This is a genomic window from Streptomyces echinatus, from assembly GCF_014203595.1.
Classification (GTDB): domain Bacteria; phylum Actinomycetota; class Actinomycetes; order Streptomycetales; family Streptomycetaceae; genus Streptomyces; species Streptomyces echinatus.
This window is the reverse complement of record NZ_JACHJK010000025.1, coordinates 1-54,385: the sequence shown is the minus strand read 5'-3', so window position 1 is coordinate 54,385 and position 54,385 is coordinate 1. Positions and strand designations below refer to the sequence as shown.

At 72.4% G+C, this 54,385-nt stretch carries 58 protein-coding genes and 4 pseudogenes (1 of these 62 cut by a window edge); 25 read left to right on the top strand and 37 right to left on the bottom strand.

All coding sequences use genetic code 11. The features are described from left to right. Positions 1-423, top strand: partial view of a macro domain-containing protein gene (locus tag FHS34_RS39220; protein ID WP_184974824.1) — the 3' portion only. 60 nt of this gene lie to the left of the window's left edge; the window shows 423 of its 483 coding nt (coding positions 61-483); its start codon lies beyond the left edge, outside the window; its stop codon occupies positions 421-423. An 81-nt stretch (positions 424-504) separates the two neighbouring features. Here the strand turns inward: FHS34_RS39220 and FHS34_RS39215 are convergent, their stop codons facing one another. Continuing rightward, entirely contained in the window at positions 505-1,314 is an 810-nt protein-coding gene (locus FHS34_RS39215; protein WP_184974812.1) for a hypothetical protein, read from the bottom strand. A 329-nt stretch (positions 1,315-1,643) separates the two neighbouring features. Here FHS34_RS39215 and FHS34_RS39210 point away from each other — a divergent pair. Then, positions 1,644-2,017 (top strand): annotated as a pseudogene (locus FHS34_RS39210) (VOC family protein). 78 nt (positions 2,018-2,095) lie between these two features. Here the strand turns inward: FHS34_RS39210 and FHS34_RS39205 are convergent. Continuing rightward, a complete protein-coding gene (locus tag FHS34_RS39205) occupies positions 2,096-2,743 on the bottom strand; it encodes a winged helix-turn-helix transcriptional regulator (RefSeq protein ID WP_184974810.1) in 648 nt (215 codons plus the stop codon). A gap of 256 nt (positions 2,744-2,999) precedes the next feature. Here FHS34_RS39205 and FHS34_RS39200 point away from each other — a divergent pair, with 256 nt between their 5' ends. From FHS34_RS39200 to FHS34_RS39190, 3 genes and pseudogenes are all read left to right on the top strand, one after another. Beyond that, entirely contained in the window at positions 3,000-3,665 is a 666-nt protein-coding gene (locus FHS34_RS39200; protein ID WP_184974807.1) for a DUF998 domain-containing protein, read from the top strand. A 64-nt stretch (positions 3,666-3,729) separates the two neighbouring features. Then, entirely contained in the window at positions 3,730-3,939 is a 210-nt protein-coding gene (locus tag FHS34_RS39195; protein WP_184974804.1) for a DUF4287 domain-containing protein, read from the top strand. Between the two features lie 12 nt (positions 3,940-3,951). Then, positions 3,952-4,152 (top strand): annotated as a pseudogene (locus FHS34_RS39190) (ArsR/SmtB family transcription factor); the annotation flags it as partial. Positions 4,153-4,222: 70 nt separating this feature from the next. On the opposite strand, the gene FHS34_RS39185 reads toward FHS34_RS39190, so the two are convergent. The 6 genes from FHS34_RS39185 to FHS34_RS39165 all read right to left on the bottom strand — a co-directional run bounded on the left by FHS34_RS39185 (position 4,223) and on the right by FHS34_RS39165 (position 9,663). After that, complete coding sequence (locus tag FHS34_RS39185; RefSeq protein WP_184974802.1) at positions 4,223-4,423, bottom strand: hypothetical protein; 201 nt, start codon at positions 4,421-4,423, stop codon at positions 4,223-4,225. Continuing rightward, positions 4,420-4,683, bottom strand: coding sequence for a hypothetical protein (locus FHS34_RS44300; protein ID WP_221510027.1), 264 nt, complete (start codon positions 4,681-4,683; stop codon positions 4,420-4,422). Before FHS34_RS44300 ends, FHS34_RS39185 begins: the two co-directional genes overlap by 4 nt. Before the next feature lie 94 nt (positions 4,684-4,777). Next, positions 4,778-5,137 carry a hypothetical protein gene (locus tag FHS34_RS39180; RefSeq protein WP_184974799.1) on the bottom strand — a complete coding sequence of 120 codons (360 nt, stop codon included), beginning with the start codon at positions 5,135-5,137 and terminating at the stop codon, positions 4,778-4,780. Positions 5,138-5,702: 565 nt separating this feature from the next. Beyond that, positions 5,703-7,559 carry a GMC family oxidoreductase N-terminal domain-containing protein gene (locus FHS34_RS39175; RefSeq protein WP_184974796.1) on the bottom strand — a complete coding sequence of 619 codons (1,857 nt, stop codon included), beginning with the start codon at positions 7,557-7,559 and terminating at the stop codon, positions 5,703-5,705. Further along, positions 7,556-8,950: a tocopherol cyclase family protein gene (locus FHS34_RS39170; protein ID WP_184974794.1), complete on the bottom strand. Its 1,395-nt coding sequence runs from the start codon at positions 8,948-8,950 to the stop codon at positions 7,556-7,558. Before FHS34_RS39170 ends, FHS34_RS39175 begins: the two co-directional genes overlap by 4 nt. Next, positions 8,947-9,663 carry a FadR/GntR family transcriptional regulator gene (locus FHS34_RS39165; protein WP_184974792.1) on the bottom strand — a complete coding sequence of 239 codons (717 nt, stop codon included), beginning with the start codon at positions 9,661-9,663 and terminating at the stop codon, positions 8,947-8,949. The genes FHS34_RS39170 and FHS34_RS39165 overlap by 4 nt, the downstream gene beginning before the upstream one ends. A gap of 168 nt (positions 9,664-9,831) precedes the next feature. Between FHS34_RS39165 and FHS34_RS39160 the strand changes: the two genes are divergently transcribed. Continuing rightward, positions 9,832-11,028 (top strand): PP2C family protein-serine/threonine phosphatase, encoded by a 1,197-nt coding sequence (locus tag FHS34_RS39160; RefSeq protein ID WP_225817889.1) that lies wholly within the window; start codon positions 9,832-9,834, stop codon positions 11,026-11,028. 40 nt (positions 11,029-11,068) lie between these two features. On the opposite strand, the gene FHS34_RS39155 is transcribed toward FHS34_RS39160, so the two are convergent. From FHS34_RS39155 to FHS34_RS39145, 4 genes are all read right to left on the bottom strand, one after another. After that, a complete protein-coding gene (locus tag FHS34_RS39155; protein WP_308288337.1) occupies positions 11,069-11,719 on the bottom strand; it encodes a maleylpyruvate isomerase family mycothiol-dependent enzyme in 651 nt (216 codons plus the stop codon). Beyond that, entirely contained in the window at positions 11,683-11,880 is a 198-nt protein-coding gene (locus FHS34_RS43120) for a hypothetical protein (protein ID WP_225817887.1), read from the bottom strand. The genes FHS34_RS39155 and FHS34_RS43120 overlap by 37 nt, the downstream gene beginning before the upstream one ends. 127 nt (positions 11,881-12,007) lie before the next feature. Next, positions 12,008-13,300: a ThuA domain-containing protein gene (locus tag FHS34_RS39150; RefSeq protein WP_184974790.1), complete on the bottom strand. Its 1,293-nt coding sequence runs from the start codon at positions 13,298-13,300 to the stop codon at positions 12,008-12,010. 220 nt (positions 13,301-13,520) lie between these two features. Further along, positions 13,521-14,669 carry a carboxylate-amine ligase gene (locus tag FHS34_RS39145; RefSeq protein ID WP_184974788.1) on the bottom strand — a complete coding sequence of 383 codons (1,149 nt, stop codon included), beginning with the start codon at positions 14,667-14,669 and terminating at the stop codon, positions 13,521-13,523. A gap of 685 nt (positions 14,670-15,354) precedes the next feature. On the opposite strand from FHS34_RS39145, the gene FHS34_RS39140 reads away from it, so the two are divergent. Continuing rightward, positions 15,355-15,723 carry a VOC family protein gene (locus FHS34_RS39140; protein ID WP_184974786.1) on the top strand — a complete coding sequence of 123 codons (369 nt, stop codon included), beginning with the start codon at positions 15,355-15,357 and terminating at the stop codon, positions 15,721-15,723. A 43-nt stretch (positions 15,724-15,766) separates the two neighbouring features. Here FHS34_RS39140 and FHS34_RS39135 read toward each other — a convergent pair whose 3' ends face one another. Continuing rightward, complete coding sequence (locus tag FHS34_RS39135) at positions 15,767-15,913, bottom strand: hypothetical protein (protein WP_184974784.1); 147 nt, start codon at positions 15,911-15,913, stop codon at positions 15,767-15,769. A 164-nt stretch (positions 15,914-16,077) separates the two neighbouring features. Here FHS34_RS39135 and FHS34_RS39130 point away from each other — a divergent pair, with 164 nt between their 5' ends. The 3 genes from FHS34_RS39130 to FHS34_RS43115 all read left to right on the top strand — a co-directional run bounded on the left by FHS34_RS39130 (position 16,078) and on the right by FHS34_RS43115 (position 18,624). Beyond that, the gene (locus FHS34_RS39130) at positions 16,078-16,677 is read left to right on the top strand and encodes a TetR/AcrR family transcriptional regulator (protein ID WP_184974782.1); all 600 of its coding nucleotides are present in this window, start codon (positions 16,078-16,080) and stop codon (positions 16,675-16,677) included. A 141-nt stretch (positions 16,678-16,818) separates the two neighbouring features. After that, positions 16,819-18,312, top strand: a complete 1,494-nt coding sequence (locus FHS34_RS39125; RefSeq protein WP_184974779.1) for an ATP-binding protein — start codon at positions 16,819-16,821, stop codon at positions 18,310-18,312. Between the two features lie 54 nt (positions 18,313-18,366). Then, on the top strand, positions 18,367-18,624 hold the full coding sequence (locus tag FHS34_RS43115) for a helix-turn-helix domain-containing protein (RefSeq protein ID WP_225817885.1): 258 nt from the start codon (positions 18,367-18,369) through the stop codon (positions 18,622-18,624). A gap of 483 nt (positions 18,625-19,107) precedes the next feature. Here the strand turns inward: FHS34_RS43115 and FHS34_RS39115 are convergent, their stop codons facing one another. After that, positions 19,108-19,653: a DoxX family protein gene (locus tag FHS34_RS39115; protein ID WP_184974776.1), complete on the bottom strand. Its 546-nt coding sequence runs from the start codon at positions 19,651-19,653 to the stop codon at positions 19,108-19,110. 339 nt (positions 19,654-19,992) lie between these two features. On the opposite strand from FHS34_RS39115, the gene FHS34_RS39110 reads away from it, so the two are divergent. Further along, the gene (locus FHS34_RS39110) at positions 19,993-20,403 is read left to right on the top strand and encodes a hypothetical protein (protein ID WP_184974831.1); all 411 of its coding nucleotides are present in this window, start codon (positions 19,993-19,995) and stop codon (positions 20,401-20,403) included. 156 nt (positions 20,404-20,559) lie between these two features. Here the strand turns inward: FHS34_RS39110 and FHS34_RS39105 are convergent, their stop codons facing one another. Then, positions 20,560-20,880: a hypothetical protein gene (locus FHS34_RS39105; protein ID WP_184974773.1), complete on the bottom strand. Its 321-nt coding sequence runs from the start codon at positions 20,878-20,880 to the stop codon at positions 20,560-20,562. A gap of 340 nt (positions 20,881-21,220) precedes the next feature. Between FHS34_RS39105 and FHS34_RS39100 the strand changes: the two genes are divergently transcribed. Beyond that, positions 21,221-21,511, top strand: a complete 291-nt coding sequence (locus FHS34_RS39100; protein WP_184974770.1) for a DUF6355 family natural product biosynthesis protein — start codon at positions 21,221-21,223, stop codon at positions 21,509-21,511. A 107-nt stretch (positions 21,512-21,618) separates the two neighbouring features. On the opposite strand, the gene FHS34_RS39095 is transcribed toward FHS34_RS39100, so the two are convergent. The 5 genes from FHS34_RS39095 to FHS34_RS39075 all read right to left on the bottom strand — a co-directional run bounded on the left by FHS34_RS39095 (position 21,619) and on the right by FHS34_RS39075 (position 28,592). Beyond that, positions 21,619-22,287, bottom strand: coding sequence for a DUF5825 family protein (locus tag FHS34_RS39095; RefSeq protein ID WP_184974767.1), 669 nt, complete (start codon positions 22,285-22,287; stop codon positions 21,619-21,621). A 25-nt stretch (positions 22,288-22,312) separates the two neighbouring features. Beyond that, a complete protein-coding gene (locus FHS34_RS39090) occupies positions 22,313-24,241 on the bottom strand; it encodes a RiPP maturation radical SAM C-methyltransferase (RefSeq protein WP_184974764.1) in 1,929 nt (642 codons plus the stop codon). Positions 24,242-24,383: 142 nt separating this feature from the next. Continuing rightward, complete coding sequence (locus FHS34_RS39085; protein ID WP_184974761.1) at positions 24,384-26,237, bottom strand: S9 family peptidase; 1,854 nt, start codon at positions 26,235-26,237, stop codon at positions 24,384-24,386. Further along, a complete protein-coding gene (locus tag FHS34_RS39080; RefSeq protein ID WP_184974758.1) occupies positions 26,234-27,475 on the bottom strand; it encodes an MFS transporter in 1,242 nt (413 codons plus the stop codon). The genes FHS34_RS39085 and FHS34_RS39080 overlap by 4 nt, the downstream gene beginning before the upstream one ends. Before the next feature lie 400 nt (positions 27,476-27,875). Beyond that, complete coding sequence (locus FHS34_RS39075; RefSeq protein WP_245002582.1) at positions 27,876-28,592, bottom strand: SDR family NAD(P)-dependent oxidoreductase; 717 nt, start codon at positions 28,590-28,592, stop codon at positions 27,876-27,878. Positions 28,593-28,800: 208 nt separating this feature from the next. Here FHS34_RS39075 and FHS34_RS39070 point away from each other — a divergent pair, with 208 nt between their 5' ends. The 3 genes from FHS34_RS39070 to FHS34_RS39060 all read left to right on the top strand — a co-directional run bounded on the left by FHS34_RS39070 (position 28,801) and on the right by FHS34_RS39060 (position 30,978). Beyond that, positions 28,801-29,481: a TetR/AcrR family transcriptional regulator C-terminal domain-containing protein gene (locus FHS34_RS39070; RefSeq protein WP_184974755.1), complete on the top strand. Its 681-nt coding sequence runs from the start codon at positions 28,801-28,803 to the stop codon at positions 29,479-29,481. Further along, positions 29,478-30,338: an alpha/beta fold hydrolase gene (locus FHS34_RS39065; RefSeq protein ID WP_184974752.1), complete on the top strand. Its 861-nt coding sequence runs from the start codon at positions 29,478-29,480 to the stop codon at positions 30,336-30,338. The genes FHS34_RS39070 and FHS34_RS39065 overlap by 4 nt, the downstream gene beginning before the upstream one ends. Positions 30,339-30,624: 286 nt before the next feature. Further along, positions 30,625-30,978, top strand: coding sequence for a hypothetical protein (locus FHS34_RS39060; RefSeq protein WP_184974749.1), 354 nt, complete (start codon positions 30,625-30,627; stop codon positions 30,976-30,978). 62 nt (positions 30,979-31,040) lie between these two features. Here FHS34_RS39060 and FHS34_RS39055 read toward each other — a convergent pair whose 3' ends face one another. After that, positions 31,041-31,256 (bottom strand): hypothetical protein, encoded by a 216-nt coding sequence (locus FHS34_RS39055; RefSeq protein ID WP_184974745.1) that lies wholly within the window; start codon positions 31,254-31,256, stop codon positions 31,041-31,043. A gap of 211 nt (positions 31,257-31,467) precedes the next feature. Between FHS34_RS39055 and FHS34_RS39050 the strand changes: the two genes are divergently transcribed. Then, positions 31,468-31,821, top strand: coding sequence for a hypothetical protein (locus FHS34_RS39050; RefSeq protein WP_184974741.1), 354 nt, complete (start codon positions 31,468-31,470; stop codon positions 31,819-31,821). 166 nt (positions 31,822-31,987) lie between these two features. Further along, positions 31,988-32,947, top strand: a complete 960-nt coding sequence (locus FHS34_RS39045; RefSeq protein ID WP_225817883.1) for a RimK family alpha-L-glutamate ligase — start codon at positions 31,988-31,990, stop codon at positions 32,945-32,947. Between the two features lie 41 nt (positions 32,948-32,988). On the opposite strand, the gene FHS34_RS39040 is transcribed toward FHS34_RS39045, so the two are convergent. From FHS34_RS39040 to FHS34_RS39030, 3 genes are all read right to left on the bottom strand, one after another. Continuing rightward, positions 32,989-33,594, bottom strand: coding sequence for a 2'-5' RNA ligase family protein (locus tag FHS34_RS39040; protein ID WP_184974738.1), 606 nt, complete (start codon positions 33,592-33,594; stop codon positions 32,989-32,991). 270 nt (positions 33,595-33,864) lie between these two features. Further along, the gene (locus FHS34_RS39035; protein ID WP_184974735.1) at positions 33,865-35,016 is read right to left on the bottom strand and encodes a glutathione-independent formaldehyde dehydrogenase; all 1,152 of its coding nucleotides are present in this window, start codon (positions 35,014-35,016) and stop codon (positions 33,865-33,867) included. Between the two features lie 167 nt (positions 35,017-35,183). After that, positions 35,184-35,675, bottom strand: a complete 492-nt coding sequence (locus FHS34_RS39030; RefSeq protein ID WP_184974731.1) for a hypothetical protein — start codon at positions 35,673-35,675, stop codon at positions 35,184-35,186. A gap of 404 nt (positions 35,676-36,079) precedes the next feature. Here FHS34_RS39030 and FHS34_RS39025 point away from each other — a divergent pair, with 404 nt between their 5' ends. After that, a complete protein-coding gene (locus tag FHS34_RS39025) occupies positions 36,080-36,997 on the top strand; it encodes a phenylalanine 4-monooxygenase (RefSeq protein ID WP_184974729.1) in 918 nt (305 codons plus the stop codon). Positions 36,998-37,013: 16 nt separating this feature from the next. Here FHS34_RS39025 and FHS34_RS39020 read toward each other — a convergent pair whose 3' ends face one another. Together FHS34_RS39020 and FHS34_RS39015 are read right to left on the bottom strand one after the other, a co-directional pair. Beyond that, the gene (locus FHS34_RS39020; RefSeq protein ID WP_184974726.1) at positions 37,014-37,667 is read right to left on the bottom strand and encodes an SRPBCC family protein; all 654 of its coding nucleotides are present in this window, start codon (positions 37,665-37,667) and stop codon (positions 37,014-37,016) included. A 46-nt stretch (positions 37,668-37,713) separates the two neighbouring features. Next, complete coding sequence (locus FHS34_RS39015; RefSeq protein ID WP_184974723.1) at positions 37,714-38,745, bottom strand: medium chain dehydrogenase/reductase family protein; 1,032 nt, start codon at positions 38,743-38,745, stop codon at positions 37,714-37,716. Positions 38,746-38,871: 126 nt separating this feature from the next. On the opposite strand from FHS34_RS39015, the gene FHS34_RS39010 reads away from it, so the two are divergent. From FHS34_RS39010 to FHS34_RS39000, 3 genes are all read left to right on the top strand, one after another. After that, complete coding sequence (locus FHS34_RS39010) at positions 38,872-39,522, top strand: TetR/AcrR family transcriptional regulator (RefSeq protein ID WP_184974721.1); 651 nt, start codon at positions 38,872-38,874, stop codon at positions 39,520-39,522. Positions 39,523-39,723: 201 nt separating this feature from the next. Further along, the gene (locus FHS34_RS39005) at positions 39,724-40,983 is read left to right on the top strand and encodes an MFS transporter (RefSeq protein ID WP_184974718.1); all 1,260 of its coding nucleotides are present in this window, start codon (positions 39,724-39,726) and stop codon (positions 40,981-40,983) included. Positions 40,984-41,102: 119 nt separating this feature from the next. Then, complete coding sequence (locus tag FHS34_RS39000; protein WP_225817891.1) at positions 41,103-41,891, top strand: thioesterase family protein; 789 nt, start codon at positions 41,103-41,105, stop codon at positions 41,889-41,891. Positions 41,892-41,989: 98 nt separating this feature from the next. Here the strand turns inward: FHS34_RS39000 and FHS34_RS38995 are convergent, their stop codons facing one another. The 3 genes and pseudogenes from FHS34_RS38995 to FHS34_RS38990 all read right to left on the bottom strand — a co-directional run bounded on the left by FHS34_RS38995 (position 41,990) and on the right by FHS34_RS38990 (position 44,316). Further along, entirely contained in the window at positions 41,990-42,394 is a 405-nt protein-coding gene (locus FHS34_RS38995; protein WP_184974713.1) for a hypothetical protein, read from the bottom strand. Between the two features lie 99 nt (positions 42,395-42,493). Further along, positions 42,494-42,583 (bottom strand): annotated as a pseudogene (locus FHS34_RS43110) (SDR family oxidoreductase); the annotation flags it as partial. A gap of 305 nt (positions 42,584-42,888) precedes the next feature. After that, positions 42,889-44,316 carry an alkaline phosphatase family protein gene (locus FHS34_RS38990; protein WP_184974710.1) on the bottom strand — a complete coding sequence of 476 codons (1,428 nt, stop codon included), beginning with the start codon at positions 44,314-44,316 and terminating at the stop codon, positions 42,889-42,891. 249 nt (positions 44,317-44,565) lie between these two features. Between FHS34_RS38990 and FHS34_RS38985 the strand changes: the two genes are divergently transcribed. Together FHS34_RS38985 and FHS34_RS38980 are read left to right on the top strand one after the other, a co-directional pair. Beyond that, a complete protein-coding gene (locus tag FHS34_RS38985) occupies positions 44,566-44,886 on the top strand; it encodes a hypothetical protein (RefSeq protein ID WP_184974707.1) in 321 nt (106 codons plus the stop codon). 123 nt (positions 44,887-45,009) lie between these two features. Next, the gene (locus tag FHS34_RS38980; RefSeq protein WP_184974704.1) at positions 45,010-45,369 is read left to right on the top strand and encodes a 5-carboxymethyl-2-hydroxymuconate Delta-isomerase; all 360 of its coding nucleotides are present in this window, start codon (positions 45,010-45,012) and stop codon (positions 45,367-45,369) included. A 72-nt stretch (positions 45,370-45,441) separates the two neighbouring features. On the opposite strand, the gene FHS34_RS38975 is transcribed toward FHS34_RS38980, so the two are convergent. From FHS34_RS38975 to FHS34_RS38940, 8 genes are all read right to left on the bottom strand, one after another. Continuing rightward, complete coding sequence (locus FHS34_RS38975) at positions 45,442-46,674, bottom strand: cytochrome P450 family protein (RefSeq protein WP_184974699.1); 1,233 nt, start codon at positions 46,672-46,674, stop codon at positions 45,442-45,444. Positions 46,675-46,838: 164 nt separating this feature from the next. Continuing rightward, positions 46,839-47,240 (bottom strand): PPOX class F420-dependent oxidoreductase, encoded by a 402-nt coding sequence (locus FHS34_RS38970; RefSeq protein ID WP_225817881.1) that lies wholly within the window; start codon positions 47,238-47,240, stop codon positions 46,839-46,841. Between the two features lie 616 nt (positions 47,241-47,856). After that, positions 47,857-49,122 carry an MFS transporter gene (locus FHS34_RS38965; protein ID WP_184974696.1) on the bottom strand — a complete coding sequence of 422 codons (1,266 nt, stop codon included), beginning with the start codon at positions 49,120-49,122 and terminating at the stop codon, positions 47,857-47,859. Between the two features lie 241 nt (positions 49,123-49,363). Next, entirely contained in the window at positions 49,364-50,590 is a 1,227-nt protein-coding gene (locus tag FHS34_RS38960) for a hypothetical protein (RefSeq protein WP_184974694.1), read from the bottom strand. A 199-nt stretch (positions 50,591-50,789) separates the two neighbouring features. Further along, positions 50,790-51,071, bottom strand: coding sequence for a hypothetical protein (locus tag FHS34_RS38955; RefSeq protein WP_184974692.1), 282 nt, complete (start codon positions 51,069-51,071; stop codon positions 50,790-50,792). 25 nt (positions 51,072-51,096) lie between these two features. Further along, the gene (locus FHS34_RS38950; RefSeq protein WP_184974690.1) at positions 51,097-51,597 is read right to left on the bottom strand and encodes a GNAT family N-acetyltransferase; all 501 of its coding nucleotides are present in this window, start codon (positions 51,595-51,597) and stop codon (positions 51,097-51,099) included. Positions 51,598-52,014: 417 nt separating this feature from the next. Then, on the bottom strand, positions 52,015-52,506 hold the full coding sequence (locus FHS34_RS38945; protein WP_184974688.1) for a CAP domain-containing protein: 492 nt from the start codon (positions 52,504-52,506) through the stop codon (positions 52,015-52,017). A gap of 326 nt (positions 52,507-52,832) precedes the next feature. Then, the gene (locus FHS34_RS38940) at positions 52,833-53,411 is read right to left on the bottom strand and encodes a TetR/AcrR family transcriptional regulator (protein ID WP_184974686.1); all 579 of its coding nucleotides are present in this window, start codon (positions 53,409-53,411) and stop codon (positions 52,833-52,835) included. Positions 53,412-53,676: 265 nt separating this feature from the next. Between FHS34_RS38940 and FHS34_RS38935 the strand changes: the two genes are divergently transcribed. After that, positions 53,677-54,294 carry a (2Fe-2S)-binding protein gene (locus tag FHS34_RS38935; RefSeq protein ID WP_225817878.1) on the top strand — a complete coding sequence of 206 codons (618 nt, stop codon included), beginning with the start codon at positions 53,677-53,679 and terminating at the stop codon, positions 54,292-54,294. Then, positions 54,291-54,385 (top strand): annotated as a pseudogene (locus FHS34_RS44295) (FAD binding domain-containing protein); the annotation flags it as partial. The gene FHS34_RS38935 and the pseudogene FHS34_RS44295, both read left to right, overlap by 4 nt.

Below are 54,385 nucleotides of genomic sequence, written 5' to 3'. Positions count from 1 at the left end.
CATATCTGCAATGACCTCGGCGGATGGGGCAAGGGATTCATGCTGGCGATCTCGCGTCACTGGCCCGAACCGGAGCGCGAGTACCGCCGCTGGCACCGCGAGCGGGCAGGTAACGACTTCGCCCTCGGAGCAGTACAGATGGTCCGCGTCCGAGCCGACATCTGGGTCGCAAACATGGTCGCGCAGCGCGGCATGAAGGTGGGAAGCAGCGGTCCGCCCATCCGATACGACGCCGTCGAACGCTGCCTGCGGGCCGTCGCTGAGCACGCCCTTGTCAACAAGGCTTCTGTTCACATGCCCCGCCTCGGCTGCGGCCTCGCCGGCGGCAAGTGGGAACGCATCGAGCCGATCATCACCAGAACCTTGAGTGCCCGTGACATCGCCGCCACCGTCTACGACTACGAGAACACACCCATCAGTTGACCATGGACCTGCGGCCCTGTGGCCGGGCGAAGGGTCGGTCTCGTGTTGCGTGGTCGGCAGAGTTGGGCCAGGCTGCGTCCGCTACTTCCAAGTCTTCGTGGTCTCGTCCCAGTGCAGGAGTCGCCCACGAACCTCGTCGGCGGTCGGGTCGAGGTCGATGAGGGCGAGGCGGGCCTCTTCGGTGAGGTCCTCGGGAAGTTCCAGTCTCGTCCACACGCGCGAGTTCGGTACCGCCACGCCCAGGTGCCTGAGCCAGCCGGCCCATCGGAACAGGCTGATGCGGCCGAGAGCGCGCCCCACGGATTCGCCCAGTTGCTCGCCGAGCTTCGTCGCGAATGCCTCGACGAACGGCCCGAGCACCTTGAGTGCGATGAACCCGACGGCCAGTTCCGCATAGGTCGGGGATTCCATCCGACCGATGTGTATCCCGCTGCGCGCCTCCTCCTCTTCGCGGCGCTGCAGTTCACGGGCCCTCTTCTGCGACACGGCCTCAGAGCGCTGCTGCACTTCGAGGCGGATCCGGGCGTCCACCTCGCGCGGCCGGTCGGTCCTGGACCCGGTCAGAGCGAAGCTCGTCGAGTCCTGATCGTGGGCGCGAAGGACGACATCGAGCGCGAAGAGTTTGTCCTTGTACTGCCATCCTCGCGAGATGAACCGCCGCAGCTCGGATCCCGCGTCGCCGGCCTGGGTCGCGAACTCGTGAGCGCCGGCCGCCTGAGCGGCCCGGGCGGCGAGATGACACATGAGCACGGACTCGTCCAGGCGGTCGCCTCCCTTCAGGGCGAGCGCCAGGGCGTAGAGGGCGTGAGCCTGGGCCGCCTGATCGTCCGACGCCTCGGCGATCAGAACGGCACGGGTCGCTGCGTCGATGGCGTGGTCCGCGTCCGTCATGCCACCACTGTGCCGCAGCACGGACGTTCGTGGAATCGGCCTGGATCTGCCTCAGCGGGGGGCCGATCGGGGAACGACTGCCCGGCCCAGGCGTCTGACGAGCCAATCCCGGCCGGTGGCAGCCCTGTTACGGCAGTAGGTCCGATCAAGTAGGGTCCCCGTCGTGAACACCGGACCGGCGCTACGCCACGCACGGATCGGTCACCCGGTGGAGGGCTGATCGCACGGTGGGTGCAGGAAACGCACCCCCTCAGTTCGGCACGCGGACCTCCCGGCACTCGCGCACCGCGAGTCCGTTTTCCGTCTCGAACAACAACGAGGTCAGCCGAATGACAGCCACGTTCAACCACACCATCATCGCCGCCAAGGACCGCAACGAGTCGGCTTGGTTCTTCCGGGAGTTGTTGGAACTCTCAGAAGCGCCGTCCTGGGCCCGTTCACCAACATCCAGCTCACCGACGGCGTGCTGCTGCAGTTCGCCGAGCCGCCGGTGGAGATCCAGATGCAGCACTACGCGTTCTTGCTCGACGACGAACTGTTCGATCGCGCGTACCGGCGGCTGTGTGATCGCGGCATCGAGCGCTGGGCCGACCCGCAGATGTGCCGCCCGGACGAGATCAACAACGAGCACGGCGGTCGAGGCGTGTACTTCAAAGACCCCGCCGGTCACTTGATCGAGCTGATCACCCGCCCGTACCTGTAACCGATGCGGAACCTGGTCGGGCGCCCGAAACAGCGCGCCGATCAGGCGGTCAATTGGCCGGACTCCCTTTGGGGGCGGTCAGAAGCGGAACAGCTCGGCGAACCGGTCGAGGAGGGCGGGGTCGCCTTCCACGCGCACGCTGCCGTCGGCGAGCACTTCGGTAGGGGTCCTGCTGCCGCTCATCAGCTCGCGGACCGGGTGGCCGGACAGGCGCTCGACGACGAGGTCGGGATCAGGGTGGGTGCCGAAGCCGACGGTCAGTGCTCCGTCGGTGATCTGCAGGCGGATGGTGAACTCGCCCATGCGGACCTCGAAGCCGATGGTGGCGCCCGTGGCTGACTCGGGCCGGTAAGCGGTGCGGAAGGACATGGCCACCGCTTCGGCGGTGATGGCTTCGCCGGGGCGGGGCTCGGCCATGGTCCGGGCTCCCCAGCGGCCCAGTGCGACGAGTGCCGGTTCGAGGTCTCGCCCGTACTCGGTGAGCTCGTAGACGACCGCGCGCTCGGGGTGGGGCAGCGCACGACGGGTGGCCAGTCCGGCCTCTTCGAGCTGCTTGAGGCGGGTCGACAGGATGTTGGTGGGAATGGCGGGCAGCCCCCTGCGCAGGTCCGTGTAGCGCTGAGGCCCGTTGAGCAGGTCGCGAACGATCAGCATCGCCCACCGTTCACCGACCATCTCCATCGCGCGGGCCAGGCCGCAGAACTGTCGGTACTCGCGAGTCGCCATGATGCAGATTCTAGCTCAGAATTCCATTGACAAAGTGTGCTTGCAAAATGCAAGCTCACTTCTCGTTCAGATGCGGACGGTTCGCGGGCAGCTCTTCCGGGGGGATCGCATGACCGCAGGGCGCAAGGCCGCAGCAGGGCGGCCGCCCGACCGAGGACGGCGGCCTCGCCGACGGCACTGCCGAAGCCCGCTACACCCCGTCAGTCCCCCCCCCGCCCGGCCGTCGACTTCGCCCACGACCAGGAAGGACTCCTCCATGTCCCAGACGCTCGACGCGCCGACCGCTCTCGATGCGCCCCCGGCCCGGCCGGTGCCGCGGCTCCTGTCCGCCGCCGGCATCGCGGCAGGACCGCTTTTCCTCGCGGCAGGCGTGGCCCAGGGCCTGACGCGGGACGGGTTCGACTTCACCCGCAACGCTCTCAGCCAGCTCAGCCTCGGCGCCCTCGGATGGATCCAGGTCGCCGTCTTCCTTCTCACCGGCCTGCTGGTCATCGGCAGCGCGATCGCGGTACGTCGGACGCTGCGGGGCACGCCGGGCGGTACGTGGGCGCCCCGACTGCTCGCCGCGTTCGGCACCTCGTTCCTGGTCGCCGGCGTCTTCTCCGCCGATCCGGGGGCGGGGTTCCCCGCCGGCGCCCCCGAGGAACGGGTCACCTCGCTGAGTGCGCACGGCACCGTCCACCTGTTGGCCGGTACGGCCGGTTACCTCGCGCTGTGCGCCGCGTTCCTCGTGCTCGCACGGCACTTCACTGTCCGTGGGCAGCGAGGCTGGGCACTCGCCTCCCGCCTCGTGCCGGTCGGGGTTCTCGCCGGATTCGCCGCCTCCGCCACCAGCGTCGCCGCATTCACCGCCGGGGCAGGACTGGGCCTGCTCGGGCTCAGCGCCGTCACCGCCCGCCTGACCCTGCCCGCACGGAAGTAGCGCCCCGCTCCGCCGCCCTCAGAAACCGCACCGAGACCACCGCCGACTTACAGGAGGCTTTCGCATGACCACCCCGGTCAAGGGCCCTGCCGGCTACTTCCCCGCGATCGAGAAGAAGTACGGCCGCCCGATCGAGGAGTGGCGCGTGCTCATCCGCACCTCGCCGCTCACCACACACATGGAACTCGTCGCCTGGCTCAAGGCCGAGCACGGCCTGGGCCACGGCCACGCCAACGCGCTGGTCGCGCACACGCTGGCCGGCGCCGGCGGCTGAGCCCCTCGAACCTCCGCCTGCTCCCACCAGCTCCGCCTGCTGCGCAACCTCGGCCTGGTCACAAGCGAACGGCACGGGCGCTCGATTGTCTACGCCCTCTACGACAACCACGTCGCCGAGCTCCTTGACCAGGCCCTGTACCACGTCGAGCATCTGCGCCTGGGTGTCCGCGACGCCCCGGCCGGCCTGGCCGAGCCCGCCGTCGCCGACTGACCGGCCGACCGACCCGACCGGCCCGACCGCCTCGGCGGCGCGCGGTCGGCAGAACGTCCGGGCGACGCGGTCACCGGCCGTCCGGCGTCTTCGGAAAGGCGCCGATTGCCGGCAGGCCCAGCCGCATGCCCTCCCGCTCCCGGCGGTTCCGGCCCAGCCGGTACACGTACCGGTGCACACCGCGATGCCTCTGATTCCCTGCCTGCTCCTGGTGGCGCACCTTCTGGGCCATACGCTCCTTCGGCGCCACGCCGTTCGGCAGCAGCTTCACGGTCCGCGGCGTCCCCCGGCCCATGCAGACGGCGTTCGTGGCCTGGAGGACACCTGGGCCCGGCGGCTGGTCGAGCCCTGCGCGGGGGACGGTGTCCACGGGGCGGCCGCCGCCCGGGACGCGAACGGTCCCGGGCGACGGCCGGAGGGGCTCAGCGCGTGGTGTAGCCGCCCGTTGGCGAAGAGGATCTGGCCGGTGATCCACCAGCCCTCGGTGGCCAGGAAGGTGACGATCGGCGCGATGTCCTCGATCTTCGTCAACTGGTCTCCCGCCGCCCGGGACTTGTGGAAGGCGACCCGCTCCGGGGTCTCCTGGCCGTAGAAGAACGGGGTGACCGCCCTCTGTGAGGAGCAGTCAGCAATCTGTCAGGCGCTCGGCGGCGTCCATCTCCGCAACGGTCACTTCGCTGGGCCGGGCGTGCTCCAGCCGCCAACGAGTGATCGTTCCGTCCGGCCCTGACAACTGGCACGCGGACAGGGCGGTGTTGATGCGGTCGCGCACGACATGCTCTGCCGCGGGTTCGGTGGAGAAGAGCGTTCGTAGGAGCACCCGTTCCCCGGCCCGCTCGGCGCGCGTATGGTGCGAGGCCAGTGGGCAGGGCGGTGGGTGCTCCCAGTGCCCGCACAGTGCCACGGTGATGGCCGCCCCAGGCGCTTGCAGGTCTGCGTCCGGCTCCATCAGGATGACCGCCTCGTGGGCGAATACGCGTCGCACCGGGGCAGTATGCCGTTCCCCCGGCCGAGACCCAGGGGGATCTGGCGAATGGTCCTTGCCGTGGATGGAAGTCCTTGGAAGCGGCGGGTGCACCCACCCGGCCCTTCCGGTCACTCGGTGAGGCGGGCCGCGCTTCTGCCGACGTCGGCTTCCGCCAGTAGGCAGCGGCCGATGACGGCTGTTCAGCCATGAGGCTGTCCCCGCCGTGGCTTCGCAGCAGGGGCGAGACCGGTTCACAGCCCGCGACAGACTCCAGGAATGCGGTACATGGGCCAGCGCGGACACGACATCGGCCTCGTCCACGTGCGGGACGGCGAGGTTGTAGTTCAACACGGGCGCCATGGTGCCACTCCTTCCTGACCGACGGCGGGGACGAAGGGTGCGGGCGGACTCCGATGCCGCCGGAGTCCGCCCCCTCGGTGGTGGGGCTCGTGGCACCACGGGACCACCGTGCTTCGTCGACGGCGGAGCAGAGCGTGCCGGGCCGGCTGGTCATGCGGACGCGTGGTGACGAGGTCGTACCGGCGGCCGACGAAGCCGGGGAAGGTCGAGTAGGGCTTCCCTCTCAGCCGGTCCGTGCCACGAAGCGCCGCGTGACGGCCAGGGCCGCGGCCATGATGCTCAGCTGGGGATTCACCTCCGGACAGCCCGGCAGCACGGAACCGTCGGCGACCAGCACGCCGTGCACCCCGCGCAGCCGTCCCTCCGGGTCGGCCGGTGCCTGCTCCGGGTCGCTGCCCGCCGCCACCGTGCCCGTGGGGTGGAACGCGGAGACGTGCAGGTCGCGCACGCTCACCCGGTCGAGCAGCGCCTCCAGCTGGGCCGGGGTGCGGGCGCGCGGGAGACGGGCGACGCCGGTCAGCACCTCCTCGGCGCCGGCGGCGAACAGCAGGCGTCCCATGGCCCGCTGGGCCCGCAGCAGCCGGTCCGCGTCCCGCGCCGCCAAGCCGTAGCGCGGCAGCGGGCGGTCACGCCCGAGCACGCGGCCCGAGGGCCGGTCGGCGATCATGGCCCCCAGCGTCGCCAGCCGTTCCGTCCGCTCCAGCTCGCCCCGCAGTTCGCGGCCGACACCGGGCAGGACGAACGAACTCATGCCCGGAGGCGCCGCGGTGGCCTCGATCAGGATGCCGTCGGCGCGCAGCTGCTCCACCCCGACGCTCTGCAGGACGTTCTGCCGGCCGGTGACCGGGTGGCCGAAGCGGCCCGCGACGCTGATCGCGGGGTGCACGCTGAGGTTGTGGCCGAGCCGCGGGTGTCCGCCCAGGCCGGAGCGGCGCAGCAGCGGCGGGGTGTGGAGTGCCCCGGCGGCGACGACGACCAGGGGGCTGAGGATCTCCAGTTCGCTGCCGTCCGGGCGGCGGGCCAGCACCCCGGCGGCCCGTGGGCCGGCCGGCCCGTCGCGGTCGGTCAGGATCCGCCGTACGCGCGCGTGGGTCACGATACGGGCGCCGGCGGCGCAGGCATCGGGGAGCACGGACAGCTGGACGCTCTGTTTGGCGCCGGTGGGGCAGCCGACGACGCACTGGCAGGAGCCCCGGCAGCCCGGGGCGTTGCGCCGCAGGGGCGCGGCGGTCCAGCCGAGGGCCTCCGCCCCGGCCAGTGCGAGCAGCCCGTTGCCGCCGAGGACGTCCAGCGGCTGCGGTGCCACCCGCAGGGCGCGCTCGACCTCGTCGAGATGGCCGCCGAAGTCCTCGGCGGCGGCGAATCCGTACCGGCTCAGCCAGCGGTCGACGACCGGGCCCGGTGTGCGGTAGCAGGTACCGGAGTTGACGACGGTGGTACCGCCGACGGCCCGGCCCACGGGCAGGACCAGCGGGGGGTTCCCGACGGCGATGGTCGCGCCGCCGTCCCGGTACAGGTCGAGGAAACGGTCGAGCGGAGCCCGCCGTCCGAACGACGCGGTGGAGTGATGCGCGCCCTCCTCGACGACGACGACGCTCAGGCCCGCCGCGGCCAGTGTCCGGGCGGCCATCGCGCCGCCGGCTCCCGAGCCGACCACGACCGCGTCGGCGGTGGAGCGCGTGGGCCAGTCGGAGGAGGGCGTGCAGTCGAGCGGCGGGTCCTCGGGGGCGGACACCGGGGCCGGCGGCGCCCGGTGCAGCATCCGTTCGGTGCCGGCGGCCAGCAGGAGCGGTACCTTCAGCGCGTCCAGGAGCGGCAGCAGGGCCCGGTGCGCGGTGAGCGACGTCATGACGCGCTCCCGTTCCGCGGCGCCGAGTGAGGCGAGCCGTCTGCCGGTGCGGGCGACGGCGTAGGCGTCGATCGCGGCGGCGGCGCCGTGCACCGCCGCGCGCGCCGGAGCCGGCATGGCGGTGAGCAGGGCCGCGGCGCGCCGCGGGACGGCTTTGGTCCAGTCGGCCGTTCCGTCGTCGGCCAGGAAAGCGGCGGCAAGTCCCGTCAGGGACCGGGGGGTTCGGGTCATCGGTCGCCGACCTCCGCGTGCGCGGTGCCGGACAGCCGCCAGGTCGCCTCCGGCCGCCAGCGGCCCCACCAGCGTTCCAGGCGCACCTCCGCGTCCGCCCTCTCGCTGTTGCGGCACACGGCGCCGGAACCGTCCGGATCGGTGTAGTCGAGGGCGAGGGTCGCTCCCGGCGGCTGGGTCACCGACACCCGGATGCGGCGCAGCCCCGCGCGGCCCTCGACCCGCCAGCGAGGAAGGCCGATGTCCGCGCGGAACCGGCCTGCGCCCGCCCAGCCCACGGCCGTCCGTTCGGCCCGCCGGGGCCAGACGCGGCCGTCGCGGTACAGGCGCAGGAACACCAGCGGCGGCAGCCGGTCGAGCCCGCGCCGCATCGACACCGCGGCGACGATCTCCAGGACGTCACCGCCGCCCAGATCGGCGTGCAGCCAGGCCCAGCGGCGGGCGTTGCCGTGGCCGTAGATGCGGGCGCTCGCGCCCGGCGCGTCCGTGATCCGCAGCTCGCCGCCTGCGTGGCGGACGGTTCCGCTGTAGCGGGCCCGCGCGGCCGGCAGCATGTGCGAGGCCGGCAGCCGGGGCCGGCGCCACGACCAGCGCGGGAAGGTGTGCAGCGGCGGGCCCTGCAGCCGCTCGGTGAGCGTCCACGCGAACGGTCCGGCCGAGCCGGTGAGGCGGCCGGGCGTGACCCGGGTCTCCCCGGCGGTGAAGCCGTGGGCCGGGCCGGTCCAGGGGGTGGGTCCGAAGCGGGCGTGCTCGGGCGGGCCGTCCTTGGGGAACACGGCGAACCAGCCGTGTGCGTAGGCGGGTTCGCCGTCGTGCGGGGCGACCACCTCGTGGTGCAGCCAGATGCCGCTGCCCGTCGCCGGATCGGTCAGGGTGGTGTACCAGACCTCCGTCCTGCCCGGTGTGCCGTCCCAGCGCGGGGCCAGGTGCCGGCCGGCGTCGGGCTCGGGCGTCCGCGGGAACCGGAAGCCGGCGAGGAAGGGGCCGAGGCCGGTGGCGAGCGGGAAGCGCAGCGTGCCCTCGCCGACGCGTTCGCCGTCCTCGTACAGCGTGTACGGCAGTACGGTCATCGAGGTCAGCGGGCGCCTGAACGACACCGACTTCCAGCCGTCCAGCTGCAGACGCCGGCCCTCCAGGACGAAGCCGAGCCGGTAGCGGATCCTGCGGCGCGCCAGCGGCGAGATCTCCAACTCGCCCTCGGCCTCCGGGTCGTCGGCCCGCCCGGCTATCCGGACGCGGCCCGTCAGCCGCGCCAGGGTCGTGCGATGGGGCAGCAACAGGCTGTCGGCGCGGGCCTGGAGGTCCAGCCGCACCGGGCGGTCGGCCGTCTCCCCGGCCAGGCGGACCCGGCCCAGCATCGTCTCCCGGAACAGCGTTCCGCGGGCGGTCACCGGGCGTCTCCCCGGCGTCCGCCGGAGCGGGCGAGCCCTTCGAGCATCAGGCGTTCCGTCGTCGACAGGTAGTCTCCCGCGGCGGTGCGCGCGGCTTCCGGGTCGCCGGCCGTGACGGCCTCGACCACCGGCGCCAGGCGGTCGTGCGCGGTCCGCGCGTCCTCGAAGGGACCGGCCAGCGCGGCGCGCACCGGCAGGTAGGCGTTGAACAGGGTGTTGGTCAGCAGCACGTACACCCGGTTGCCGGTGGCACGGGCCAGGGCCCGGTGCACCTCGGCGTCCGCCAGCTGTGCCGGGTCGCCGCCGGCCGCCTCTCCCACGGCCACCAGCAGCCGGCGCAGCTCGCCGACGTGCGCCGGTGTGGCGCGGGCCGCGGCGCGCTCCGCGATCAACGCACCGATGCTGCGGCGGACTTCGAAGATCTCGCCGATCCAGTCCGGGCTGTGCCGGACCAGCATGGGCAGGAGATCGGCCCCGCCCAGGCGCAGGAAGTCCCGTACGCGCGTGCCCACTCCGTGGCGCGTCTCCAGCAGACCGGACTGCGCCAGCCGGCCGAAGGCGTGCTTGAGCGTGGTGCGGGTGACCCCGAACCCGTCGGCGAGTTCGCGTTCGGGCGGCAGATAGGTCCCGGCAGGATGACGCCCGGCGAGGATGTCCTCGCGGAGCTTCTTCTCCAGCACGTCGACGATCGTCTCGCGTGGCAGTGCTTCCACCCAGGCCTCCAACGACATAGTGGTTCAGTGGCTCAGCCACTCAACCAACAGGACTCCGCGGAGTCAATGGCCCTGGCGGAACATGCCGTTGAGTGGAGCAATGCCGGTGTGCCGTGGTGGAGCGCACCAGGCTGGGAGTCTTGTCGAGTCGCTGTCACAGGAGTCCGGGTGCGAAGACCACGGGTGCCGAAGTCCGGCCGTACCGGTCGAGAGGCGGAGGGCGGCGCCGGCGCGCGGACGGGGTTGCCGGCGCCGCCCGCGTGGATGCGCTGGCTCCCGGTCCTGTACGTGGCGGGTGTACTGCTGCTGGAACCCGTGACGCCCGTGGAGTGGCCGGTGAGCTTCGTGCTGATCGCCCTGCCGCTGGTGACCGCGTTCGCCCACGGGCCCGTCGCCGTCGCCGGCGCCACGGTGTTCGGGGTCTTCATGGAGGGGATCCTGGCCGGAACCCCGTGCTGTGCCGGCCGGCCGGTCGGCTACCTGTGGGAGCGCTACTACGTGGCCGCCTACTTCTGCACCGGTCTGGTGGGCGTCCTCGGCACCATCCTGGCCGCGCATCGCATCCGCCGGGAGCGCACGCTGGCCGACGTGCGCTTCGTGGCCGACATCGCGCAGCGGGTCCTGCTCAGACCGGTGCCCCACCGGATCGGCGATCTCCTCCTGGAGAGCCTCTACCTCGCCGCCGCCGCGGAGGCCCGCATCGGCGGCGACCTCTACGAGGCCGTCCCCACGCCGTACGGGGTGCGGCTGCTCATCGGAGACGTCCGTGGCAAGGGACTGCTCGCCGTGGAGACCGCCGCGGCCCTGCTCGGCGCGTTCCGTGAGGCGGCGCACGACGAACCCGCGCTGCCCGACCTGGCGGACCGGGTCGAGACGAGCATGACCCGCAGGGCGACGCAGCTGGGCGGGTACGAGGCCGGCGAGCGGTTCGTCACCGCGGTCTTCGTCGAGGTCCCCGCCGGGGCCAAGCTGATCCGCGTCGTCAACTGCGGCCATCCGCCCCCGGTCCTGATCCGGTCGGGCGAGGTGCGTGAACTGGACAGCGGACGTTCGGCTCCGCCGCTGAACCTGGGCATACTGCTCGGGGAGCCGTACCACGTCGACACGTACGCCTTCCGCCCCGGCGACCAGCTGCTGCTGTACACGGACGGCATCTCGGAGACCCGTGGCCCGGGCGGCTCCTTCTACCCCCTGCTCCAGCGCCTGCGTTCCTGGCGGTCCCTGCCGTCGCAGGGTCTGCTGGAACGGCTTCACCACGACCTGATGGACTACAGTGGCGACCGTCTGCAGGACGACATCGCGGCGCTGGCCGTCTGGCGCCCCGCCGACGGGGTTGCCGTGCCGCCTCCGTCGCCGGCCGGATGAGCCCGGCCGGCGACACGGACGAAGGCGGCCTTCCGGCGGATCAGAAGGCCGTGTGGGCGAACCAGCGGTCGAGGACCGCGACCTCCCCGGTGACGTCGAAGACGGGCTCCTGGTAGGACCGTCGCCCGTAGAGCAGCAGCAGAAGATCCGCCGCCCGTCCGCGCACCGTCACCGTGTCCGGCCCGGACGCGGTGTCGCCGCCGGTGCGCGGCAGCGGCCGGAAACCGTCCGGGTCCAGCCGCACCCGCCACTCCTCGCCGGTTGCCGCGCCGGAGTCCGTGCACCGGAACGCGACGGTCTCGCCGTCGCCGCGCAGCTTGGCCACATCCGGAGCGAAGAGCCCCGCGTAGGGCAGGTTGACCAGGAACTCGTCCACCCCGTCCGCGGCCAGCACGGGGTCCACGTCCGTCTCCCGGCCCACGGCGCGTTCCGCGTCCGCCCGGTGCACCAGCGTCTCGAAGAGCATCCGGCGGGCCCAGAACCGTGCGTGCTGGTCCTCGCCCCAGGCCCACATCGGCGCGTCGGGATCGGTGTCCCGCAGCACGGCCGCCACTTCGGGCACCCCGGCCAGCACCCAGCCGGCGTAGTCCCGCGCGTGGTCGGGCAGGCCCAGCCGCACCTCCCTGCTGCGGGGAGGCTCCTGCACCCGCCGCGTCAGCAGCGCGCAGAACCAGCGCTGCAGCGCTCCCACGTGCTGGGTGAGATCGGCCAGCGTCCAGTCGGGACAGGAGGTACGGCGCCCGTGTGGTCGGCGCCGCCGACGGTCTCGGCGAAGCGGCGGGTCTCCCGCTCGATCGCCTCGCGGTAGGTGTCGTAGGGCAGCGGGTGCCCCGCTCCGCTCGTCGTCGCCATCTGGTGCCGCCGTTCTTTCCTCGGCCTGGATCTCCGTCGGGATCAGTGTGGGGGCTGGAGTCCACTCGAAGGCAAATCGACGTGTCGTGTCCGCGGGGTGGGGGCGGACACGACGTCGGGCGGGCGGTCAGGGCTGCGCCGACAGCCGGAAACTCTGGGCGGCGGAGCCGTCACAGGTCCGCTGGACGAGCTGGACGCCGTTGGTGGCGGCACCGGCCGCCGTCAGGCACTTTCCGCTGTGCCGGGCGGTGAGCCGGTACTGCCCGTCGGCCTCGCGCACCGGCAGCCACTGCTGATTGGTGCCTCCGCCGTAGGACCACAGCTGCACCGGAGCGCCGTCGGCCGTGGAGCGGTCGGCCACGTCGAGGACCTGCTGCGGATTGCCGCGGGCGGCGATGCGCCGGTAGCCGCTGTCGGTGGACCGGAACTGGAACTGCTGTGCCGCGGTCGCGTTGCAGGTGTACTGCTGGACGACCGTCCCGTCGGCGGTGCCGGCCGCGCGGGCGTCGACGCACGTTCCGTTTCCCTTGTTGCGCACGGTGTACCAGGAGGTCTCGGAGATGCCGTCCGACGGCGGCTGGGAGGCCGGTGCACCGCCCAGCCACTTCAGCCCGTCCAGGAGGAACCGGTTCTGGGTCGCGCTCGCGAAGGAGGAGGACAGCGCCGTGTCGGTGTCGTAGTCCATCGCGTTGTGGCCGAAGTTCGCGTACAGCATGCGGTACTTGGTGTTGGTCCACAGGATCGGGTAGTAGCCGCCGTACCACGTCTGGTTCGGGTCGGTGCCGAGCGGGAAGCTGCTGGGGTCGACGGAGGCCAGGATCCTGATGTCGGGGTTCTGGCGCAGGTCGTTGGACCAGCTGTACCACTCGCTGACCGAGGACGTGAACGTGGCGGGCAGGTTGCTTGTCGACGGGTGGGTGCGGTCCTCCACCCGCAGCACGGCCGTGGTCGGCCCCCAGGTGTTCGACCGGAAGTTCCCGCTGCCCAGGAACTGGTCGTGATACCACGGCCAGCTCCGCGCGTCGGTGGTGAAGGCCGACACGTGGAAGCCCATCCATGCCCCGCCGTTGCGCATGTACCGCTCGAAGCCCGCTCGCTGGGCGGCCGACTGGGGCAGATCGTCGAGGAAGAGGACGACCTGGTAGCTGCTGACACCGCCGTCGGCGAGGAGGTCCCAGTTGTCGCTGGCGGTGTAGGTGAAGCCGTTGGCGGCCGCCTGCCGGGGGAACCAGGCGTTGGCTTCGTGGACGAAGCTGATGTGGGCGGCGTCCCAGGTGCCGTTGTACAGCGCCAGGACCCTGAACGGCTGCGCGGTCGCGGCGGCCCGTGCGGGCGGCTGCGCCACCAGGCTCGCCAGCACCGCGAGCAGGCATGCGAGCCACAGGGGGACGCGCGCCGCACCAGATCTCACCTGTTGCATCCGATGTTCCCTTCTTGGCCGGCCTCGGGAGGAGGCCGGGTGGGGGGGAGGGGGAGGGGCCCGGAAGACGTTCACGTACTTGACCGTGAGGCGTATGTGTAGAAGCCGCTGGCCCGTGAACCTAAAGGTCCGGACCAGACCCGTCAAGAGGTGACGTCGGGAACGCCCGTCATCGGAAGGTGAGTTGAGTACTTGTAGGGACCGTGTCCGTCGGATCCGCTCAGCCGGGCTCGACGGCCAGCGCGTCGACCACGGCCTGGAGGCTGCCTCCGTGGTGTTCCGCGACGCGCCGCTGCAGCGAGGAGCCGCTTCCCCCGTGCTGGACAGCGCCGAGCCAGTCGCTCACCCACCGGTCGTCGCCGTAGCTGCTGAGCTGCGGCTCGACCCGCTTCCACAGCTCCTCGACCAGGCGGCCGACGGCCGTGGGGGTGTGGTCGCGGGTGTGGGTGGCGGGCAGCGTGCAGGCCGTCCCGTGCCGGGCGGCCTGCCAGCACGCCGCCCGCAGCAGCGGATCGGGGACCTCGGGCGCGGGCTCACCGGCGCGTACCGCCTCCACGGCACCGCCGACGAGGGCGCGGACGAGGAGCGCGTAGGCGGTCGTGGCCGCGGCGTCGGGCAGCACGTCCGCGACGCGCACCTCGATGGTGGGCAGGTGCGGTGAGGGCCGGACATGCCAGTAGATCATCCCCGGGTCCATCGCCGCTCCGGTGGCGATGAGCCGGCCGACGATCCGGTCGTAGTGCGCCGCGCCCCGCAGGTGGGGCGGGGGACCCGCCGAGGGCCACCGGCTCCAGAGCATGGTGCGCCAGCTCTCGTAGCCGGTGTCCGTCCCGTCGCTGAAGGGGGAGTTGCCGGTGAGGGCGAGCAACAGGGGCATCCAGCCCCGCAGATGGTTGACCGCCCGCACGGCCTCGTCGCGGTCCGCCACGCCGACGTGCACGTGACAGGCGTTCACCCCCTGGTCCTGGATCAACGGTCCGAAGCTCCGTGCGAAGGCGCGGTAGCGCGGCTTGTCCGCGAGGGGCGGCGGCCCGGGCCGGCCGAGGACCGCGGTGCCGCTGGGCACCAGCAGGCAGTCGTGCTCGGCCGCGGCAGTGGCCGCGCCTCTCCGCAACCGGCCGATCTCCGCCTCCAGTTCGGCGGCGGTGCGGCACACCGCGCTGACGGTCTCCACCTGAGCCTGCGAGACCTCCGCGGTGACATGGGAGGCCCCGAGGTGGCCGAGCGCGGCACGCACCACGGAGGGGGCTCGGTACACGGCCGCCCTGCTGTGCCGTTCGGCCAGGATGAACTCCTCCTCCACGCCGACCGTCGGTGGTGCGGTCACCTCGGCCGGGAACATGGGCGCACCGGCGGCGGCAGGGGTCACGGCATCAAGCGGCTCTGGCACGTCCAGCCCTTTCGGAAGACTGAGGACACCGGCATCCACGTGCGGTGGGCTCTGTGCGGCCCGCGTTCACCACTGTCGACTGGCGCGCTCGGGGGCATGGACCACCCCCTGTCGAACACTGGGTGGGAGCATGCTCGTCCCGCGCCGGGGGCCCTGCAAGCGGGTACCCGGTCACCATCGGTCCGCGCCGACCGGCGGTTGTCCGCCAGGCGGGCGCGGAAGCACCGGCCCCGGCGCGGGCGGGCGGGGGTCCGGCGGCCGTCGCGGACGGCGGGTGGGACGGGGTGGGCAGGCGGTGCTCCGGGGAGAAGTGCTCTCCATGGCCGAAAGCGGGACGAGAACCCGCGCCGCCGGCCGCCGCACGCTCCGAGCCGCACCTCCCGTCCGGCGCCGCTTTCCCGCACGGCGAGGCTCTCCGGGCCCCCGCCGCGCCGCTTTCCCGCTGGGCGAGGTTTTCCGGGCCCCGCCGCGCCGGTCTCCGCACGGCGAGGCTCTCCGGGCCCCGCCGCCGGGCGTCCCGCCGATCCGCTCCACCACGCGCCGCGCGCCCCGCACTCGCGGCCGGCCCCCGTCCATGCCCCGGACCACGGTCGGGACGGGGTGGAGAGCGGGCGACGGGTGTGGTGCGGGCCCCGCCCGATCGCGGTCCTGGCAAGATGGCGCCATGGAACGTGTGCTTGGTATCGGCGGATACTTCCTGCGGGCGGCGGACCCGGCGGCCCTGAGCGCCTGGTACCGCGACTGCCTGGGCCTGGACGCCGACGAGAACGGTCTGTGGCGTCAGGAGCCCGGGCCGACGGTGTTCGCGGCGTTCGAGTCCGGGACCGACTACTTCGGGTCCCGCGGCCAGCAGACCATGCTCAACTTCCGCGTCCGCGACCTGGACGCGATGCTCGCGCAGCTGCGCGCCAAGGGAGCGGACGTGGCCCCGGAGACCCAGGACATGGACGGTGTCGGCCGATTCGGCTGGGTCACCGACCCCGAGGGCAACCGGCTCGAACTGTGGGAACCCGCCACGCCGACGGCGCCGTGAGCCGGGGCCGGCGGCCGGGAGCCGTCGGCCCCGTCGAGGGTGTTCAGAGGGACGTGAAGGGCTGGTGGTCGGCCAGGGCGAGGGCGCGGACGAAATCGGCCAGGCGCACGGCCGTGCGAGCGAGCAAGCGGGGAAGCGGGCGGGTCCGGGTGTCGTAGGCCACCGTCCACAGCGCGGGTATGTGATTCATGGCCGCAGCGTGCGGCGCCGGCCGCGTGGTGCGGCCCATCGTGGACGGTCCTGGACGCCGCGCACGGACCCGGGGCGGCGCCGGGTCCCCTTCGCGGGACGGTCTTCGCCGCACGGTGCCCGCGCAGTATCTTGGAATCACGATTCCAAGATGGCGGGTGGCGCATGCCGGACATCAAGCACTTCGATCCTGACGAGACCCTGGACACGGTGGTGCGGCTGTTCTGGCGGCGGGGCGTGGCCACCACCGGCGTCCAGGACATCGTGACCGCGACCGGCCTCAACCGCTCCAGCCTGTACGCCACCTTCGGCGGCAAGCAGGAGCTGTACCTCGCCGCGCTGCACCGCTATCGGGAGCGGCGGTCACGGCCGATGTTCCGCCGGCTGGCGGAGGGCGACCGCGGCCTGCCGGCGGTCGCCGAGTTCTTCGACAGCCTGATCACGGTGCGGTGTTCGGGCGAGTACGCCCGCTGGGGCTGTATGGTCGCCAACGCCCACGCCGGCGCGGAGAACGGCGACCCGGACGTCCGCGCCGTACTCGACCGGCATCACCAGGAGCTGCGGGACGCGCTGCACACGGCGCTCACCGCGGCTGAGACGCGGGGGCAACTGGCGGCGGGAACCGACCCGGAGGCCGCCGCGGACCTGCTGGCCCTGCTCGCCTACGGCGTGAACCTGCGTTCCCGTGCGGGCGCCGACGCACAGGCGCTGCGCCGGACCGTGACCGCGGCGCTCGACTCCATCGGACGATCGCCCCTCGCCTGACACGGCCACGAGGCGAGCCCCGGCCCGGCGCGTCGGCGCTGGACCGGGGCTCTTTCCGCTTGAAGCCGGGCCCCTCCTCGTCTAACTTGAAACGACCGTTCCAAGTTAATGGTGGCTCAGGACCTCATGGGGAGGATGTTCGTGCCGCAGCTCCTGGATCAGGGAAAGGCCCGCACGATGGACGAGTTCATCGGGCAGTTGCGGCTGCTGAAGGCGTGGGCGGGCAGTCCCTCGATCACCGAGATCACCCGCCGCGTGCATCAGGACTGGCGGAGTGCAGGACGCCCGCGCGGCGAGTGGCCGGCCCGCTCGACCGTCGGCGACTGCTTCCGGGTCGGACGCCGACGCCCGAACCCCGACTTGCTTCTGGCCGTCGTCCGGGTGCTCGCCGGCGACGAGGCGGCCGTCGCCATGTGGCGGCAGGCGCTGCGCACGGTCCTGGGCGAGGCGGAGGCATCTGCCCGTGTCTGCGCCTATGACCGGCTGCCCGCGGGCCCGTCCCTTCTCGTCGGCCGGTCCCGGCCCGTGTCCCGCACCGAAGCCGCCCTCGCGGCCGAGGGGAGGCCGGGTGTCGTGGTCATGGAAGGGGCCGCAGGGGTGGGAAAGACCTCGCTGGCCCTGCACTTGGCCCGCCGCGCACAGGCCCGGAAGCACGCCGACGCCCCCGCCCTCTTCGCCGACCTGCGCGGCTTCGCACCGGACCGTCCCCCCGCCGACACCGCGGCGGTGCTGGATACCTTCCTGCGCCTGCTGGGCGCCGCCGGAGAACGCATCCCGCACGGCACGGAGGCCCGGGCCCGCCGCTACCGGCAACTCCTCGCCGGCACCGGCGCGTTCGTCGTGCTCGACGACGCCGCGGACGCCGAGCAGGTCCGGCCCCTCCTCCCCGGCGACCCGGCCAGCGCCACCCTGATCACCAGCCGCCGTCTGCTGCACGGCCTCCCCGATGCCACCCGACGCACCGTCGGACCGCCGGCAGCGGCCGACTCGGTCGAACTCCTGCGGCGGACGGCCGGGGCCGAAGCCGTCACCGCGGACCCCACCGCCCTGCGGCGGATCGCCGACGACCTCGGACACCTGCCCCTGGCGCTGACCGCCGTCGGCCACCACATACGGCGACACCCCGGATGGACACTCGACGACTACGACCACGACACCGTGATCACCCTCGCCCTGGAGGGCGGCGTACGCCGAGCACTGGCCGCCTCCGACGCACAGGTCGCCCCGGGGGCCCGGCGGTTGCTGCGCCTCCTGGCGCTTCACCCCCGTGACCGTACGGGCGTCGCCTGCGCCGTCGCTCTCGCGGGTGAACGGGAACAGACCGTGCGCGAGCACCTCGACGCGCTGTCCGCGACGCATCTTCTGGCGGAGACGGAACCCGGACGCTTCCGCATGCACACGCTGGTCCGTGCCTACGCCGAGGAGCGTGTCGGTATCGACGTCCCGGGGACGTCGATCCGCCAGGCCCTCGGCCGTGTGCGGTGCGCTCTGCGGGACACGGCACCGACCTGGCCGAGGTGCGCCGCAGGACCCGGCCGGGACGTGCGCTCGACCGCGGCGGCGCGCCGCAGAGCGGTGCAGTGGCGTACGACCGGGTGGGCTGCCGCGACCCCACCACTCGGGGGTTCTCACTGAGCGGGTGACCACCGGCGACGCCACGCGACGCCACGCGACGCCGCGCGACGCCGCGTGTTCGAGCTCATCCGGCGGGAGCGGCGGCCGGTGACGCCCGAGGAGGTGGCCGAGGGCCTCGGCATCTCCCGCAAGCCGGCCGCCTTCCACCTGGACAAGCTGGTGGCGGCCGGCCTGCTCCAGGCCCACTACGAAGCGCCCACGGGCATCCGCAAGGTCGGCCGCCGGCCCAAGGTGTACGAGCCGGTCGACGAGACCATCGCGGTGCACATCCCCGAGCGCCGCTACGGCATGCCGGCCGACGTCCTCACCTAAGCCGTGCTCACCGAGACGGACGGGGAATCGGCCCGCGACGCCGCCCTCCGTGTGGCCTACCGCCGCGGAGAGACCCTGGGCGGCGCCGAACGCGAACGGCTACGTCCCGGCCGCCTCGGCGCCGAGCGCGGACTGAGCGTGGCCGCCGACACCCCGGAGGAGTCCGGCTTCGAGCCGGAGCGCACCGGGCCCACCCTGCCGCGGCTGCGCAACTGCCCCTTCCACCCCATGGCGGCCCGGGCCCCGGAACGGGTGTGCGCGGTCAACCAGGCGTTCCTGGCCGGCTACCTGCACGGGCTGGGAAGCGACAGGACGACGGCGGTGCTCGCCCCCCGGCCCGGCTCGTGCTGCGTGGAGCTGTTGGCAAGCAGGTACCCGCGGACGACCCGGAGGCCGGCACCGCCGGCGAGCGGTGAGCCCCGGGGCGCGCTTCCGCCCCACTGCCGCCGTTGCCCCGGCCGATCCGCCCTCATCCCTTCGGAGTCACAGGGTCAGGGAGATCGCGGAGGCGATGCCGCCCAGCCCCAGGGCGACGGCGGCGGCCGTCCAGCCGCCGTCGCCCCAGCGGAAGAACCGGTCGATCGCCAGCCGGCCCGGGCCGATGGCGGCGACGGCGAGGGCGACGATGGCGATGGCCACGTTGTACTCCACGCCGCCGTCCGTGTCCCACAGGCCGTGAGCACCGGTGACGGTGACCATGGCATTGATCATCACGCCGATCAGCGCGGCGGCCGCGAGCGGCGTGAACAGCCCGACGGCCAGGCCCAGGCCACCGAGGAACTCGGAGAGTCCCCCGATCACGGCGAAGACCTTCCCCGGGTGGTAGCCGAGGGCGTCGAATCCCTTGCCGGTGGCTGTCAGCCCTTGGCCGCCGAACAGCCCGAAGAGCTTCTGTGCGCCATGTCCGGCCATGAACAGTCCGAAGGTCAGCCTCAGAAGCAGCAGCCCGCAGTCACCGGCGGTCACCCGCTGCTCCGGGACCGGCTGCCGCAGAAAGGTCGAAGACCGACCCGTGTTGTGCGTCGCCATGTGAGAACTCCGGTACGGACGCCGAGACGGGTGCTTCCCCCAAGCCTGGAAAGGCGTCGGTCCACCGGTCGGCGGTGTGCCCACCCGCGCGTCGTCGCGGAGTGCGCATACCGCCCCTTCCGATGCTTCCGCAACAGCACGGGGTTCGCACATCGGGGGCGGGCGGTGGATCCGCCACGACAGAGCGCGGGCCGAAGCGCATGCGATTCGCCCCACCATTCACACCTACGGGTGAATCAGCGGATGGATGTCCGGGCTGCTCCTGTTCTGTGCGGTGTCCTGGGGCGCGCAGCCCTGACGGGTCAGGGCCGGCCGGACACGGGGCAGGGGGTAAGGCGGATGCGTGTCTTCGTTCTGTGCGCTTGGCTGCTGACGGCGGGCCTCGGCGGCTACCTCGCCGTCGTGTGGATCCGGCACGGCGGCCTACGGCAGCGCACCCCGGGCGTGACGCGGCTGCCGCTGTGGCTGGTCGTCGGCCATGTGGCGCTCGCCGTGGCGGGGCTCGCCGCCTGGAGCGCGTATCTGCTGGGCGGGGTCAGGAGCTCCGCCTGGGCGGCCTGCGCGGTGGTCCTGATCGTGGCCGCGTTCGGCTTCATGATGCTGCTGCGCTGGCTGCCCAGTTCCGGCCGTCATGCGCACGGCGCCGCCACCGCCGAACGGCACTTCCCGCTCGCCGCCGTCGTCGCGCACGGCACGAGCGCGGGCGCCACGGTGCTGCTGGTCCTCCTCGTCGTCCTGCGCAGGGTGTGAAGACGGTCCCTCCGGGGCATCGCCCCGAGCCGTCACCCGTCGGGGCGACACGCCCCTTGCTCTGCGTCAGGCGGGCGCCAGCAGCTGACACCGCTGCCCCGTACGACACCGGGCGTGCCCCTGGACGGACGCGCCCGGTGTCGTACGGGGCGACTCCTACCGGACCACGATGATCACGAACGGCCCCCGGTCGAATCGGTGATCGAAGTGGTGCCCGAAGCCACCGTGCCCGAAGCCACCGTGCCTGAAGCCATCGCGGTCGAAGCCACCGTGCCAGAAGCCACCATGGCCGAAGCCGCCGTCGTCGAAGCAGCGCCAGTCGTCGTGACCGAAGCAGCCGCCCGTGGTCACCCGGCCGGTGTGCGCGGCGGGCGCCGCGGCGACGGCCGTGCCTGCCGCGCCGACCGCTGCGCCGCCGGCCATCACCACACCGGCCGCCGACGCCGCGAGGACACGCCGTACGTGCTGTGCTCGCATGATGGACGCACCTTCCTTCCCGCGCCTCGTGCGACTCCTGGCGGCACGAGACGAACCGCCGCGGCGGGGATCGGCATGGCCGCGGCCCTACTCCTGATACGGCCGCCGCGCCCTTTCGGATTGGCCGGGGCGCCGCCCTACCGCGACGTGGGGGCGCGCGTCCAGACAGGTGATCCGTTCGGCGTACCGAGGAAATGATTCGGCGGGTGAAAGCGGAGGCCGGACGGCCGATCCACCCCGCTGATCCGTGATCATGGGCGCGTGCCCGGCCGAGCGGTCATCCGCTTCCCGGCGACACCGTTGTCCCCCCTGTCACGCCACCTGTCACGAGGAGTTCGCCGTGTACGTTCGCCGCCTGCTGACCAGTGCTCTCGGTACCGTCTCCCTCGCGCTGGGACTCCTCGGTGCCGGCGCCGCCACCGCGACGCCGGCGGCCGCGGATCCGTGCGGCTTCTACGAGACCGGCTCCGACGCCTACTACAACCACTGCACTTCCGACGGTTCCCACGTGGTGATCAAGGTAGAGGTGGCGCTGGCCCCCGACTACGAGCGCTGTGTGGGCCCGGGCCGGAGCTGGCTCGGCTCCGCCTCCAGCATCCAGGGCGCCTATTACGTGGGCCGCACCTGCTGACGGACGGCGACTCCCTCCGGCGGCCCGGCCGGGGCAGCCCCCTGCGCGGAGGGCGCCCCCGGCCGGCCTTGACCGTCACCGCCGTCAATTCGGCGCGGCTTCGGCCGTCAGATGGTCATCGGCTCCTGGAGCCAGCGGCTGATCCGGTACGGCAGCCACCAGGCGAGCGGGCCGATGTCGAGGACGAGCTTCTCGCCGCGGAAGTCGTCGAGGACCGCCGCCGGCACGGAGGCCGCCGGCGCTCCGTACGCCAGCCGCTCGATCGTGTCCTCGTAGTGCGGCTCGTCGGCGGTGAACCGGCGCAGCTCGCCCCAGCGGCGGTCCCGGATCTGCACGAAACCGGGTCCCTTGCGCCACAGGCACTTGCACAGATAGTGGCCCTGCTGCCAGGCGCGCAGTGCCTCGTCTGCCCCGGAGGGTCCCTCGATGCGCCGGGGCGGCTGGAGGTGGCTGAGGACCTGCCAGGCTTCCTCCGGCGCCGGGGGAAGCCGCACGTCCCACTCGACGAGGACGGCTCGCGCGGTCAGGTCGCGCACCAGGCTCAGCGCGGCCACCGCCGCGGCGGCCCGCTCGGCGCCCGCGCCGGGGGTGAGGTCGACGATCGCGTCCAGCCGTACGCGCCGTGCCCCGAGCTGCCACAGCCGTTCGCTCTCGCCCTCCAGCGGGCCGGGAAGGGCGAGTTCGCCCAGGAACATGCCGGGGAGTTCGCAGGCGGAGGGGTCGTAGTCGCGCCAGGCGAGGACGCTGGGCGGGCTCATGGTGCTCGACGTGCTCATGGGCGTACTCCTCCGCGGGGCGCGGTCACGCGTGGACGGGTTCGGCGGGGGCGGGTTCGGCGGGGGCGGACCGGGCCCCATGGGTGTGGCGCATGAAGTCGAGCCGCAGCAGGTCCTCGTTGACGGCGGCCGGGGCGATGTGCACGTACTGCCCGCCGTCGGTGAAGACGATCCCGAGCGACACCCACCGGTCGAGGAGCCGCTGCACGGCGGCCTCGTCACGGGCGGCTCCGGGGGCCTTGCCCGCGGCCTTGCGGGTGAGGGCGGCGACGCTGTGCGGCTGGTCGAGGAGGCGGAAGGCGACCAGTTCGAAAGGGTCGGCCAGCTCGGTCGTCCGCCACTCGAAGGCGCGGCGCCGGGAGACCAGGACGATCCGGTCGCCCAGGTCGGTGTGGGTCAGCCGGGCGTCGGCGTGGTGTTTCTTCCACGCGGTCAGAGCGTCGTTCAGCGCGGTGACGGTCGGTTCGCCGATGCCCCGCGCCGGCGCCTCGAAGACGTACGCGAGGTCGTACAGCTCCTCCTCCGGCAGGTCGTAGGTGAAGCGGTAGTGCTCCTCGGGCCGCAGGCCGGTGAAGCCGAGTTCGGGGCGCTCGAAGTACGGGCTGAAGCGCTCGATGGCGATCCGGGCCGACAGGTCGACGGGCGGGTCGAGGTGTTCGAGCGCAGGTATCTGGGCGATGACCGGGTCGTAGTCCTGCGCGGTCTCGCCGGGGAAGCCGTGCAGGTAGTTCCAGGCGACGGACAGGCCGGTCTCGGCTCCGTCGCGGAGCATCCGGACGTTCTGGCAGCCGCTGACGCCCTTGTCCATCAGGTCCAGCACCCGGTGGTTGAGCGATTCGATGCCGGGCTGGACGTAGATCATCCCCGCGTCGGCGAGGGTACGCAGCTGCTGGCGGCGCATGTTGGCCTTGATCTCGATGTGCAGCCGCAGGTCGTACTCGCTGTCGATGATCCGCGGCAGCACGGTCGTCAGATAGCCCATGTCGAGGATGTTGTCGACGACGTACATGTCCAGGACCCGGTGGCGGCGAGCCAGTTCGATGATCTCCTCGTAGAAGGTGTCCGGGCTCTTGGAACGGAACTCCATGAACGAGCCGTTGAGCCCGCAGAAGGTGCAGTGGTGCTTCTCGCCCCACCAGCACCCACGGGCGCCCTCGACGACCAGCTTCGGCTCGACCCAGTGGCGGGCGGCGGAGGCGGCGAGGCGCTCGAAGTAGCCGCTGTAGTCGGGCGGCAGGATCGCGGCGGGCGGCAGCGGACGGGTGGCCATCGCGTTGGCGACGCTCTCCCCGTCAGGGCCCCGGTGGCACAGGCCGGGCACCTCCGCCAGGTCCGAGCCCTCGGTGAGGGCGGTCAGCAACTGCGGGAAGGCGGCCTCGCCCTCTCCTCGTACGACGTGGTCGACGAAGGGGAAGTTGCGGTGCACGGCGGCGCCCTGTGCCCCGTCGCAGTTGGCTCCGCCCATGACGGTGACGATGTGCGGGGCGAGCTGCTTGACCCGCCGCGCGGCGGCGAGTGCCGCGGCGTTCTGCTGGAAGGTGGAGGTGAAGCCGACGACGTCGGGTGCGTGCGCGACGATCCGCCGCGCGATCTCGTCGACGAACTCCGGGACCACTTGGTGCAGCGCGTGGGTCATGGCCATACGCGACTTCTTGAGTTTCCCGCGCATCACCGCGGTGAACTCCTCCTCGCGCCAGTGCGGGTCGTCGTAGAGGGCCGAGGAGAAGACCCAGTCGCCGCAGCCCATGAAATATGAGGAAAGGGAGTAGTACTCGTAGTCGTCACCGGTGAATTCGGCCCGTGCGGTGATCCAGTCCGTGAATTCGAGATTGGCGTGCAGGACCTCGGCCTCGGCGCCGGGCACGCGCTCGTCCACGCTCCGTTTGAGGATTCCCAGGGCGAGGGACGGAAGGTCGATGGGCGACCAGGGCATGTTGACCAGCAGGACACGCATGTCGGCTCCTCGGAAAATCGGGTACCGGCCGGCCCGGAGTGGTACCGGGCCGGCCGGCGGGGGTCAGTCCTCTTCCGCGTCCTCGGCGTTGCGGAACGGGACGGTGACGGTGATGCCGACGCTCGGCTTGCGGTTCTCCTCGTCACCCGCGAGCGGGTCGTTGTGAATGACGTCCTTCTGCATGGGTCCTTCTCCTCTCCGTGGTGTGTACGGCGGTGTGGTGCTCCCCGCTCCGGTCGGAGCGGGGCGTCTGTGGGTGGCGCCGGGCGGGGGCGCGCAGTTCCCGGTCGAGGAAGACCACGGCCCGGCGCAGCACGGTGACGTGGTCACCGCCGTCGTAGCCGTCGTGGCCGGAGTCGAGCCACAGCGCCTCGTGCCGGACACCGGCGGCGCGCAGCGCGGCGAGGTAGCCGTGGATCTGACCGGGCGGGCATTTGGCGTCGTGCGTCGCCGCCGCCACCAGCAGCGGGGCGCGGACCGCGGCGGCGTAGTGGATCGGCGAACTGCGCGCGTACCGCTCGGGGACCTCCTCGGGCGTGCCGCCGAAGAGCCGTTCGTCCAGGGCGCGCAGCGCCGGAGTGGTGGTGCGGTGGGCGGCCACACAGTCGGCGACCGGTTTGACCGCGACCCCCGCCTGCCACAGGCCGGGACGGGTGCCGAGGGCGAGCAGGACCAGGTAGCCGCCCCAGGAGGTGCCCCACAGGCCCACGGCGTCCGCGCGGATCAGCCCGCGGGCGACCAGGTCGGCCCGGACCGACGCCAGGTCCTCGACCTGGGTGAGCCCGACCCCGTCCCGGAAGGCGCGGCGCCAGCGCGGCCCGTACCCGGTGGAGCCGCGGTAGTTGACGCGGGCCACGGCGAAGCCGGAGGCGACGAGGGAGTGGACGATGCCGTCGTAGGCGTCCCGGTCGTGGTCGGCGGGCCCGCCGTGCACCAGGAACACCGCCGGAACCGGGCCGCGTGGTGCGTCGGGCAGGCTGAGGAGGGTGTGCACGGGGCCGTCGGGCCCCGGTGTCCGCACGTCCTGGTGGGTGCCGGGGAACCGGTCGGGCAGGGTGGGCAGCACGGGCAGGGCGGTGCCCCGGGTGGAACACAGCCGGGGCGGGTCGCCGGCGGCCGTCCAGAGGTAGTGCAGGTCGCCCCCGGGCCGGGTGGCGGCGTCCAGCACGGTTCCCGGCGGGGTGGGGACGGGGGTGAGCGTGTGCGCGGCGAGGTCGGCGCGGTGCAGGGTGGAGCGGCCGTGGCGGTCCTGGCGGACCAGGACGGACCGGCCGTCCGACTCCCAGCGGGCCGTGATCTCCGTGTCGAAGGCGCACCAGTCGTGGGTGACCGGCCCGGTCGCCGGCCGCCAGGACGCCAGGACGTACCGGTCGCCGTCCTCGCGGACGAGAAGGAGTTCCGCGTCGTCCGTTGCGGGGGCGAAGCCCAGGGACCACAGCCGGCCCGGGTCTCCGGCGCCGGGCAGGACGGCCCGTACGGCACCCTCGTGGGTGAGAACGGTGACGGTTCCCGCTCCGGCAAGGGCGAGCAGCCGGCCTCCGGGCGTGATGCCGGTGAGGGTGACGTGGCCCGGGATCCTGGCCACCGCGCGGCCCGCGCCGCCACGCGGGCCCACGTGCACGGTGGTGGCGTCGCCGTCCCCGGCCGCGACGGCGACCGCGACGGTGCCGTGGTCGCTCACGGCCAGACCCCGGGGGAGGCCGGGCGGGACGTTCGTCAGGCCGGGCCGGTCGGGGCCGCCGGTGAAGGGCTGGAACCGCCAGCTGCCCGCCCCGTGCTCGTCCTCGTCGAACCACCAGACGTACGCGTCCCGGTCGATGGCGCCGTGCAGGGTGCCCAGCGGGCGCCGGGTGACCTGCCGGGCGCGGCGGGTGCCGGCGTCCCAGGTGAACACCTCGCACCGGCCCTCGGCGTCCGCGGTGAAGACCATCCTGGCGGGGTCGGCCGCGCACACGTCCGGCAGGGCGGCCCGGTACACCTGGTAGCCGTCGCTCATCCGGAGACCTCCGCCCTCAGGACACCACGCACCGGGCGCCGGGAGCTGTGGGCGGCGAGCAGGGTCAGCAGCACACCGCAGAAGACCGCGGGCGCGGCGGGGGAGACCCGGTCGGCGAGGGCGCCCGCCAGGACGGGAGCCAGTGCCGCCGCACCGGTCGTCGCGGTGGCCAGGACGGCGCCGGTACGGGCCTGCAGCGCGGGAGCGGTGGCCTGCAGGGCACGGGCCTGGAGCACGACGGAGGCGAGCGGCATCAGCAGGCACACCAGGCTGAACAGCAGTCCGTACGCCCATGCGTCCGAGACGGCGGCGAGTGCGACGGCGAGCGGGAGGAGCAGCCAGGTCACACCGGTGACGACCCGTGAGGCGCCGAAACGTTTGGCCACGTTCGGGGCGGTGAGCGCGCCCACCAGACCGGCGGCGCCCGAGAGGGCGAGGATCACGCCCAGCACGGCGCCGGAGCGGCCGTCCCGCTGGAGGGTGAAGACGGCTCCGTAGTACAGCGCCACCACGACCGCGTTGACGGTGGTGCCCCACACCAGCACCAGCCGCAGCAGCGGGGAGGACCGCACCAGCCGCAGCCCGGCCGCGCTCTCCCGCAGCACTCCCTCGCCGGGCTGCCGCGGTGCCGGCGCCGTGAGGTCCGCGCGCATGGCGGTGACGCACAGCGCGCTGACGACGTAGGAGAGGGCGTCGGCGAGGAACGGCAGCGCGCGGGCGGCCTGGTAGAGGAGCCCGCCCAGGGCCGGGCCGGCGACCAGCGCACCCTGGTCGGCGGCGGTGAGCCGGGCGATGGCGCGGGGCTGTTCGGGGCCCGGGCAGACCAGCGCGACCGTTCCGCGTGCCGCCGCCTCGAAGCAGGCGGTCGCCACCCGCTCGACCAGCACGGCGGCGAGGATCAGGCCCAGGGGAGGCCTTGCGGTGCTCAGGGTGAGCACCACGCAGCCCATGGCGAGGGCGGAGACGGCCGCGGACCCGATCATCACGCGCTTGCGGGCGCCCCGGTCGGCGGGCAGGGCGACGAACGGTCCGAGGAGGAGCCCGAGGGCGGTGGAGGCACCGGCGACCAGTCCCACGGTCTGGGGCGAGTTGCCCAGTCCCAGGAGCAGCAGCGGCAGGACGGTACCGGAGGCCTGGCTGCCGATCCCGTCGGCCGCGCCGGCCCACCACAGGAGTCTGAAGTCGGCTGATTCCGCCCGTTGGTGGGACGGTCGTGCGGGTGACACTGGCCGTTCCACGGAAAGCACCTCACCGGTATGGCGAAACTGTGCAGAAAGTGTGGCGGAAGCGAAGCGAGCGGGATCCTAGGCGGGCGTGAACAGGCGTCACAAGAGCCGGAAGCGCATGGCCGGATTCATGTCGTGAGGGGGTGCGGAAGGAAAGGTCCGTCATACACGCAAATAGAGGTGATCATTCCGTGCGAGGGCGGAATGGAGCCCCTATTCCTCCAGCGGGAATGCGTGTCAGGGTCTGCGCCTCGCCGGATCGGTCCGGAGGTCCGGGCGGCGGGTGCGAACCCTTCGGGTGCATCGGCGAGGCGCCGCTTTCGACCGAGAACAGTCGCCGCCGTGCGGCACGCGGCGCGGCGGGTGTGCCGCTGTCCGACCGGGGGGCCGGACCCGGCGCACCCGCGGGGTGTCACCAGGGGATGGGGAGGCCGTCGCGGTAGAAGCCCCCGGTGGGGCCGTCGTGGGGGAGTGTGGCGGCCCATACGATGCCGGCGGCGCCCTCCGGGACGGGACGGCCCCCCGGTCCGCCCATGTCGGTGGCGACCCGGCCGGGGCAGACGGCGTTGACGAGTATGCGGTCGCCCCGGAGTTCGGCCGCGAGCATGAGGGTGAGGGCGTTGAGCCCGGCCTTGGTGATGGTGTAGGCGGGTGTGCCGCCGCCCAGGCCGGCCAGGGACGCCGCCTCGCTGCTGACATTGACGATCCTGGCGTGCGGGCTCTGCCGGAGCAGGCAGGAAGGCCTGTGTGGTGCGCCAGGGGCCGTAGAGACTGGCCTCGGCGGCCTCGGTGACGGTGGCGAGATCGGCGGTGGGGCGCGCTGCCAGGTGTCGTACATGATCGCGGCGTTGTTGACGAGCATATCCAGGCGTCCGAAGTCCTTCGCCACCTCGCGGGCGGCGGCGCCGACGCTGTCGGGGTCGCGGACGTCCAGCTGCAGCGGGTGCACGGACGAGCCGTCCCGGGCGAGCTGCCGGGCCGCCGCCTCGGCCGACGCCGGCGAGCGCGAGGTCAGCAGCACGGTGTGCCCGAGGGCGGCGAGCTGGCGGCACACCTCACGTCCGATGCCACGGTTGCCCCCGGTGACGAGGGAGATCGTGCGGGCGTGCTCGGCCGTGGGGGAGGTCATCGGGAGGGCTCCTGTCTGCGTACACCGTGGTGCTTTCGATGCTGCGGCGGGAGAAGAGGAGTTGTCGAAGCTTTCACCATGAGGGACGCGTCAAGATCGGCGGCCGCCTGAGCCGGGGCAGGCCGTGGGGCGCGCCCGGGCCGCAGTCCGCCCGCCGTCGTCGGAGCGCACTCTTGCGTTATGCGTCCACTGGACGCATAGTTGCGGGGTGAAGGCGGGATCGGCGGAATGGTGGCGGGCGCGGTACGCGGCACGCGGGCGTCAGCGACCGCGCCCGGGCGGGCTCGAACTGAAGCGGATCACCCGAGCGGCGCTGGACATCGTGGACGCCGAAGGGCTCGCCGCGCTCACCATGCGCAGGGTGGCCGAGGACATGGGAGTACGGCACACCTCGCTGTACCGGCATGTGGCCAGCAGGGACGAGTTGCTGGTGGAACTCGTCGACCATGTGCTGGGCGAGGTGGTGCCAGGGGCGACCGGCCGCGGGTGGCGGGCGGACATGGAACAGGCGGCCGGGGAGTTCCGGCGGGTCCTGCTCGCGCATCCCGCAGTCGTGCCGTTGCTGACCATGGGGCAGTTGCTCGGGCCCAACGCCCTGCGGGGACGGGAGTTCGGGCTCGGCCTGCTGATCCGGGCCGGCTGGGAACCCGCGCGGGCCGTCCACATCTATCTGACGGTCGCTCACTTCGTGATCGGCACCGCGCTGCTGGATGCCGGCGGCGCGGCCCGCGGCGTCGAGGAGCGCACCGCGATGACGGAACTGTTCGCCGGGCTGCCGCAGTACCCGCTGGTACGGGAGCTCGCCGAGCCGCTCAACCTCCCCGACGGCGACCAGGAGTTCGCCTTCGGGCTGACCGCTCTGCTCAACGGTATGGGAGACCCCCGATGAAACTGGCCGACTGGACCGCGGGCGGTGCGCGGGTGCAGCTGAACGGGCATCGCCTGTTCGTCCGCCAGGACGGCGACGGCAGACCCGTGACGCTGGTGCACGGCTTCCCCACCTCGTCCCACGACTGGGCGCCGACCGTCCCGGAACTGGTCGCGGCCGGACACCGGGTCACCACGCTCGATCTGCTGGGATTCGGGCAGAGCGACAAGCCGCCCCGCCACCGCTACTCCGTCCACGAACAGGCCGACCTGATCGAGGCCCTCTGGGAGCACCTCGGCATCGGCGAGACCGCGCTGGTCGCCCACGACTACGGCGTCTCGGTCGCCCAGGAGCTGCTGGCCCGTGACCCCGCCCGCATCACCCGCACCGCCCTGCTGAACGGCGGCCTCTACGCCGACCTCCACCGCCCGATCCCGATGCAGCGTCTCCTGCACAGCCGCGTAGGGCCCCTGCTGGCCCGCCTCACCGACGAGAAGAGGTTCACCGCGAACCTGCGCAGCGTCCTCGGCAGACCCGTCCAGGACGAGGTGCTGCACGACATGTGGACGTCCGTCGCCCACGACAACGGCCATCACCTGGCCCCGCGTCTGCTCCGGTACATCGACGACCGCCGTGCCCACTTCCACCGCTGGACCGGCTCCCTCGAACGGTACGAGGGCCCGCTCCTGTTCGTCTGGGGCCCCGAGGACCCCGTCAGCGGTGCCCACGTCCTGGACCGCCTGCGCCGCCGATGCCCCCGGGCGGACTTCACCGTGCTGACCGGCGTCGGCCACTATCCGCAGCTCGAAGCCCCCGAGGAAACGGCGCGGGCACTGGCCGCCTTCCTGACGGACCGAACGCAAGGCACGGCCAACTGACCGACGACCCCGCCCACGGCCCGACGAGCCGTACCCGTTCTCCGCGCTCGACCACCGCTTCGTCAACGTCGACGCCTCCGACGTGTACGTCCGCGGCGGCCGGCTGAACCCGGCCGGTGCCCACTCCGACCATGTACGTCCGGAATCGGCGCACCTCCTGCTCACCCTGGCGAACCACTCACGCTGAGCGGCGTACGACCGCCGGCGGATCCGCGATGAACGAATCGGTGCCCGACGGCGTCGATCTGCTGTGAAAACTCAAATGATTGACCGTCGTGTTGTGTCAGTGATCGTCACATCCCTGGTCGCCCTGACGGGATGTTCGGGAGCGCGGAGCGGACCGGAGACCGTCACGAGGAAGGAGCCGATCACCCGGCCGGTGAGCGTCAGCGGCGGTGACCGTACCCTCACCGTCATGGTGGAGTCGGGCGGGTGCGACATGACTCCTCGTCTGGAGGCCTCCGAGAGCACCACGACCGTCGCCCTCACCGTGCGGATCGCCACCCGGACGGGACCGGACATCGCCTGCCCGGCCTCGGCCCTGTTCGGCCCGGCCCGCGTGGTCCTGCACACCGCCCTGGGGTCGAGGACCGTGACCGACGCGACCAGCGGCCGTGCACTGCCGGTCCGCGGACGCTGAACGAGGGTCCGCGATCCGTGCTCCCGTCCGACACGCCCTGCTCCGACGCCGGTCGGCGGTCCTCAGCCGCCGGCCGGACGGACGAGGTGTGACGCGGTCGCGGCCAACGCCAGGATCGCGGCGAGAACGCGCAGACACACGGGACCGAGCCGACCGAGCCGTTCGATGTGCCTGGCGGCCGGCTGCATGTCCCACATCAGGCGTGCGACGCCCCCGTAGTCGAAGCCCACGAGAAGCAGGGTGCCCATGGGGAGCAGCCAGATCCACTCGATGCGCAACCTTCCCTCCTCACACGTCCGGCAGCCGTGTCCCGCGGACCTCGAGCCCTTCACCCAACACCCCGGACCGGGCCGGAGGGAAGGGTCTCCGCGCACACGGGCCGGCCGGGAAGCGGATGTCCTCGTTCAGCTCCGGCCCTCCTCGAATGTATTTACGATCATGTGGTGGCCACGGGAGACACCCGTACGGCCGGTGAAGAATGGGGGAAGCGTGACCAGGATTTCGAGGCGATCACTGCTCGGATACTCCGGGACGACCGCGGCGGGCGCGATGATCGCCGGGACGGCCTCGGCGCCGCAGGCCCAGGCCGCCCAGTCCGAGACGCGGACCACGGCCGCCGAGTTCCCCCAGGGGACGCTCTTCGAGGGCAGGGCGTCGCTGAACGCCGACAGGGACATGCCCTACGACCTGGAGATCAAGTTCAGCGTCAGGAACCCCGAGGCGCCGGCGGCCAGCGCCATCACCCCGCAGCAGATCGCCGAGCTGCTCAGCGACTTCGCCGCCTCCAAGGGCTGGCCGCCGGTCACCTTCTACGGCACCCCGGCACCCGCTCCGCTGAACTGACCCGGACGCACGGCGGCCCCGCACGGGACACGGCCACCGGCACCGTCCAGTGCCCGGCCGCCGCGCGCCGCGCTCCACAGCCCGTGACACCACGATCACGGTACTGCGAAACTGGCCCACGTCGACGGCCCGCGGGTGGTGGGCAGCGTAGAGGCGAGGAGCCAGAGTGGTCGATCAGCACCGTGCCCAGCCGGGGGTTCCGGCCCCCGCCGATGTGTGGATGCTGGTGCGGCAGCGGCCGGCCGTACCGCGCCGGTCCACGCAGGAACTGGCGGCGGCGCTCGCCGAGGCCCATGGCCCCCGCTTCGCGGTCTGGCACACCGACGAGCTGCTCTTCGGCGTCCAGGGCGGCCGGCTGACACTCCAGACCCTGGGCGGAGCGGAGCTTCCCGCGCCCGAGGTGGTGTGCGTACGACAGGTGGCCGGCCCCATGCACAGCGACCGCGAGGTGACCCTGCTGCGACACCTCACGCGCATGGGCAGCACCCTCGTCAACACGGTCGAGGCCCAGCTCAAGTCCCGGAACAAGATCTGGCAGCTGCAGGAACTCGCCCTGGCCGGACTCCCGGTGCCCGACACCCTCTCCTACGCCACCGCCCCCTTGGAGGGCGTCGTCCGCAGCCCCCGCCTGGACACGCCGTGCGTGGTGAAGTCGGTCGCCGGTGCCAAGGGCGGGCAGGTCTTCCTCGCCCCAGACCCGCACCTCCTGCGGGAGGTGGCCGGCAGCCTCACGCGCGAGACGCCGTTCCTCTTCCAGGAGCACGTGGCCCATTCGCACGGCCGCACCCTGCGCGTGGTCGTCGTCGACGGCGAACCGGTGGGCACCGTGCTGCACACCTCCGGCAACGGCACCCTCGCCGCCAACATCGCCAAGGGCGGTTCCGCGGCCCTGTGCAGCGGCCGCCATCCGCGGGCGGAGGAACTGGCGGTGCGCGCGGCCGACGTCCTCGGCCTGGACATCGCCGGGGTCGACCTGTTGTTCGCCTCCCGGGACACCTACAGCATCTGCGAGGTCAATGCCGTACCGGGCTGGCGACCGGAGATGACCACGGTCGTCCCGGCCATCACGGCCTGCGTCGCCCGACGGCTGTCCGCCCGCGGCCGCGCGGCGCCGCGCCGGCCGTAGGACCACACCCGTGCCCGTGCGTCCCCGGCAACGGCCCGCGGTCAGCCCGGGTACTCCCGGAGCGGGCGGACCTCACCGGTGCCCAGGGCGATCACCGCCCGGGGCCGCATGGGCCCCTCGTCGCGCCGGGAGAGCACGACCACCTCCCCGACGTCCGCCGACAGCGACCCGAGCCGGACGGCACACTCGGCGGCCAGTCGCTGGGGATCCTGGGTGCGGCCGAGCGACAGATGCGGGGTGAAGCGCCCGCCCCGCCCCCGGCAGAGAGGGAACCGGGCCTCCAGCTCCCGGTGGAGACGCGCCCACGGTACGGATCCCGCCGCGGCCGGATCGAGCCACACCGTGGCGTAGTGCCGGTGCCGGAAAGAGCGCACACCGGACAGACGCGCCGCGAACGCCCCGCTCCGGGCCGCGCCGGCGCACAGCAGTGGTACGGCCCGCGCGAACTCCTCCTCCGGCACGAACCCGAACAGCAGATTCACATGCGGCGGCCACCGCCGTACCTGCGGATCGTGCTCCCAGCGGATGTCCTGGATCGCCGGCCACAGCTCGTCCGGCGGCAGCCACGCCACCGCCGTCCGGGGCGTGGGCGGCACGGTGAGCGCGTCCACCGGTGCGGCCCCGCCGGAAGCCGGATTCCCGTCCACCAAGCCATGGTCCCAGACCCGCCCCGTACCAGCCCTGCCCGACGACCGCACGACCGCGACCCCGGACCCACCGGCAGGCCACACCGCTCCACGGCCTCTCCCGCAGGCCACGCAGGTCCATGGCCGCCCCGTCACGGCGTACGGGCAGCGACGCCGGCCCCTCGCTCCGGGCAGGACGGGAGCGGGGGGCCGGTCCTTTTCGGTGGGGAGCGGGAAGTCGCCTTCCCGCTCCGGCTCCGGGGCGGCACCGCACGCGGCGCCGCTGGGGTGTCACGCGGCGAGGGCGTGGCCGGGGTGCAGGACGACCTTGGTGTACCCCTCGATGCGCTTGTCGAACTTCTCGTACGCCTGCGGAGCGTCTTCCAGCGGCAGCTCGTGGGAGACCACGAAGCTGGGCCTGGCGCGCCCGGCGATGATCAGATCGCGCAACTGGCGGTTGTACCGCTTGACGTTGCACTGGCCGGTGCCCATCTTCTGGCCCTTCTCGAACATCCTGCCGATCGAGACCAGGAGCTGGCCGTGCTTGGCGTGCTCGTCGGGGCCGCCCGGGTCGGAGGGCACGTACAGGCCGGGAATGCCGAGCCTGCCGGTCGCCCGCACCGTCTCGACCAGCTCGTTGAGGACGATGGCGGGTTCCTCGTGGCTGGTGTCGTGCGCCTGGGCCTGGTATCCGACGGCGTCCACTCCCTTGTCGGTTCCCTCCCCCTTCATGTGTTCCTTGATCTGCTCGGCCGGGTCACCCGCGGTGAAGTCGATGGGGATGGCCCCGATCTCCTCCGCCTTGGCGAGCCGCTCGGGCACCCGGTCGACCGAGAACACCTTTGCCGCGCCGCGCACCAGCGCCGAGTAGGCGGCCATCAGGCCCACCGGTCCGGCGCCGTAGACGGCCACGGTCTCGCCGGGCGAGACCTGGGCGAGCTCGCAGCCGTGGTACCCGGTCGGGAAGATGTCGGCGAGCAGGACGAAGTCGGTCTCGAACTCCTCTCCCGGTGGCAGTTTCAGACAGTTGAAGTCGGCGAAGGGCACCCGCAGCCGCTCCGCCTGGCCGCCCTTGTAGGGGCCCATGGCGACGTATCCGTACGCCCCGCCGGCGAATCCGGGATTGACCGTCAGGCAGAATCCCGTCTCTCCGGCGAGGCAGTTCTTGCAGAATCCGCATGCGACGTTGAAGGGCATCACGACGCGGTCGCCCACGGAGAGGGTGGCCACACCGTCGCCGACCTCTTCGATGACCCCGAGGTTCTCGTGTCCGAAGACGATGCCCGGCTCGGCCGCCGTGCGCCCCTCGTACATGTGCAGGTCCGAACCGCAGATCGCGGACGAGGTCACCCTGACGAGTACGTCGTTGGGGTGCTGGATCTGTGGATCGTCGACGTCCTTCACCGTGACGCTGAAGGGCTTTTCGTAGACAACGGCTTTCACCTGTGTCACCTCCGCGTCGAGCGCTGGGAGACGGCAGCGAGGGCTGGCCGCTGCCGGGGCCACACGAAGGCGAGGCCCTTGGACTGTGCCGTGGCCCGTGCGCTCGCTTCACCGCCGGTACTTCCAGATAACGCCCGCGGGTCGGGAGGCGCAACCCTCCCCGGTCCTCAGGGTGCGACGCGTCGCAGCAGGGCGTCGCACAGCACCCCTGGCGAAGCGGAGGTGACACACAACCGGACCTGTCCGTCGGCGCGGACGACCGCGAAGCCGGCGTCCGAACTCATGCCGGTCGGGGGGTGGTCCGGCCGCAGGGACAGCGACCCGCCGCGGTGATCGAGCGACCAGCTTCCCGCGCCGGTGAGCTCGCCGTTCCAGGAGACGTCGACCGTGAGCGAAACCGCCGAGAACCGTCCGTCGGAGGTGAACTCGACCTGGCCGGGCCCGTCCTCCGCTCTCCACGTGCCGACGAGTGCCGAGCGGGAGGAGACGACGGCGAGCCGCGGCTGGGCGTCATGGGCGGACTTGAGGCGCCAGGCGGCCCCGGCGACGAGCACCACGGCCACGGTCCCGAGCACCGCGCGGCGCCGCCGCGTCCGCCGTCGCCGCTCTTCAGGCCGCTGGGCCCGACGGTCCAGGGAATTGCGGTCCGGGTCGGCCATGGTCGCGTGCTCCCTGAGTGTGTGCGGGTACGGGAGAGGCCCGTCGAGGTGCCCCTCCCTGCCATCGGGGTGTTGTCCGGCCCGCCGATCATGCCGGAGCCGGACGGGAGCGTGTGCCTCGGGTGCGCGGCACGGGTCCCGCCTGCCGCCGGACGCGGACGCGGACGGTGACGCGCGGAGCGCCCACGGTGTGCGCCGGTGCGGTCCGGTGGCCGACGAGCGGCACCGCTCGGACACTGGCCTTGGAAGGTCCGCCTCACGTTCGACCCGGTCGAGTCGACCGGCGCCACCGGCGGCGGCCCGGTCATCGGACCGGCCCGCCCGGCCGGCGCCGCCCAGCGCCCCAGCCCCGCTTCCACCAGCGACCATCTGACCGACCAGGGCCGGGAAGGAATGATCGGTTCATGAGCGGCATCCAGGTGCGAACGCCCGTCACGGCCGACGGCCGGCTCGGCGAGGCTCCCGAACACCCCGGGTTCAGCGATCCGGACTACCTGCCGCGGCGACGGGCGATCGCCGCGCTCGCCCGCGGCCACCGGGTCGGCGACCCGTCCCCGCTGGTGGACTACAGCGCGAGCGAGGAGCGGACCTGGCGCACCGTCCACCGGGCCCTGTGGGAAGCCCAGGGCGAGCACGCGTGCCGCGCCGCGCTCGACGCCAGGGAGTACGCCCCCGTGCCGGCGGACCACATCCCGCAGCACGCCGAGGTCGGCGCGCAGCTGCGGCAGCTGACGGACTTCGATTTCACCCTGGCCGGGGGAGTGGTCGAGAACAAGCGGTTCCTGGGCTCGATGGCCGACGGCTGGTTCCACGCCGTGCAGTTCGTCCGTCACCCGGCGGTGCCGCTCTTCACCCCGGAACCCGACGTCATCCACGACGTCTTCGGCCATGGCATCCACCTGTCCTCACCGGCCTTCGCCGACATCTACCGCCTGATCGGGCGGGCGGCGATGCGGGTCGAGCGCGAGGACGTCCTGCAGATGGTCAGTGACGTGTACTGGTTCACCCTGGAGTACGGGGTCCTCGACGAGGGCGGGACACCGAAGGCGTACGGCGCGGCCCTGCTGTCGTCGTTCGGGGAGATCAGCCGGCTGGGCGCGGCCCGTGTACGTCCGCTGGACATCGACGCCATGCTCACCACCACGTACGACATCCGCGGCTATCAACCGGTCCTCTTCAGCGCCCGCACCCTGCAGGAGGTCACCGACGTCCTGGCCGGGTTCCTGGAGGGGCTGGACGACGACAGCGAACCGCGTCGGAAGCCGGCGGCCCCGGGCGGCGCCGGTACGGGTGTCGGTACCCGGACCGATCACGGCCGCTAGGGTCCTTCCCCGCGGGTCATCGCAGGCCGGCCCGAGCCGGGTGGCGTCGGTCGTGGGCCGGGGCCTCGGCGGCGGTCTTCAGGTCCCGTAGCCACGCTTCGAGCCCCTGACGGAGGATCTCGGTCGCGGCGGGAACGTCCGCGTCGACCTGAGGGCCGGTGTGGGTCTCCTCGGTGCGCACACGGACGCCGTCCCCGGTCGGGACGAAGTTCCACACATGGACGCCGTCGATGCGCAGTCCCTCGCCCAGCGCGGGCCCGGTCCAGCGTATGCAGGAGCCGCGGCGCAGTTGCTCGACCGTCGAGGTGATATCCAGCTCGGTGGCGGGCGTGGGGTTGGGCGGTACGGGGGTGGTCCACCGGAACGCCGATCCCTGCCGGAAGGGGCCGTGGTCGAGGCGTTCCGCGGTCGTGACGGCGGCCTGCCAGGTCGGCCAGTGCTCCACCTCGCTCTGCAGCTTCCAGACGGTGCGCAACGGCGCGTGGATCAGGGTCTCGGTACGGTGGCGGACCTGCGCACGGGGATCGACGCCCTTCCCGCCGCAGGTGAGCGACTTGACGGGCGGGCGGGAAGCGGCGCCGGCCGGTGCGACGGCGGTGCCGAGCAGGGCGGCGGCGAGCGGAACGGTCAGCAGGGCGGTGCGGAGGCCGGCGTTGCGTACGGCGGACATGGCGATTCCTCTCCGGGGCGAACGGTCGGGTGCGGGAGCGCGCCGGTCAGGGAGTGAGGACGATCTTGCCGCCGACGGTGCCGGACTCCGCCAGGCGCAGGGCCTTGGCGGCCTCGGTCAGCGGCAGCCGGGCGGCGATACGGGCGGTGACGTCGCCGCGCCCGACCGCCGCGAAGACCTCGGTGAGATCGCTCCGCAGACGGGCGCGGAAGCGGTCCTCGTTCAGCGCCCGGCCGGCCCAGATGTTGTAGAAGTGGGCGCGGCGGCCGTTGGGCAGGGTGTTCCAGAGCCAGGTCCGGGCGAGGATCTTCAGTACGGGCCACTGCTTGGAGCCGGTGTCGTCGCGGGTGGAGGCGCTGCCGTAGGCGACGAGGGTGCCGCCGCGGGCGAGCAGGTGCCAGGAGTCGATGACGCTGCGACCGCCGACGTGGTCGAAGACGGCGTCCACTCCCCTGGGGGCCAGCTCCCTGACCCGGGCCGGCACGTCTCCGGCGCGGTAGTCGAGCGGCGTGACACCCAGCTCCCGCAGCGCGTCGTGGTGCCAGGAGGAGGCCGTGCCGATGACGTTGACGCCGGCCGCCAGGGCGAGTTGGACCAGGACGGAGCCCACACCGCCGCCCGCGCCGTGCACCAGTACCGTCTGCCCGGCGCGCACCCGGGCCGTGCGGTGCAGCATCTGCCAGGCGGTGATGCCGTTGACCACGACGGTCTCGGCCTGCGCGGCGGTCACGCCGTCCGGGACCTCGACCGCGTCCTGCGCGTCGACGAGCACATGGCTGGCCCAGGCGCCGACCTTGACCAGCGCGGCCACGCGCCGTCCGGCCAGGGCGGGGTCGACTCCCGGGCCGGTCGAGAAGACCCGCCCGACCAGGTCGTAGCCGGGCACGAACGGGAACGGCGGCTGGTCGTAGTAGCGCCCGCGGCGCATCTGCTGTTCGGCGAAGGAGACGCCGGTCGCCTCCATGGCGATCACGATCTGTCCCGGGCCGGGTTCCGGTAGGGCCGAGTGCCGGATCTGCAGTCCTTCCGGGGCCACGATGCCCGGCAGTACGACCTGGACGAGACGTTCGTCGTTCACGATTCGCCTTCCTCTCTCTAGAAGCTCTCGTGTTCGTTATAAGTTCTAACGCATGAGCTTCGTGAGCGTCAATAGCGTCCGTGATAGGTTCTAACCAACGGTGAGTGAGAGGGCGGGTGGCAGGTCATGAGCAAGCCGGAGGCGAGCACTCCCAGGGAGCGGTACCGCGCTCAGGTGCGGGAGGAGATCAAGAAGCACGCGTGGGAGCAGATCGCCACCGCCGGGGCTTCCGCCCTCTCCCTCAACGCGATCGCCAAGCGGATCGGGATGAGCGGCCCGGCCCTGTACCGGTACTTCGCCGGCCGGGACGAGCTGATCACCGAGCTCATCAGGGACGCCTACCGCAGCCTGGCCGACACCTTCCGCGCCCGGGCCGAGGCCGGCGCGGGTCTCGACGGCCTGGCGCACGCGTTGCGGGCATGGGCGCTGGACGACCCCCAGCGGTACTTCCTCGTCTACGGCACGCCCGTGCCCGGGTATCACGCCCCCGAGGACACCACCCGGATCACCTCCGAGATCATGGCCGTACTTCTCGACGCCTGCGCCGCGGAACAGCCGCCCGCCGCGCCGCCGTCACCGCTGGAGACCCATCTGGCCGGTCACCGGGACTGGGCCGGGCAGCACCCGGCCCCGCCGTCGGCACTGCGGCGCGCCCTCGCCTTCTGGACCCGCCTGCACGGCGTGCTCTCCCTCGAACTCGCCGGGCACTTCACCGGCATGGGCTTCGACCCGGCCCGGCTCTACACCGCCGAGGCGGAGGCCGTCGCGGGCCACTGACGACGGCGACGGCGCGACGGCGTCCCAAGTCGTCCTGTTTTCAGGGTCCGTTGACGCGATGGACATGCCCCGCACTCCCGTGTGTGGCGCCGGGGCTGCAGAGCCGCCTGAACTCCTCGTGGCGCAACTCTCTTGCTCTTGCGAGTAATATGCAAGAAGCTGGGCGGGTCCTTACCGGCCCGCTGTGACCTGGAGCCTGTCATGCCCCGCCTGTTGCCTGCCCCAGGACCACAGCGCGTCCTCGCGGCCTCGAACTTCGTCTACACCGTCGGCAGCGGTCTCTACCTGACCGCGGGAGTCCTCTATTTCACCGAGGCGGTCCATCTTCCGGCGGACCAGGTGGGGATCGGGCTCGGCATCGCCGGTCTCCTCGCGCTGGCCCTCGGGGTCGCCGTCGGTCATCTGGCGGACAGATGCGGCGCACGCGGTGTCTACGCGGGCACCCTCCTCGTCCAGGCACTGGCCACGGCCGGCTTCGTACTGGCCGACGGCTTCTGGCCGTTCGTCCTCGTGATCTGCGCGGCGGCCGCTGCGAAAGCGGCCGGAACAGCCGCCCGCAGCCCGCTCATCAGGCACTACGGAGGCGCCCGGCCACAGGAGTTCCGGGCCTATCTCCGGGCGGTGACGAACGTCGGCATCTCCCTCGGCGCCGTGGGAGCGGGATGGGTGGTCCAGGTCGGCACCCTCACCGCCTACCAACTCATGGTCGTGGTTAACGCGGTCGCCTTCGTCGTCGCCGCGGCTCTCCTGCTCCTCCTCCCGCCCGTGGCACCCGTCCCCGCCGCCGGCGGCCCCCGCTGGACCGCCCTCCGGGACCGTCCCTACCTGCTGCTCACCGCCCTCGACGGCATCATGGCCATCCAGTTCAAGGTGCTCACGGTGGCCGTCCCGCTCTGGCTGGTCGGTGCCACCAGCGCCCCGCACTGGCTCATCTCGGGCACCATGCTCACCTGCACCGTCATCGTCGTCGCGTTCCAGGTGCGGGCGAGCCGGGGCGTCGATTCCCCCGCGGCCGGCGGAAAGGCCTACCGGCGGGCAGGCGTCGCCTTTCTGGTCTCCTGCTCGATGATCTCGCTGGCCGCGGGGATTCCGGCATGGGCCGCCGCGACCCTGCTCATCTCCGCGGTGGTGGTCCACACCGTCGGCGAGCTGTGGCACTCCGCCGCCGGGTTCGAGGTGTCCTTCGCCCTCGCCCCGCGGCACGCCACCGGCCAGTACCTGGGTGTCTTCGGCCTCGGTGCCGGACTGGCCGAGGCCCTCGGACCGGGACTGCTCATCGCGCTGTGCATCGGCTGGGGCCGGCCCGGATGGTATGCCGTGGGAGCCATGTTCGCCCTGGCGGGCCTCGCGGCACCGCTCGCGGTCCGCCGGGCGAACCCCGGCGCCGTCGAGGGGCAGAAACTCTCGGTCAACGCCGTACAGGCAGATCTCATTGCCCGACGGCCCAGGACGGAGCCATGATGCGCAACTAAATGTGCCATGAATCTTTCTAGGATGTCTCCATGCGCATACGTTCCGCGTCCGTGGCCGTTCCGGCTCCGCAGGACCCCGCCCTGTCCGCCGTCCGAGGGCAACACCCGGTGAGCCCCGGCAGTTACTACGAGCGGATCGACGAGCACCGCTACAAGCCCACCGACCACGCGAGCGGAGCGTGGGATCCCGCAGAACAGCACGTCAGCCCGCTCGCGGGCCTGATCGTCCACACCATCGACCAGCACGTGGCCGGTCAGCCGGACAGCGGGCTGACCGTCGCCCGGCTGGGCTTCGACATCCTCGGCCGTCTCGCCCTCGGCGAATGCGAGATCCGCGTCGAGACCATCCGCCCGGGCCGCACCATCGAACTCCTGGAGGCCGTCGCGCTCATCGCCGGCCGGCCCGTCGTCACGGCCCGCGCGTGGCGCCTCGCCTCCTGCGACACCACCGCCGTCGCCGGCGGAGGCGCCGAGGCGCTCACGCCACCCGGGGCCCTGGCCTCATGGCCGCTGCACTCGGTATGGCCGGGCGGCTACATCGCCTCCCTGGACGTCCGCCCGCTCGCACCCCCACGGCCCGGCCGTGCCACCGCCTGGATCTCCACCGGCCTCGACCTGGTGGCCGGCGAACCGAGCAGCCCACTCGCGTCCTACGTCGCGCTCGTCGACACCGCCAACGGCATCGCCGCGCGCCAGTCGCCCACCGCCTGGATGTTCCCCAACGTCGACCTCACCATCCACCTGCACCGCCGGCCCGAAGGCCGCTGGACCGGCCTCGACACCACCGTCACCTTCGGCCCTTCCGGTCACGGCGTCACCAGTACCGTCCTCCACGACACCGCCGGACCCGTCGGCCACGCCCAGCAGATCCTCACCGTCCGTCCCCAGCCCTCCTGAGCCGACCGCCCTCCGACGGCTGTGGGACACCCGCGGGCCGGCCGGCGGGGGCGCTCAGGGCCGGCCGGCGGGGCGTTCAGGGCAGGCCGGCGGGGCGTTCAGGGCAGGTCGTTGCGCCCCAGCCACGCCGGCTTGACCGGGACCCCGTCCGGGTACCGCTCGACGTCCGCCGCCGGCTCGGCCGGTGGCACGACCGGCACCTCCGCCGCGGGTTCGGGCACGACGGGCCCGGCGGAGTCCTCCAGCAGCTCCGCCACCGAGAACCGCGTGACGAACGACTGCCAGGCTCCGTCGATGACCAGGAGGAAGCCGTCGCCGTCCCGAAGCAGCCGCCGGCGCTTGGGGCTCCTGGGGTGCTCGGGCGAATGGCTCCGCGCCCGGCGTTCCAGTTCCGCGAGCGCGTCCGCACGGGAGCCGGTGAAGTGCGCCACCACGTACGCCTCCACGTGTTTGCGCTCCCCGGCACCCACGGTCGTCTCGATGACAAGTCCCCATGTGGTCATGCTCTTCGCCCCCTGGACCTCGTGTCACTCCTCAGAGTAGAAGGCCCGGCACAGCCGTCTGCCGCCGGGACCGGGGACACGGTGGGGGTCGAGGAGGGGTCAGCGAGTGGTGTAGCCGCCGTTGAGGAACAGGGTCTGACCGTTGGCCCACCAGCCGTCGGTGAGCAGGTGGCGCACCCACGGGACGATCAGTTCCTTGGACAGGGCACGGGTGAAGTGCGCGAGCCGTCTTCAGCACCGTCCCGGCCGTGTTGACGCTGTAGTCGACCTTGCCGGACTCCTCGACGACGGCGTCGAAGACCCGCTCCACCCGAGGACGCCAGTCCGCGGCGCATCGGCCGGCGGACGGGAGGCGCCTGCGACCAAGGAATCACCGTTCGGGCGTCCCGGCATCCCGACCGGGTCCGATCGGCTCCGGGACCGTCCGCCCCGTCCCGGACGGGCGAAGGGCCCGGCCGGCGGACGGCACGGGCCCTCCCGGACGGCGGCCGGTGTCACACGTGCGGACGGCGGCCCCGCTCCTGGTGCGGGAAGGTCTGGTCCGCTCCCGGCAGCGTCGGCTTCGGCAGCGTCGCCACCTCCTCCTGCGCCTGCTCCAGCTGCTCCGCCGTGTCGTCGGGGAGCCGGGGCGCGCGCGGCCGGGCGTCACGGAAGCGGAAGGCGGTCGAGAGGTCACCGAAAGTGGCGCGCCGCCAGTCACTGATGTTCGGCTCGGCCACCCCGGTGAACCGCTCCAGGAACCGCAGGGCCGAGGTGTGGTCGAAGGGCTCGGACGCGACCCAGCCGCCCACCGTCCAGGGCGAGATGATGATGGCCGGCACGCGGAAGCCGCCGCCGATCGGCAGCCCCTTGATGTACTCGTCCGCCGTGCCCGCGGGCGCGGTGGGCGGAGGCACGTGGTCGAACAGCCCGTCGTTCTCGTCGTAGTTGAGGATGAAGGCGGTCTTGCGCCACACCTTCGGGTTCGACGCGATCGCCTCGATCTTCGAGGCCACGAAGTCCGCACCGGCCGCCGGGAGGTAGTCGGGGTGCTCCGACTGGTGGCTCGTCGGCATGATCCAGCTCACGGCCGGGAGACGGTCGTTGCGGGCGTCGTCCTCGAAGGTGCCCTCCGGCTGCGGACGTACGCCCCGCTCGTACAGGTCGGAGCCCGGCCGCGCGTTCCTGAAGGCGGCGAACTGCTCCAGCAGGTTGCAGCCGTAGTCGTCGTCCTGCTGGTACACCTTCCAACTGATGCCGGCCGCCTGGAGCCGTTCGGCGTACGTCGTCCAACGGTACGGCGTGGGCGCGGTGTTGTTGATCACCGGGCCGCCCCGGGTGCCGCCGGGGTCGATCGTGCCGGTCATCCACATCAGGCGGTTCGGCCAGGTGGGACCGAACACCGAGCAGAAGTAGTTGTCGCAGATGGTGAAGGCCTCGGCCAGCGCGAACTGGAACGGTATGTCCTCGCGGGTGTAGTAGCCCATCACGTAGGGGCCGTTGGCGCCGTCGGCCTTGCGGTGTGCGGGCAGCCACTGGTCCATCTTGCCGCCGTTCCAGGCCTGGTGCTGCACGGACCAGGCGTGGCTGGTGGACGGGATGGCCTGGGCGCTCGACGTGTGCGTGTCGAGGTGGAAGGGCAGCAGATAGCCCTTGGGGTTCTGGGTGTCGGGCTGGTAGAAGACGCTGCGCCCGCTGTCCAGCCGGAGGGCGTTCGGGTCGTCGAAGCCCCGGACGCCCGACAGGGTGCCGAAGTAGTGGTCGAACGACCGGTTCTCCTGCATCAGCATGACGACGTGCTCGATGTCGCGCAGCGAGCCGGTCCGGGGAGGGCCCGCGGCGACGGCCTTCTGGACGCTGGGCGGGAGGAGGGAGAGGGCCGCGGCGCCACCGAGCGCGCCCGCGGCGGAACCCAGAAGTCTACGGCGTGTCAACTCAGCCATGATGGCCCCTTCTTGAGCGGGGGAAGCGCTCCGGAGTGACGGCCGGCCCGGCAGGCGGACGGGCCGTCGGTCATCCTTCGCCCGCGACGGCGGGGCGCATCAGGTGGGGGCGGTGAACATGTGACCAACGCGCGGGAAGGGCTTGGCCAAGCCGTGACATACAACGCCTGGGCTTCGCACGGCCGTTGCCGAGCGTTGAGAAACGGTGACCGCTACACGGATCGTGGCCGTCGTACTCCTCCGCGGCCCGTGGCCGGCGGCGAGCACGGCAGCCGGGGGGACGGCGTCGTCGGGCGCACCGCCGCCGAGCCGGTGGTACTCGGTGACGGCGAGCCGCAGGGGGTCGACCGGCACGGCTCGGTGGTCGTACGCACCTCGCCGGACCCCGAGCTGTGGCTGGTCCGGGACGGCGTCACGCGCTCTCTGCCCAGTGACTCCACGCCCTGTCCCACCGCCGAGGTCGTGGCGCTGACGGACGACGACATCGCCTACGGCCGCTGGAACAGCACTCCCGTGCGCTGGGACTGCCGGCTTCCATGCCGCTCAGTACAGAGCCCACCAGCCCGGTGACACGTTCGACGCCCATACGTCGTCCCGGTGGCAGCCGCCCCGAGCCGAGCCGCGCGCGGTGCCCGCGGGACCATGGGGGAAAATGGTTGCCCTGAGAAACTAGAACGACGTGGAAGGCCCCGCATGCCGCACCTCACCATCGACTGCTCCGCCCATCTGACCGGGGTCCTCGACGCGCACAGCCTCGTGAAGGAGCTGCATCGGGTGGTCCTCGAGGAGTCCGGTTCGGCGGGCGTCTGCAAGACACTGATCCGTCCGGCGGGGACGTACATCGGCGACCTGTCGAGCGGGGAAGCCGGTTTCGTACATCTGGAGGTCGGCCTCATGCCCGGCCGCCCCGAGGAACAGAAGGCACGGCTGTCGGAGAGCGTTCTGACCCTGCTCGACGGGCATCTGCGGTCGGCCGGTGTGCGGGAGTCGGCCGTCTCGGTCGAGGTGAGAGAGCTGGCCGGGTCCTACCGCCTGTCGTCCTCCGTACGGTGAACCGGCCCCCGCGCCCATGGATTCTCCGGTTTCCCCCTGTGGTCGGAGTTACTGCCGGGCGCGGGGCGCGGGTCAGCCCGCCCGGTCACCGGGGGAGGCGAACGTGACCGGGAGCCGTGCCGGGCCGCGCAGGCCGCCGGGCCGCCAGCTCAGCTCGGCCGGCGGTACGGCCAGGGCCAGGTCCGGAAGGCGGCGCAGGACCGTCCCCACGGCGATCTGGCCCTCCAGCCGGGCGAGCGGCGCGCCCAGGCAGTAGTGGATGCCGTGCCCGAAGGCCAGGTGGCCGTTGTCGCGCCGCGTGATGTCCAGCCTGTCGGGGTCCGGGAACCGGGCCGGGTCACGGTCGGCGATCGCGGACGCGACGAGCACGGTCGCGCCCCGTGGGATGGTCACACCCGCGATCTCGACGTCCTCGCGCGCGAACCGGGCGATGCCCGGGCTGACCGGCCCGTCGTAGCGGAGAAACTCCTCGATCGCGTCGGGCAGCAGCTCCGGACGCTCTCGCAGCAGGGTCAGCTGGTCGGGGTTCGCGAGGAGCGCGGCGATGCCGCCGGCGATCAGGTTGACCGTGGTGACGTATCCGGCCACGAGCAGCAGGAACGACATGGCGATCAGCTCGTCGTGGCTCAGCCGCCGCTCCTCGTCGTGGGCGTTGATCAGCGCGCTGAGGAGATCGTCCCCCGGCCGGTCCCGCTTCGACGCGAGGTGCTTCGTCAGGTACCCGCGCATCTGCTGCCACGCCTCGTCGACGACGACCGGGTCGGGCAGCCTCTCCCCGCGGACGAGCATGGCGTCGGTCCAGCGCTGGAAGTCGTGGCGGTCGTCCGCCGGCACGCCGAGCAGCTCGCTGATGACGGTGACCGGCAGTGGCAGCGCGAAGTCCGCCACGAGTTCGGCCCGGCCGGCCGGAACCACCGCGTCGAGCAGCCGGTCGGTGATCTCCTGGATCCGGGGCCGCAGCCCGGCGACCCGGCGTGCGGTGAACGCCTTCGACACCAGGCGGCGTAGCCGGGTGTGGTCGGGCGGGTCGGAACGGAGCATGTTGCTCATCATCGACTCGCGCTCGAACCGGGGCAGCTGCTTGATCAGGCGGGGGTCCGAGGCGTCTTGGACGTCGCTGCTCAGCCTCGGGTCGGACAGGGCGGCGAGACCGTCCTCGTAACGGGTGACCAGCCAGGCGTCCAGGCCGCCCGCGATGACCGCGCGCCGGACGGGGCCGTCCTCGCGCAGCTGTCGGTAGAGCGGGAAGGGGTCCGCCACGAAGGCCGGGTCGGCATAGGGGAGAAGGACCGGCTGCTGGCTCATCAGGCCTCCCGGGGCAGACATGGACCACATCCGTCCTGTTGGCAGATATGGGCTATATGCCCCGATTGTCCAATACCGCAGCCGTCATCACCCCGCTCGCCGACCGAGTCCCCGAGCCGCCGCGTGCGTCCGCCGGTCGAGACCGCTTCGTCTCGCGGCCGAGGTCAGCCCCGAGGGCCGCTGATCCGTTCGGGCTGGATCACGAAGATCACCCGGACCTGGTCGCGGCCGCCGAACCATGGGTAGGGCCCGCCGAGGTACTTCCGGGCGAGCGCCTCGATGTGGTCGACCGCCCCCTCTGTGGTCACTCGCACCACCCGTCCGCGGATCTGGACGTAGGAGGCGGGGTCCGAGGGGTCGGAGACGGCGACGGCGACCCGCGGGTCACGCGCGATGTTCCGGGTCTTCTGATGGGACTCGACGCTGTTGATCAGGACATGCTCTCCATCGGTGTCGACCCAGGTCTGGGTGAGCTGGGGCGAGCCGTCGGGCATCGTGGTGGCGAGGTAGCAGGTGCTGGGGCGGCGCAGCAGCGTCACCACGTCCTCGCCCAGGGGTACGGGCACGGGGGCTCCAGGGAGCGGCTCGGTGGGATACGGGCTCCGGACCGGCAACGTGATCCACGGTTCACGCTCCATGGCTCATGGCCCACGGTCCACGGCTCAGGGCCCACGGTTCACGCTCTATGGCTCACGGTTCATGGCGCACGATCTCGGTGCGCGGTTCCGGCGGCACGGTCCGTGGGGAGGCCTCCGTTCTCGTGGGGCACGCGGCCCGGACGTGCCGGGCCGTGAACGCCGGTCGTCATCGCGTCGGCGTGACAGCGCCGTACGGCCGGCCGAGGCGCGTGGGGCTCAGGATGCGTGAGCGCCCGGCACGGGTCAACAGCGGAGGGGTCTTCCCTTTCGACGGGCGGAAGCGTAGGTTCCGACTACCCCGCGTCGGCGCCTCCCGAGGCGCCGGCCCGCCCGTCCCGGGGCGGCGGGCCCGCGGGGGCCAAATCTTCACGACCGGACCTCCACCCGGCGCGCGCCGCCGGCGGAGGTCGGCCGGACACGTGGTCCGTGGTCTCCCGGCCACCGGTGTCGTGTCCCCGTGCCGGTGGCCGGCGGACCACGGGTGCGGTCATCGCCGGTTCCCGCCGCGGCTGTCGACCATGCGGCGGCCAGGGCGCGTTGCCGTTCAGCTCGCGAGTACGGGCTCTCCGGCCTCCTGGCGAGTACGGTGGCCGGCCGCCCGGCGGACGGCCGGTCCCATCGCGTACGCCGCGAGAGGCATGACCGCGCCGAGCAGGAGCCAGCCCGGCGTCCCCCAGCCCAGCAGCAGCCAGGTCACCATCAGCGGGCCCAGAGTGCGGGCGACCGTCACCCCGGTGCCGAAGAAGCCCTGGTACTCGCCCATCCGCTCGGCCGGTGCCAGATCGAAGGACAACTGCCAGGAGCCCGCCGACTGCTGCATCTCCGCCACGACCTGCAGCACCGCACCCGCGATGAGGATCGCCGCCGCGGGCCAGGCCGACCGCCCCTGCGACAGCGCGAACACCGCGCAGGAGGCGAACATCACGAGCCCGGACCGGCGCAGGACCCGCAGAGCGGTGCCGAGCCCCGTCACGGCCCTGGCCGCCCGCACCTGGAACAGCGTCACCGCCAGCGTGTTGAGCACGAACAGGCCCGAGGCCAGCCAGGCCGGCGCGGCGGTCCGCTCGGTGATCCACAGCGGCAGCGCGAGACTGAGCAGCGGCAGCCGCAGCAGGAGGACGGTGTTGAGGAGTGCGACAACGGCGTACGGCCGGTCGCGCAGCACCGCGAACCGCCGGCCCCCGGCGTCCGTGCCGGCAGCGGTCGTGGCGGTCAGGGTGGTGGCGGTCCCGGAGGTCGGGGTGGGCGTGCCGGTCACGGCGGGCAGTCGCAGCAGGAGCAGCGCGCAGCCCAGGAAGCAGAGGGCGTCCAGCGCGAGTACACCCCGGTACGCCGCCGCCGTCCCGGCGCTCAGTGCGAGGCCGCCGAGCGCCGCGCCCACCGCCAGTCCGCCGTTCGAAGTCGACTGCAGCCGCGCCAGCAGCCCCGTCCGCTGCCCGGCCGGCACCAGCCCCGCCAACAGGGCCTGGCGGGCCGCCGCGAGCCCGGACTGGGCGGAGGCGTAGACGGCGGCGGTGAGGACGAACGGTACGAAACCCTGTGCCAGGAGGAAGCAGACGATCGCAGCCGAGGTGGCCAGCGCCAGCAGCACCGAGGTACCGCGGGGCCCGCGCCGGTCCGCCAGCCGCCCGAGCGGCACCCCGACCAGGGAGCCGACCGCCCAGGCCAGGGTGAGCCCGAGCCCGACGCGGGCGGGAGCGAGGCCGACGACTTGGGTGAAGTACAGCGCCGACGTCACGTAATAGGCGCCGTCGCCCACGGAGTTGGCGAGCTGGGCGAGGGCCAGCAGGCGCTGCGGTCGCTTGGTCATGCCGATGACGTTAGAGGCCCGGTGGACCGCCGAGTAGACCCAATCGGTGCCCGTGTCAGTGGCCCAATTCGCGGCCTCCCCCGGTCGACGGATCCGTGTCCCGAGCCGTGTCGGCGCGTCGCGCCCGCGTGAGGGGTAGCCGTGCCCCTCGGGTGTCAGGCGGCCGAGCGCCGAAGACGCGTCGGCCGAACAGCCGCGTCGGCCTCCCGCGCCGGATGCCCGGGCCCGACGCCGGTGATGGTCAGGAGACGCGGAAGTCCTTCGCGGGCGGGAAGGTGACATGGGTGCAGCCGCGCCGCTCGGTGATGTCGTCGACGTACGCGCGGAACAGGGCGGCCAGGGTCCGGGCGCTGAGCACGTTGTCGTAGGTGTAGCTGGAGCTGAGGGTGTGCAGGGCGGGCTCACCGTCGCAGACGGAGGAGGCCCACCATCCGCCCCTGGTGTGCCCGGCCGTTCCCGGCTTGATCTGTTCCTCGGTGCGGAAGTCCTCCTCGTACCCCACCGCGCGTGCCTCCGCGCCGAAGTAGGAGCGGGTGCGCAGCCACCAGGGCGAGTGGGTGACCGCACCGTCGGCCCATTCACGCTTGTCCTCGGGCAAGCCGCCGGCGATGTGGCCCACCTGGCGGGGGCTGACCGCCAGCAGGCAGCCCTCGACGGGGTTCGTGTCCAGGACGGGTATGGCGAGGGCACGGTCCGGGAGCGTGCCTTGCCCCTGCTCATGGATGTGCCGGGCGAACCAGCGGCACGAACCGTCCGCCGTCCGTGCGGGACCGAGTGCCGACGGCACGGGTGCCAGCCGCTCGTCGGGCAGCGCGGGCAGGTGGGCCCGGCAGCCGATCCGGTCGGTGAGTGTCTCGGTGGCCGAGCGGGCGATGCGGGCGAGGCGCTGACGGTCCGCTGCGGAGACGTCGTCGTAGTCGGCGCGAGCGGTGACGTGCAGCAGCTTCGGAGCCGTCGCGCTGCTGCCGGGGCCGCACTCCGCGCGGACGGCGGTGTACCAGTCGCCGTACCAGCCCAAGGTGCCGTCGCCCACCGGCCGGGCTTCGGGAAGCCGGTCCGCGACGGCGGTGACGTCGTCACGCTCGCCGCTGTCATCGGCGGTGTTGAACGGATCGAGTGCCATGTCGTCGCCGATCCAGTGCAACGGATCGGAACCGTCACTGCTCCGCACCACCAGCGTGAACAGGCTCGTGCTCTCGCCGGGGCCGGGCACCTTGTAGACCGTGCAGTGGCCGGACGGCTCGTGCGTATCGATCCTGTCGTCCTCGGCGGCCTTCGCCCGGACCATGCCGCCCTGCAGATCCATCACGTCGGCCCCGGACACGAGCCGACCGCACGCAGCGTCGATGTCGCGCTCGCTGGAAGCGCGGTCGCGTATGTCGTCGGCCGTCAGCCAGCCCGCGTACAGGCTCAGCCCGATCCCGGCCCACGCCGTCCACCGCCACAGCCTGATCCAGCCCGTGTGCACCACATACTCCCCGCTCGAGCCCGTCCGGAGCGATCACCGCCCCGCAAGGCACCGAGCGTAGATGTCCGACCACGGACAAGTCGAAGCAGGGCGCGACCACCGCCGCCCGCCCGCGCGCCACGGAAGGCGCCACCCGCCGTCGTCGGCAACAGCCGGTGGTGCCACGAGGCCGGTGGACGGTGCGATGCCGATCATCCCGTCATCGCACGTCGCGCACCGCCAGGAGTTCGACCGCCGCTTCGGAGGATTCCAGGAGCGGTGCGGCGGCGCAGCGTCGGGGATCTGCTCGGTAGGCCGCGACGTGCTCGTCGCTGGGAAAGCTCAGGAGGTGGGCCTCGGTACGGTCGTCCAGGGCGCGCAGTCGCCGTTCGAGCCGGCCGCCGTGCTCGGCGAGAAGCGGCAGCACGGCGCTCTCGTAGGCGTCGAAGGCACTCAGCCGTCCCTCCGGCAGCCGGGCGAGCAACAGGTAGGTGACGGCCATGGGTTCCTCCCGAGGCGGTAAGGGCCTAACCGGCGTCCGGCCGGGTCAGCGCGAGCCGCCAGTCGTTGCACCGGATGGCGTTTCCCGGCGGATATTCGAACTCGCAGGCTCCCACGAACTCGAAGCCGGCCTTCCGGCACACCGCGTTGGACGCGTCATGGTGCACGGAGGGGAAGGCGTGCAGCCAGGGGCGCGAGCCGTCCTGGCCGGCCCGTTCCGCGCACAGACGAAGGGCATCGACGGCGAAGCCCCGGCCCTGGTGCTCGGGGAGGATGCCGTACCCCGTCTCGTAGACCGGCTCCCCGGCCCACTCCCGCGTCCAGTACCCGACCGATCCCACCACCTCGTCGCCCAGAACCGCCAGGAACATCTGACCGTCGGTGAGAGCGAGGTACCGCTCGTGGCGGCGCCGCAGCTGCTCAGCGGTCTCCGGGCCGCCCAGGTGTTCGGTCATCTCCGGTGAGTTCTGGCGCCGGAGCAGGTCGTACCCTTGACCGGACCACGGTGTGAGGCTGAGAGATGTCATGCACCAACGGTAGTGCCCGGGTCTGACATCGAAGCCGACCGACGACAAGGCGCCGGCCGTTCCGCCTCTTTCACGTGGTGTCTCCCGCTGGTCTCCGTCTCAGGGCAACCCCGGGTGAGGAAGCCCCGTCGGAGTGGCCGAGAGGTGGTGCGGCCGGTGGTGGGATCCGGGTGCGGGCCGGCCGGGGATCAGCCGAAGCGGAGGGGCAGTTCGTTGGGGCCCGTGATGCCGATGGCGGGGCGCCAGCTGACCGGGCCCGAGATGGACGGCGCGCCCAGCCGGGCCGCCAGCACCGGCAGTGACTCCGTGATCTCCAGGCGCGCCGGCGGTGCACCGAGACAGTAGTCGCCAACAGCCCCCGATCCAAGGCGGAGTGGGGGCTGCGGTTCTGCTCTGGCGGGACTGGTGCCGGACGGGTCAGGGCTTGTACTGACAGACCGTCACGCCTTCTCGTGCTCCACAGCCGATCTTGGTGAACCGGCTCTGGATCATGTTCCAGTAGTGACCCCACTGGGTCTTGTAAGCCTCGCTGTTGGGGTCCTTGCTGGGGTCGGCGTCGTACTTGCTCTTCTCGGCGGCCCACTGTGCGGTGGCCCCGGCCGGCCCGACGGACGACATGTTCTCCGCACCGTTGAACGAGGGAGAATGCTTCAGCGAACCCCCGCTCGTGGAGTCCGGGTTGTCGGCCCAGGCCTGTGCGTCCTTGGCGATGCTGTCGTCCCAGGTCAGCGGGGGCGCCTTGGCCTCCGCGCGCACCTTGTTGGTTTCGTTGACGATGGTCTGCTGATCGGCTGCGCTGACGTCGGAGACGGCTGCGGAGGCGCTGGTCGCGAGCATCGCGCCTCCGGCCATCAGTCCGGCCGTGATGACGGCTACGGCCTGATGACGTACCCAAGTCGGCTTGTTCATGGCGACCCCCTGGTCGCAGAGAGAGCGGCAGATACTGCCGGCGGGCCTCACCCGTCACGGAAGCAGCCGCGCGCCCGGCTTGCGCCGGCCGGGCCGTGCGGCCTGCTGTCGCGGTGCTGGGAGGCAACCGCCGACAAAGTGGCCTGGGCGGGCGGCCGTACGACCGCCCTCTTCGCCCAGACCAGCCTAGGTCGAGGGTGTCCGTGCGTCGACCGGGGGAAATTATGAGGCTTTTGGTTTACGGTCCGTTCGCCCGTGTATTGCGCGGTCAGGGGTGTCGCAGGGCGGCCGCGTCCGCTTCGGGAATCGCGTAGGCGGCGCGGCGTTCACCCGCCGGCGGTTCCCGCGCGCAGGCCGTCCATGACGAGGTCGAGGAGACGGGCGGCGCGAGGCCGCCAGTCATGGTCCGGTTCGAGCTGCCAGAGGCCCGCGATGGCGAGCAGGAAGTCGTCCGCGGTGACACCGGGACGGATGGTGCCGGCTTCCTCGTTGGCGCGGAGCAGGAGTTCGGCCGCGGCGGTCACCGGGGTGTGGGGCGGCTTGGCCGGGCCGCCGGGTGTGCCGGTGGCCTGCCGGATCGCGTCGGCCAGTCCGGCCTTGGTCATGGCGAACTCGGCGAGCCGGTCCATCCAGGCGCGCAGGGCCTCGTCGGGCGCCCGGGTCTCGATCAGGTGGGTCGCGGTGTCCGCCACCTGCTGCATCTCGTGGCGGTAGATCTCCAGGACGAGTGATTCGCGGTTGGGGAAGTTCCGGTAGAACGTGCCCTGCCCGACGCCCGCCTTCCTGGCGATCGCGCTCAGCGGGGCGTTCGCGCAGTGCGACAGTTCGGCGAGTGCCACTTCCAGGATGCGCTCGCGGTTGCGCTGTGCGTCCGAGCGCCGGGGTGAGTCCTTCTGCTGCGGCACTCGTCCTCCTCGATCAAGGGATCCCCACCGAACCCCGCCTTGCTAACCGGACAGCTGTCCGTTACGTTGGAACTAGTAGCGGACAGCTGTCCGCTTTCCGTCCACGATAGCCGCGGACGTGCCCCGGCGGCAGCCGTCGGCCGTCACTGTCCGGGCCCAGCATCCCGCACCTTCGCTTCGCCCTCGCGGCCCGGGTCCACAACTCTCCGCGCCGCGCGGTAACCCAGCTGCCCCCACCGTCCTGGAAACGCGAAAGAAGCAGCTCATGGACTCACCGACGTCCAGCGTCATCACCTTGAGGATCAACGGCGAGGCTCACACCCTGCCCGTCGACCACCGCACCACCCTGCTCGACGCACTGCGCGAGCGCCTCGATCTCACCGGCACCAAGAAGGGCTGTGACCAGGGACAATGCGGAGCCTGCACCGTCCTGCTGGACGGGCGCCGGACCGTCGCCTGCCTGCAGTTCGCCGTCGCGGCCGAGGGCCGCGAGATCACCACCATCGAAGGCGTCGCCGACGGTGACCGTCTGCACCCGGTGCAGCAGGCCTTCCTCGATCTGGACGGCTTCCAGTGCGGATACTGCACCCCCGGACAGATCTGCTCGGCGATCGGGGCGATCGAGGAACACGCGGCAGGCCTGCCGAGCGCCGTCACCCGGGACATCCGGCCCGAGGCCGGACCACCACCCCTGACCGACGACGAGATCCGGGAGCGGATGAGCGGCAACCTGTGCCGCTGTGGCGCGTACGTCTCGATCGTCGAGGCGGTGGCCCGCGCGGCCGGGGCGCGGCAGGACGGCCGGTCCTGGCCCGCCGACGAGGCCCGACCGGACGAGGGGCCTGCGCATCCCGGCGCGGCCGCGAAGGAGGTGGCGGTATGAGGGAGTTCGGCTATCGGCGGGCCACCGATGTCGCGGGTGCGGTCGCGTTGCTCGGTGCCGATCCGGACGCGCGTTTCCTCGGTGGCGGCAC

What these genes read in the sequence shown, in the direction of transcription:
- FHS34_RS39030 (WP_184974731.1), bottom strand. Translation starts at nt 35,675, where the DNA reads ATGGCCGACCCGGACCGCAATTCCCTGGACCGTCGGGCCCAGCGGCCT.
- FHS34_RS39075 (WP_245002582.1), bottom strand. Translation starts at nt 28,592, where the DNA reads ATGACCTCCCCCACGGCCGAGCACGCCCGCACGATCTCCCTCGTCACC.
- FHS34_RS38950 (WP_184974690.1), bottom strand. Translation starts at nt 51,597, where the DNA reads ATGACATCTCTCAGCCTCACACCGTGGTCCGGTCAAGGGTACGACCTG.
- FHS34_RS39085 (WP_184974761.1), bottom strand. Translation starts at nt 26,237, where the DNA reads ATGAGCGACGGCTACCAGGTGTACCGGGCCGCCCTGCCGGACGTGTGC.
- FHS34_RS39025 (WP_184974729.1), top strand. Translation starts at nt 36,080, where the DNA reads ATGAGCGGCATCCAGGTGCGAACGCCCGTCACGGCCGACGGCCGGCTC.
- FHS34_RS39140 (WP_184974786.1), top strand. Translation starts at nt 15,355, where the DNA reads ATGGAACGTGTGCTTGGTATCGGCGGATACTTCCTGCGGGCGGCGGAC.
- FHS34_RS39110 (WP_184974831.1), top strand. Translation starts at nt 19,993, where the DNA reads ATGCGTGTCTTCGTTCTGTGCGCTTGGCTGCTGACGGCGGGCCTCGGC.
- FHS34_RS39105 (WP_184974773.1), bottom strand. Translation starts at nt 20,880, where the DNA reads ATGCGAGCACAGCACGTACGGCGTGTCCTCGCGGCGTCGGCGGCCGGT.
- FHS34_RS39065 (WP_184974752.1), top strand. Translation starts at nt 29,478, where the DNA reads ATGAAACTGGCCGACTGGACCGCGGGCGGTGCGCGGGTGCAGCTGAAC.
- FHS34_RS38955 (WP_184974692.1), bottom strand. Translation starts at nt 51,071, where the DNA reads ATGGCCGTCACCTACCTGTTGCTCGCCCGGCTGCCGGAGGGACGGCTG.
- FHS34_RS39090 (WP_184974764.1), bottom strand. Translation starts at nt 24,241, where the DNA reads ATGCGTGTCCTGCTGGTCAACATGCCCTGGTCGCCCATCGACCTTCCG.
- FHS34_RS38975 (WP_184974699.1), bottom strand. Translation starts at nt 46,674, where the DNA reads ATGAGCCAGCAGCCGGTCCTTCTCCCCTATGCCGACCCGGCCTTCGTG.
- FHS34_RS39010 (WP_184974721.1), top strand. Translation starts at nt 38,872, where the DNA reads ATGAGCAAGCCGGAGGCGAGCACTCCCAGGGAGCGGTACCGCGCTCAG.
- FHS34_RS39095 (WP_184974767.1), bottom strand. Translation starts at nt 22,287, where the DNA reads ATGAGCACGTCGAGCACCATGAGCCCGCCCAGCGTCCTCGCCTGGCGC.
- FHS34_RS38990 (WP_184974710.1), bottom strand. Translation starts at nt 44,316, where the DNA reads ATGGCTGAGTTGACACGCCGTAGACTTCTGGGTTCCGCCGCGGGCGCG.
- FHS34_RS39175 (WP_184974796.1), bottom strand. Translation starts at nt 7,559, where the DNA reads ATGACCCGAACCCCCCGGTCCCTGACGGGACTTGCCGCCGCTTTCCTG.
- FHS34_RS39200 (WP_184974807.1), top strand. Translation starts at nt 3,000, where the DNA reads ATGTCCCAGACGCTCGACGCGCCGACCGCTCTCGATGCGCCCCCGGCC.
- FHS34_RS39150 (WP_184974790.1), bottom strand. Translation starts at nt 13,300, where the DNA reads ATGCAACAGGTGAGATCTGGTGCGGCGCGCGTCCCCCTGTGGCTCGCA.
- FHS34_RS39195 (WP_184974804.1), top strand. Translation starts at nt 3,730, where the DNA reads ATGACCACCCCGGTCAAGGGCCCTGCCGGCTACTTCCCCGCGATCGAG.
- FHS34_RS38935 (WP_225817878.1), top strand. Translation starts at nt 53,677, where the DNA reads ATGGACTCACCGACGTCCAGCGTCATCACCTTGAGGATCAACGGCGAG.
- FHS34_RS39205 (WP_184974810.1), bottom strand. Translation starts at nt 2,743, where the DNA reads ATGGCGACTCGCGAGTACCGACAGTTCTGCGGCCTGGCCCGCGCGATG.
- FHS34_RS43120 (WP_225817887.1), bottom strand. Translation starts at nt 11,880, where the DNA reads ATGGCGACGACGAGCGGAGCGGGGCACCCGCTGCCCTACGACACCTAC.
- FHS34_RS38945 (WP_184974688.1), bottom strand. Translation starts at nt 52,506, where the DNA reads ATGAACAAGCCGACTTGGGTACGTCATCAGGCCGTAGCCGTCATCACG.
- FHS34_RS39020 (WP_184974726.1), bottom strand. Translation starts at nt 37,667, where the DNA reads ATGTCCGCCGTACGCAACGCCGGCCTCCGCACCGCCCTGCTGACCGTT.
- FHS34_RS38995 (WP_184974713.1), bottom strand. Translation starts at nt 42,394, where the DNA reads ATGACCACATGGGGACTTGTCATCGAGACGACCGTGGGTGCCGGGGAG.
- FHS34_RS39130 (WP_184974782.1), top strand. Translation starts at nt 16,078, where the DNA reads ATGCCGGACATCAAGCACTTCGATCCTGACGAGACCCTGGACACGGTG.
- FHS34_RS38980 (WP_184974704.1), top strand. Translation starts at nt 45,010, where the DNA reads ATGCCGCACCTCACCATCGACTGCTCCGCCCATCTGACCGGGGTCCTC.
- FHS34_RS39005 (WP_184974718.1), top strand. Translation starts at nt 39,724, where the DNA reads ATGCCCCGCCTGTTGCCTGCCCCAGGACCACAGCGCGTCCTCGCGGCC.
- FHS34_RS38965 (WP_184974696.1), bottom strand. Translation starts at nt 49,122, where the DNA reads ATGACCAAGCGACCGCAGCGCCTGCTGGCCCTCGCCCAGCTCGCCAAC.
- FHS34_RS39215 (WP_184974812.1), bottom strand. Translation starts at nt 1,314, where the DNA reads ATGACGGACGCGGACCACGCCATCGACGCAGCGACCCGTGCCGTTCTG.
- FHS34_RS39115 (WP_184974776.1), bottom strand. Translation starts at nt 19,653, where the DNA reads ATGGCGACGCACAACACGGGTCGGTCTTCGACCTTTCTGCGGCAGCCG.
- FHS34_RS39135 (WP_184974784.1), bottom strand. Translation starts at nt 15,913, where the DNA reads ATGAATCACATACCCGCGCTGTGGACGGTGGCCTACGACACCCGGACC.